The sequence below is a fragment of the Rathayibacter sp. AY1D2 genome, from assembly GCF_002932695.1.
In the GTDB taxonomy this organism is placed as follows: Bacteria; Actinomycetota; Actinomycetes; order Actinomycetales; family Microbacteriaceae; genus Rathayibacter.
On record NZ_PSVX01000028.1, the window covers coordinates 1 to 48221 of the forward strand.

Sequence of the window (48221 nt, forward strand, 5' to 3'; positions counted from 1 at the left end):
ACCGGTTCGACCGCACCGGCCTCACCCGCGCCGACGTCTACTCGATCGACACCCCGCCGCCCACCCCGCACGGAGCCGAGCCCGCCGAGGGCTCCGCGTTCGGCCGGGGCGTGTCCCCGTCGCCGCGCTTCCCCGAGATCGAGGAGCGCGTGCTCGCGTACTGGAAGGCGGACGACACCTTCCAGGAGTCGATCCGGCAGCGCGAGGGAGCGCCGGAGTGGGTCTTCTACGACGGCCCGCCGTTCGCCAACGGCCTGCCGCACTACGGGCACCTCCTCACCGGCTACGCCAAGGACGTCTTCCCCCGCTTCGAGACGATGCGCGGACGCCAGGTGCACCGCCGCTTCGGCTGGGACACCCACGGCCTGCCCGCCGAGCTCGAGGCGGAGCGGCAGCTCGGCATCACCGACAAGTCCCAGATCGAGGAGATGGGCGTCGCGGCCTTCAACGCCGCCGCGAAGGAGTCGGTGCTGCGCTACACCGGGGAGTGGCAGGACTACGTCACCCGCCAGGCGCGCTGGGTCGACTTCGACGACGACTACAAGACGCTCGACCCCACCTTCATGGAGTCGGTGATCTGGGCGTTCAAGCAGCTCTACGACAAGGGCCTCGCCTACGAGGGCCACCGCGTGCTGCCGTACTGCTGGCGCGACCAGACGCCGCTCTCGAACCACGAGCTGCGGATGGACGACGACGTCTACAAGATGCGGCAGGACCAGACGGTCACCGTCACCTTTCCGCTGGTCGGCGAGACGGCGGAGGCGCTCCAGCTGACGGCGGTCCGCGCTCTCGCGTGGACGACGACGCCGTGGACGCTGCCGACGAACCTCGCGCTCGCCGTCGGGCCCGACATCGAGTACGCGGTCGTCCCCGCCGGCCCGAACGGCGCGGCCGACGGCAGGGGCGAGCCCGAGGAGCGCGAGCTCTCGGCCGAGTACCTGCTCGCCATCGACCAGGTCGGCGCCTACGCGAAGGACCTCGGCTATCCGGACGCGGAGTCGGCTCTGGCCGCCGTCTCGCGCACCCACCGCGGCTCCGAGCTCGAGGGGATCAGCTACGACCGCCTCTGGGACCACTACGCGGACACCGAGGCCTGGGGCACGCAGAACGCGTGGCGCATCCTCGTCGCCGACTACGTGACCACCAGCGAGGGCACCGGCATCGTGCACCAGGCGCCCGCCTACGGCGAGGACGACCAGAAGGTCTGCGAGGCGGCGGGCATCCCCGTCATCATCTCGGTCGACGACGGCGGCCGCTTCCTGCCGCAGATCAGCGAGGTCGCCGGCCTCCAGGTCTTCGACGCGAACAAGCCCCTCACGCAGCTCCTGCGCGCGGACCACCGGCTGCTCCGCCAGGCGAGCTACGAGCACTCGTACCCGCACTGCTGGCGCTGCCGCAATCCGCTGATCTACAAGGCGGTCTCGAGCTGGTTCGTCCGCGTCACCGCGATCCGCGACCGCATGGAGGAGCTCAACCAGGAGATCACCTGGGTCCCCGAGAACGTCAAGGACGGCCAGTTCGGCAAGTGGCTCTCGGGCGCGCGCGACTGGTCCATCAGCCGCAACCGCTACTTCGGCTCGCCGATCCCGGTATGGAAGAGCGACGACCCGGAGTACCCGCGGATCGACGTCTACGGCTCGCTGGACGAGCTGGAGCGCGACTTCGGCGTGCGCCCGGACGACCTGCACCGGCCGTTCATCGACGAGCTGACCCGCCCGAACCCCGACGACCCGACCGGGCGGTCGACGATGCGCCGGATCAGCGACGTCCTCGACGTCTGGTTCGACTCCGGATCGATGCCCTTCGCCCAGGTGCACTACCCGTTCGAGAACGCCGACTGGTTCGACACCCACAACCCAGCGGACTTCATCGTCGAGTACATCGGGCAGACGCGCGGCTGGTTCTACACGCTGCACGTGCTCTCCACCGCGCTCTTCGACCGCCCGGCGTTCCGCAACGTGGTCAGCCACGGCATCGTGCTGGGCAACGACGGGCAGAAGATGTCCAAGTCGCTGCGCAACTACCCGGACGTGGCCGAGGTCTTCGACCGCGACGGCTCCGACGCCATGCGCTGGTTCCTGATGTCGAGCCCGGTCCTCCGGGGCGGCAACCTCGTCGTGACGGAGGAGGGCATCCGCGAGGGCGTCCGCCAGGTGCTGCTGCCGCTGTGGAGCACCTGGTACTTCTTCTCCCTCTACGCCAACGCCTCGGCGGGCGGCGGCTACGAGGCGACCAGGCGCACCGGCTCCGAGGACGTCCTCGACCGCTACCTGCTGGCCAAGACCCGCGATCTGGTCGAGACCGTGACCGGCCGGCTCGAGGCGCTGGACTCCACGCTCGCGGCCGCCGCGCTCCGCGACTTCAGCGACGTGCTCACGAACTGGTACGTGCGCCGCTCCCGCGACCGCTTCTGGCAGGGCGTCGACGAGGACGGCCGCGGATCGGAGGCGTTCGACACGCTCTACACGGTCCTCGAGACCGTGTGCCGCGTCGCCGCCCCGCTCCTGCCTCTCGTCACGGAGCAGATCTGGCAGGGCCTGACCGGCGGCCGCAGCGTCCACCTCACCGACTGGCCGGAGGCGGACGAGTTCCCCGCCGACCCGGCGCTCGTGCACGCGATGGACGCTGTCCGCGGCATCTCGTCCACCGCGCTCTCCCTCCGCAAGCAGGCCGGGCTCCGCGTCCGCCTGCCGCTCGCGCGCCTGACCGTGGTGGTCGCGGACGCCGCCGAGCTCGCGCCGTTCGAGGCGATCCTCCGCGACGAGCTGAACGTGAAGGAGGTGTCGCTGGTGCCGCTGGTCGACTCCAGCGCCGCCGACTACGGCGTCACCTCCCGTCTCGCGGTCAACGCGCGCGCCGCCGGGCCCCGGCTCGGCAAGGGCGTGCAGACCGTGATCAGGGCCGCCAAGGCCGGCGACTGGAGCGAGACGGACGGTGTCGTCACCGCCGGCGGCGTCGAGCTGGTCGAGGGCGAGTACGAGGTCAGGCTCGAGGTCGGCGGCTCGGCCGGCGACGACCGCGCCATCGCCCTGCTCCCGCGCGGGGGCTTCGTGCTCCGCGACACGGCGACCACCCCCGAGCTCGAAGCGGAGGGGCTCGCCCGTGACCTCATCCGCGCGGTGCAGGACGCCCGCAAGGCGGCCGGGTTCGAGGTCAGCGACCGGATCGTCCTGGAGGTCGTGCTCGACGAGCCGAGCCTGCAGGCGCTCGAGCCGCACGCGCTCTGGATCGCGGAGGAGACCCTCGCGACCGGATGCGCGTTCACTCCGCTCACCACCGCTCTCGAGGGCGGCGAGGGCGCGATCGCCGTCGGCCCCGCGGGCACCGCCATCATCCGCGTCGAGAAGGTCGAGGCCGCCGATGTCTGATCCGTTCGAGCCGGACGACGCCGACCGCGCGGCCGCCGACGCCGTCTACGCCGCGCTGCTGGAGCGCCTGGGCGAGGCGAGCGTCCGCCCGCGCCTCGCTCCGACCCGGCGCGCCGTCGAGATCCTCGGCGACCCGCAGCGCGCCTACCCGGTGATCCAGATCGCCGGAACCAACGGCAAGACCTCGACCAGCCGGATGATCGAGAGCCTGCTGCGCGCCCACGGGCTGCGGGTGGGCCTGTTCACCAGTCCGCACCTCGAGCGCTTCAACGAGCGCATCGTCATCGACGGAGAGCCGATCTCGGACCGGAGCCTCGCCGACAACTGGCAGGACGTCGAGCCGTACCTGCGGATGACCGACGCCGAGCTGGCCGAGCAGGGCGAGGCGCCGCTGTCCTTCTTCGAGGCGATCACCGTCCTGGCCTACGCGGCCTTCGCCGACGCGCCGGTCGATGTGGCCGTCGTCGAGGTGGGGATGGGCGGCGAGTGGGACTCGACGAACGTCGCCGACGCGCAGGTCGCCGTCTTCACGCCGATCGCCCTCGACCACACCGACCGCCTCGGCTCGACGATCGAGGAGATCGCGCGCACCAAGTCGGGCATCGTCAAGCCGCTCGCATCGGTGGTCTCCGCGAGGCAGGTCCCGGAGGCGGAGGCGGTGCTGCGGCACGCGGCCGAGGCCACCGAGTCGACGATCGTCCTCGAGGGGGCGGAGTTCGACGTCGAGTCGACGACCGTCGCCGTCGGCGGCCAGGTCGTCACCGTCCGGGGACTCGTCACCACGTACGAGCAGCTGCTGCTGCCGTTCTTCGGCGACCACCAGGCCGAGAACGCCGCCGTGGCCGTCGCCGCGGTCGAGACCTTCTTGGGAGGCGGGACGCAGGAGCTCACCGGCGACGTCCTCGACGAGGGCTTCGCCGCCGCGACCTCCCCGGGCCGCCTGCAGCTCGTCGGACTGGCTCCGCGCACCGTCGTCGACGCGGCGCACAACCCGCACGGGGCCGCGTCCCTCGCCGCCGCTCTCGGGCGCTACTTCGACTTCGACCGCGTGACGGCCGTCCTCGGCGTGCTGGCCGAGAAGGACGCCGACGGGATCCTCCGGGAGCTCCGCCCCGTGGTGGACGAGCTGATCGTGACCACGGCGCCGAGCGATCGGGCGATGCCCGCCGAGGAGCTCGCCGCGCTCGCCCGCACCGTGTTCCCGGAGGAGGCGGTCCGCGTCGCCGATGACCCGCTGGGTGCTCTGACGGCCGGCCGCGTCCTCGCGGCGCGCACCGATAAGGGCGCTCTGCTGGTCACGGGCTCGATCACCCTCGTAGGCCGCACGATCAAAGCGGCCCGCGACGAGAACTGGATGGGCGCGTGAGGGCCGGACGCCCGCGGCGCTCGCGGACCGTCCGGGAGAGCCTCGGCTCGATCGTGCTCGGCTTCGAGGCGGTCATCGTCTTCCTCGCCACCCTGGTCGCCTTCGGGCTGAAGGCGGCCGACCCCGTGGTCGTGCTGGTCGGCGGAGCGGTGGTCTGCCTCGCGCTCGTCGCCACTCTGGGCCTGCTGGACCGGCCGGTCGGCTTCCGCATCGGCTGGGTGCTGCAGTTCGTTATCGTGGCCTCGGGCCTGCTGGTCCCGATCATGTACGTGATCGGCGCCGCCTTCGTGGCGCTGTGGACGTACTGCATGGTGACCGGCACCCGCCTCGACGCTCAGACGCGCCGGGCGGCGGAGCCCACCGACCCCACCGAAGGAGACCGCTGAACCATGGCCACTCAGGAGACCCTCGTCCTCGTCAAGCCCGACGGCGTCGCCCGCAACCTCACCGGCGAGATCCTCCGCCGCATCGAGGCGAAGGGCTACTCCCTCGTCGACGTGAAGCTCGTCGAGGCCGACCGGGAGCTGCTCGCCGCCCACTACGCCGAGCACGAGGGCAAGCCCTTCTACGAGCCGCTCGTCGAGTTCATGGAGAGCGGCCCGATCGTCGCCCTGCGCATCGCGGGCGACCGCGTGATCGAGGGCTTCCGCGCCCTCGCCGGCACCACCGACCCGACCACGGCCGCGCCCGGCACCATCCGCGGCGACCTCGGCCGCGACTGGGGCCTCAAAGTCCAGCAGAACCTCGTGCACGGGTCCGACTCCGAGGAGTCGGCCGCGCGCGAGCTCGGCCTCTGGTTCGCCTGAGCCGCTCGGCCGCCTGCCTCTGACGACGTCCGTCAGAGGTAGGCGAGCACGTTCAGCCTCACCTGCGCGATCACCGCGATCAGCAGGTAGCAGAGCAGCGTGATGAACGGGACCCAGCCGTAGGCGGCACCGGCGAAGCGGCGCACCCCGGCGGGGACGGGGAACACGCCCTCACGGAGGTTGCGGAGCGTCACCAGCCAGAAGCCCGGGATGACGACGGCCCAGGTGAGCATGCACCAGGGGCAGAGCGTTCCGAGCGCGAAGACGCTCGTCGCGATGAGCCAGCCCACGAACACCAGGGCCAGCAGGAAGCCGACGTTGAAGGCCGCCCAGAACCACCGGTCGAACCGGGCGCCCGCGAGCAGGCCCAGCCCCACCACGATCGGCGCGATCCAGGCCGCCAGGCCGATGAGAGGGTTCGGGAAGCCGAAGACCGCGCCCTGCACCGAGTTCAGGTTCGCACTGCACTGCACGAGCAGGCTGAAGTCGCAGCCGAGGCCCGCATCCGGGTTCTCGAGAGCGGCGAACTTGTCGTTCGTGAGGGCGAAGGCGGCGGTCCAGCCGATCACGCCGAGGACGATCAGCAGGACGGCGAAGACGACGGGGCGCTGCTGGGTGGGGGCGTCGCGCACCCCGGGATCGCTGGACACCGGGGGATTATGGCACGCGCCGGATCGGCGCCTCTGGGAATGCGTGCGATAATCGGAGCCGTCGGTCCGGGGGACCCCGCATCGACGCGAAGAAGGTTTACCGGGCGAGTACCGGGCCACAGGAGATCGACAGCGTTCCGCGAATGGACGCGCCGGATCTCCGCTCCGCCGGGAGTCGACCGCAGGTCGCACCGCGGAGGAGCGAGTGTCGGATAGTCAGTTCCGAGAGTGCAGCTGCAACCGGAGTCCCGCGCCACGAGCGCGACGGGACCGGGGGAGCGGAAGGATTCGCGGCGGGCCGAGGCCCCTCGCACGAGAGAAGCATCCGGGAAGACGACGCGGCGGACGACCCGGCCGAGGAGTGCACCAGGAATGGTGGAAGACAACAGTACGAGCGGATCCGATCGGGACCGCGACGAGCCCCGCAGCGGGGCCAGGAAGATCAGCCGCCTCTTCGGTGGCCGCCGGGCTACCCGGCGGACCGAGTCGAGCGCGCCAGCGACAGGGGAGACGATCATCGACAGCAACGAGACCGACCAGACCGGAGCCGAGGGCACCGAGCTGCCCGAGACCGGGAGCGCCGCGGAGGCGGCCGAGCCGTCGACGTCGACGGGCGCGGTGTTCTTCAACGCCCTCCCGCAGACTCCGGGCGCCGAGCAGGAGGAGCCGCGACGGCCCGCACTGCCGAGCCCGTCGCTGCTGTTCCAGGCGCCGGTCCTGCCCGACTACGTCGAGCTGGCTCCGCTGCCTCCCCGCGGTGCGCCGCTGGGCGTCCAGGAGGAGCGCGAGAGCCCGGCCGAGGAGCAGGGCTCCGTCCGCCGCCGCTCGCGCCGCCGCAGCGGCGAGAGCGAGAGGTCTGGCTCCGACGACCCCGAGAGCGCCGTCGTCCGGGTCCGCCAGGCGCGCGAGCAGCGCGAGGCCCGCGAGCCCGAGCTCATCACCGAGCCGCAGCGCATCAAGGGCTCGACCCGCCTCGAGGCCAAGAAGCAGCGCCGCCGCGACGGCCGCGACGCCGGCCGGCGCCGCACGGTCGTCACCGAGTCCGAGTTCCTCGCCCGCCGGGAGGCCGTCGACCGCGTCATGGTCGTCCGCTCGAAGGAGGACAGCATCCGCATCGGCGTGCTCGAGGACGGCGTCCTCGCCGAGCACTACGTCGCCCGCTCGCAGGAGGCGTCGCTCATCGGCAACGTCTACCTCGGCCGCGTGCAGAACGTCCTCCCGAGCATGGAGGCCGCCTTCGTCGACATCGGACGCGGGCGCAACGCCGTGCTCTACTCCGGCGAGGTCGACTGGGACGCCGCGAACAACGCCGGCGGCCCCCGCCGGATCGAGCTCGCGCTCAAGCCCGGCGACCGGGTCCTCGTCCAGGTCACGAAGGACCCCGTCGGCCACAAGGGCGCCCGTCTCACGAGCCAGATCTCGCTCCCCGGCCGCTACCTCGTCTACGTGCCCAACGGTTCGATGAACGGCATCTCGCGGAAGCTCCCGGACACTGAGCGCGCCCGCCTGAAGAAGATCCTCAAGGAGGTGCTGCCCGAGAACGTGGGCGTCATCGTCCGGACCGCGGCCGAGGGCGCCACGGAGGAGCAGCTGACCGTCGACGTCGAGCGCCTGACCGCGCAGTGGACGGCTCTCAGCGCGAAGGCCGCGACCGGGCAGGCTCCCGCTCTCCTGCACAGCGAGCCGGACCTGCTGATCAAGATCGTCCGCGACGTCTTCAACGAGGACTTCGAGAAGATGGTCATCGCCGGCGACGACGCCCGCGAGACCATCGAGCTCTACCTCAGCCAGGTCGCACCCGATCTGCTCGAGCGCGTCGAGGTCTACACGGGTGAGAAGGACGCGTTCGACGAGTTCCGCATCACGGAGCAGATCGAGAAGGCGCTGGAGCGCAAGGTGTGGCTGCCCAGCGGCGGCTCGCTCGTGATCGACCGCACCGAGGCGATGACGGTGGTCGACGTCAACACCGGCAAGTTCGTCGGCTCGGGCGGGAACCTCGAGGAGACGGTCACGAAGAACAACCTGGAGGCGGCCGAGGAGATCGTCCGCCAGCTGCGCCTGCGCGACATCGGCGGCATCATCGTCGTCTACTTCATCGTCATGGTGCTTGAGTCCAACCGCGACCTCGTGCTCCGCCGCCTGGTCGAGTGCCTGAGCCGCGACCGGACGAAGCACCAGGTCGCCGAGGTCACCTCGCTCGGCCTCGTGCAGATGACCCGCAAGAAGCTGGGCCTGGGCCTGCTCGAGACCTTCAGTGAGAACTGCGAGATCTGCGCCGGACGCGGCGTCATCGTCCACCACGACCCCGTGCTCAAGCACCGGTTGACCGCCGCTCCGCAGCAGGAGCAGCGCCGCCGGGGCAAGGGCGGCGAGCAGCAGCCCGCCGCCTCCGGGCGCTCGAACGGCGGGCAGAACGGGCAGGGCGCGCCGGCGACCAAGCCGGTCAGCACCCACGCCATCACGGACGACGCGAAGAACGCGCTCGCGCAGATCGCCGCCAGCACCATCCACCCCCAGGCCGTGCGCCAGGCGGCGGAGGAGGCGGCCGCGCTGGTCGAGGACGCCGCCGAGACCGTCGAGGCCATGGCGCCGGAGGAGTCCGCCACGGCACCCGAGGAGCAGCCGTCCGAGCCGAGCCGTCGCGGCGAGCGTCCCGCCCGGGGCGAGCGCCGTCGTCGCAGCCGCGACCGCGAGCCGCGCCAGGAGGCCGCCGAGACGGCGGCCGTCGAGTCGGCTCCCGTCGAGACCCCGGTCGAGAAGGAGATCGAGCCGGCCGCTGCCGCGCCGATCCTCGACATCCCGATCGCGCCGGTCACGCCTCCGCGCCGCGTCCGCAGCGAGGTCGCCGAGCACCTGCTCGACTCCGTGCTCGACGCTCTGCCGGCCCCCAAGCAGCCCGGCCAGGGCCGTGCGAAGAGCCGCCGCGTCACGACGGCCGCGCTCACCGGAGTCGCGGTCATCCCCGAGCAGACCCCGCGCCGCGCCGACCAGTAGCGCGACCCGGTGTCAGGAGGGCCCGGTGCCCGGCGAGAGCCGGCGCCGGGCCCTCTCGGCGTCCCGGTCGCGCCCGCGGACGCGGAGCCCGCTCCGCCTCAGCCGCTCGACCAGCTCCCGCGCGCCGACGGCGACCGCACCCGCGGCGACGAGCTCGTCGATCCGCTCCTCGGGCACGTCGTAGTGGTCCAGGTCGAAGCCGCGCTCAGGCACGCCGAGACGGCGCGCGAAGTCGTGGAGCTCCTCGAGCGAGACGTCGCTCACGAGGTGCGCCCACAGCCGGCCGTGCGCCGGCCAGCGCGCGGCGTCGACGAGGATGGCCATTCCCCGATCGTAGGCGGCGCGCCGTCCGTCCACGCGCCTCCTCCTCGACTATCGTGACGGGGTCGCCGGTCGGGTGGACACGGCTTCGCAGTCGTGTGCGTTTGACCGTGGAGCGCGGATCCCGTACTCTTGACCGTTGGTGTGGCGCGATCCATGTGCTCACGCAGATTTCCGTTGTCGCTCCGCCCCTCACGGGGCGCGGGCCGCGGTGCCGGTTCCCTCGTGTCGTGAGGAGACGGGTACGAACCGGAAGACCGGGGCTCAGCCCCGTCCCTACAAGCCCCGGACGAGGCCTCCGCTCCGTCCAGACGAGAAACAGGTACGAGAAGTGGTTTACGCAGTTGTGCGCGCCGGCGGTCGGCAGGAGAAGGTCGAGGTCGGCACCATCGTGACGATGGACCGCGTCAAGGCCGACGAGAACGGCACCGTGCAGCTTCCTGCCGTGCTGCTCGTCGACGGTGAGTCGATCACCTCGGACGCGGCGACCCTCGCGGGCGTCACCGTCACCGCCGAGGTGCTCGAGGACCTCCGTGGTCCGAAGATCATCATCCAGAAGTTCAAGAACAAGACCGGTTACAAGAAGCGCCAGGGGCACCGTCAGGACCTCACGCGCGTCAAGGTCACTGGCATCAAGTAGTCCTGCAAAGGAATTGAGCTGACCTGCGGAGCGAGCCATCGCCCTGCAGGGCAACAGCACGGGGCTGCGGCCCCCCGGTCGCGAGGAGATGAGAAAGGGCACACAAGAAGGGCGCGAGCTCCACTCGCAACGGTCGCGACTCGAACGCGCAGCGTCTCGGCGTCAAGCGCTTCGGCGGCCAGGTCGTGAACGCGGGCGAGATCATCGTCCGCCAGCGCGGCACGCACTTCCACCCCGGCGCGAACGTCGGACGCGGTGGCGACGACACCCTGTTCGCCCTCTCGGCGGGCGCTGTCGAGTTCGGCAGCAAGGGCGGCCGCAAGGTCGTCAACATCGTGGCGGCCGCCCAGTAGGGTCGACCTCCTCGGCCGCACAGGCACAGGACGCAAGGGGCGGGCTTCGGCTCGCCCCTTGCGCGTTTACCGGGGCACAGCCCCCCGGCGCCGGCATCCCGGCGCCGCACGCACTCACGGACGGATTCACACCATGGTCACCTTCGTCGACAACGTCACGCTGCATCTGCGTGCCGGCCACGGCGGCAACGGCTGCGTCTCCGTCCGTCGCGAGAAGTTCAAGCCGCTCGCCGGCCCCGACGGCGGCAACGGCGGGCACGGGGGCGACATCGTCCTCGTCGCCGACCCGCAGACGACGACGCTGCTCGCCTACCACCGCCACCCGCACCGCAGCTCCGAGAACGGCGGTCCCGGCATGGGCGACCACCGCGCGGGCGGGAACGGCGAGCTCATGGAGCTCCCCGTCCCGGTCGGCACGGTCGTCAAGTCGCCGGACGGCGACCAGCTGATCGACATGGACGAGCCCGGCCTCCGGTTCGTCATCGCTCCGGGCGGGCAGGGCGGGCTCGGCAACGCCTCGCTCGCCACCACGAAGCGCAAGGCGCCCGGCTTCGCGCTGCTCGGCACGCCGGGCTGGGAGGGCGACGTCGTCCTCGAGCTGAAGACCGTCGCGGACGTCGCGCTCGTCGGATTCCCCTCGGCGGGCAAGTCGAGCCTCGTCGCGGCGATCTCGGCGGCCAAGCCGAAGATCGCGGACTACCCGTTCACGACCCTCGCGCCCAACCTCGGCGTCGTGCAGGCGGGGGAGTCGCGCTTCACCGTCGCCGACGTGCCCGGTCTCATCGAGGGCGCGAGCGAGGGCAAGGGCCTGGGCCTGGAGTTCCTCCGCCACGTCGAGCGCTGCACCGCGCTCGTCCACGTGCTCGACTGCGCCACGCTCGAGCCCGGCCGCGACCCGCTGACCGACCTCGACATCATCCTCGGGGAGCTGGCGGCGTACCCCGTTGGCGACGGACAGGTGCCGCTGATCGAGCGGCCGCAGCTGATCGCGCTCAACAAGGTCGACGTGCCCGAGGCCCAGGAACTGGCCGACTTCGTCCGGGCCGACCTCGAGGGCCGCGGCTACCGCGTGTTCGAGATCTCGACGGTCAGCCACTCGGGACTCCGCCAGCTGACGTTCGCCCTCGCCGAGATCGTCGAGAAGCACCGCCTCGAGCTCGCCGCCGTGCCGCGGGTGGAGCGCATCACCATCCGCCCCCGCGCCGTGGACGAGAAGGACTTCGAGATCCGGGTCGAGGGCGGCTCGTACGGCAACGTGTACCGGGTCCTGGGCACCAAGCCCGTGCGCTGGGTCGCGCAGACCGACTTCACGAACGACGAGGCCGTCGGCTTCCTCGCCGACCGCCTGGCCAAGCTCGGAGTCGAGAACGGCCTCTTCTCGGCCTGAGCGGTCGCCGGCTCCACCGTCGTCATCGGCCCCGGCGACGGCGTCGTCTTCGACTGGGAGCCGACCCTCACCTCGACGGCCGAGCTCATCACCGCGCCCCGCGGAACGGACCTCCGCCTCGAGGACAACCGGCGCAAGACCCGCAACGAGCGTCGCGAGGACTACTTCGAGCGGATGGACGCCAAGGCCGAGGCCCGCGCGGAGCTCGAGCGCGAGCGCCAGGGTGGCGTCTGGCGCGTCGCCGACGAGGGCGACGGCACGGAGGCCGTCGAGGAGAGCTGACTCCCGCCGCCGGGGTCGTCTGCCTCTACACTGGCCGGATGCCGCAGACGACCCCCGACAGCAGTGCGCTGACCGAGCGGTTCGCCGCCTCCCGCGTCGCGTCGCGCTCCCTCCGCAGTGCGACCACCGACCTCAAGAACCGGGCTCTGCTCGCCATCGCCGACGCGGTGCGCTCGAGCGCCGAGCGCGTCGTCCCGGCGAACGAGCTCGACCTCCAGCGGGGTCGCGAGATCGGCATGAGCGCGGGCCTGCAGGACCGCCTCCGCCTCGATGCGGCGCGCCTGGGGTCCCTCGCCGACGCCGTCGTCGCGGTCGTCGGGCTCACCGATCCGGTCGGGCAGACGGTGCGGGGATCGAACCTGCCCAACGGCGCCTCCCTCACCCAGGTGCGGGTCCCGTTCGGCGTGGTCGGAGCGATCTACGAGGCGCGCCCGAACGTCACCATCGACATCGCGGCGCTCGCCCTCAAGAGCGGGAACGCCGTGATCCTGCGCGGAGGCACGGCCGCGGAGAACACGAACCGCGTCCTGGTGGAGCTGCTGCAGGAGGCCGTCGCCTCCGTCGGCCTGCCCGCCGAGCTGGTGCAGACGGTCGACGACCACGGCCGCGAGGGCGCGAAGGCCCTCATGCGAGCGCGCGGCTACGTCGACGTCCTGGTGCCGCGGGGGAGCGCGGGCCTCATCGAGTCGGTCGTGACGGAGTCGACGGTCCCCGTGATCGAGACGGGCGCCGGAGTCGTCCACGTCTTCCTCGACGCCAGTGCCGACGAGCAGTGGGCCGTGGACATCGTCCACAACGCCAAGGTGCAGCGTCCGAGCACCTGCAACGCCCTCGAGACCCTCCTCGTCCACCGCGACGCCGCCGAGCGCCTCCTCCCGCCCGTCCTCGGCCGGCTCGCGGAAGCGGGAGTGACCGTGCACGGCGACGAGCGCGTCGCGGCGCTCTGGCCCGACGCGGTGCCCGCCACCGATGAGGACTGGTCCGCGGAGTACTACTCGCTCGACGTCGCCGTCGCGATCGTCGACGACCTCGACGCCGCGATGGCCCACATCGACCGGTACTCCACCCACCACACCGAGTCGATCGTGACGAACGACCTCCGGAGCGCCGAGCGCTTCCTCGCCGAGGTCGACTCCGCGGTCGTGATGGTCAACGCCTCCACCCGCTTCACCGACGGCGGGGAGTTCGGGTTCGGCGCCGAGGTCGGCATCTCGACGCAGAAGCTGCACGCTCGGGGCCCCATGGGCCTTCCCGAGCTGACCAGCACGAAGTGGCTGCTGCGCGGCGCGGGACAGGTCCGCGCCTAGCGCCCGGACCGGCGATCCGCCGTCGAGCGGCGTCCGGGTAGACTCGTCGGAGCCCCGCCGGGGCGACCACGACCTCCAAGGAGCACTGCATGTCCCTCGCGACGACCGTCCTCGCCGAAGCAGCGGCCCACACGGAGCTGCCGTTCCCCCCGATCGTCTTCGGCCTGATCGCCGCCGTCGCCTTCACGGCCCTCGGCTTCGTCACCTGGAGCTACCGCGACGTGGCGAACCGCCACTCGCACAAGACCGGCGCCGGCTCCCACGACCAGCACGGTCACGGACACTAGGCGGGGAGCCCAGCGATCGTGACGTCCGCCGCGAGCGGAGGCCCGCGGCGTCCGCGCATCGGCGTGATGGGCGGCACCTTCGACCCGATCCACCACGGTCACCTGGTCGCCGCCTCCGAGGTGGCCCAGTCGTTCGACCTGGACGAGGTCGTCTTCGTGCCCACCGGCCAGCCGTGGCACAAGAAGACGGTGACCTCCGCCGAGCACCGGTACCTGATGACGGTGATCGCGACGGCGTCGAACCCGCGCTTCACCGTCAGCCGCGTCGACGTGGACCGCATCGGCACGACCTACACGATCGACACCCTGCGCGACATCCACGCCGCGCACCCCGACGCCGAGCTGTTCTTCATCACCGGCGCGGACGCGGTCGCTCAGATCCTGAGCTGGAAGGACTACGACGAGCTGTGGGAGCTGGCCCACTTCGTCGCCGTCAGCCGGCCGGGGCACGTCCTCAACGTTTCGGGATTGCCGGCCCAGGACGTATCCTTATTGGAGATTCCGGCACTGGCGATCTCCTCGACCGACTGTCGGAGCCGCGTCAACCGGGGTCATCCGGTCTGGTACCTGGTTCCCGACGGTGTCGTCCAGTACATCTCGAAGCACCACCTGTATCGGAGCACGTCATGACAGTTCAGCCCGAGGAGAAGCCGCTCACCCGGCGCGAGATCCGCGAGCGCGAGAGGCGCGAGGCCGGTGCGGCCACGACCGCCGCCGTTCCGACGACGTCCCGCCGGGCTGCCACCGCGACCGCCACCACCGCCGGCGACATGCCGGTGCTGACCCCCACCCAGGCCCTGCGGATCACCCCCGTCGAGCCGAGCCCCGCGAGCGAGCCCGACCTGCGCACCTCCTCGATGGAGATCGTCGCCACCGAGAACGCCACGGGCCGCCAGCTGACCCGTCGGGAGCTGCGCGCACTGCTGGCGCAGCAGCAGGCGGAGAAGGTCGCCGCCGCCCCGGAGGCGGAGCCGCCCGCCGACGAGGAGCGGTCCGACGACGAGCGCGCCTACGACGTGTAGGGCGGCCTCGAGCGCGCCTCGGCGCTCCCGCGGGCCTGGGCGGTCCCCTGGATCGAGGCGGCCGACGAGTCCCGTGATGCGGAGCCGCTGCCCGAGGGCGCAGCGGAGCAGGAGCCGGAGGGCGACGAGGACGTCGTCACCGAGGACGCCCCCGAGGCGTCCGAGGAGGAGGCGGACGAGTCCGCCACCGATGCGACCGCGGACGCCGACGAGGCCGACGCGGCCGAGGTGCACGAGGCCGAGATCGAGAGCTCCTCCGCCGACGACGAGACGCCGTCCGCGGACGCCTCCGACGAGCGGGACGCGGACGACGAGCAGCCGACGGCCGGCGAGCAGCCCGAGCAGCCGCACCTGAACACCGCGCTCTTCGCGTCGGTGGGCGGATCCCTCGACATCGCCGACGAGAAGGCCACCGAGATCACCGGGAGCTTCGAGCCGCCGATCGAGCACCTCGCCATCACCGAGGAACTCGACAGCAAGTCGAAGGAGGAGGTGGACGCCTCGTTCGACTCCCTCATCGCGAGCGGAGTCGCCGCCACCGGTGCCGTCACCACCACCAACGCGCTGATCCTGCCGACCACGGGTCCCGGCGCGACCGTCGGCACCGACACGGGGGAGATCCTCGTCACCGGCTCGTTCGACCTCCCGCGCAGCCTCGGCTCCACGGGCCAGCACCCGAACCTCTACGACTCGCCCGATGTGGACCGCTACGTCGACCGCATCGACCGCGAGCAGCCCGTCGGCGAGTCCGAGCCGGTCCGGGCGTCCAGCGCCGTCTCCACCCACGCCGCCGGCACTTCGATGATCGCGCCGCAGAAGCGCGCCGGCGTGAGCGTCCCGGTGGTCCTCGCGATCACCGCGGCCGTCCTGCTGGTCGGCGCGATCGCGCTGTTCATCGGCGGCTTCGTGCTCAACATCTTCTGATCTCCACCACCGACACTGAAGGCTTCATGACTGCGACCGATTCCGCCCGCGCCCTGCTCCAGCTCGCGGCCACCGCCGCCGACTCCAAGGGCGGTGAGGACCTCGTCGCCCTCGACGTCTCGGGGCCGCTGCCGCTGGTCGACATCTTCCTCCTCGCCACCGGCCGCTCCGAGCGCAACGTTGTCGCGATCGCGAACGAGGTGGAGGACCGCCTGAACGACTCCGGCGCCAAGCTGCTGCGCCGCGAGGGCCGTGCGGAGGGCCGCTGGATCCTCCTCGACTTCGGCGACCTCGTCGTGCACGTCTTCCACGAGGAGGACCGCATGTACTACTCGCTCGAGCGCCTCTGGAAGGACTGCCCGACGGTGCCGTTCACCCTCGAGCAGCCTGTCGCCGTCGACTCGTCGACGTCCCCGAACTGACGAACACGCCCGGCGACAGCGCTCGATTTCACTTCACGCGGATCGTGTTGTAGTTTATTCGAGTTGCTTCCGCCGGGCGGAGACAGCGAAAGACATCACGAAGCAAGACAGAACAGAACATGGGTCCGTGGCGCAGCTGGTAGCGCACCTGCATGGCATGCAGGGGGTCAGGGGTTCGAATCCCCTCGGATCCACCGAAAAGGTCCGCACTCCTCCGGGAGTGCGGACCTTCGTCGTTCCCGGCGTTACAGGGTCTGGCGTCGTCCTGTCCGGCTCAGGCCGGTCAGGCCAGCCAGGACCGTGCCCGTCCGGCCACCGGGGTCCCCCTGCTGGTCACGCACGGGTCGGCCCGACCGGCTCCACATGGCCGCCGCATCCGGCGAGGAATCCGGAGAGCTCGCCCCAGGCGTCCTCCCCGATCGTGGTGCCCGGGCGCCGTGCGAGATCGGCCAGAGCGTCCGTCAGCTCGTCGACTCCCGTCAGGATCCTCGTCCGTGCCGCTCCCGTGCCCTGCCATCCGGGCGCGTACGTCCTGACGTCGGGGTGGCTGTAGAGCACGGCCGTCTCGAACCACGGCATGGGCAGACCGTTCAGGGCCAGGTGCTCCTTGAGCCTCGCGGCCTGGATCCGGACCTGCCGGGCGGGGACGTGCTGCTCGACATGCGTGCGCACCGTCCACCGCGACACCGTCCCCGGTGCGATCTGAACCGCGAAGGCCTCGGGCAGTGCATCCTCGTCGAGGAGGACGCCGTAGGAGGGGTGGACGGTACCGGGTCGCACGCCGTCGAAGACGACCCCCTGCCAGTACTTGGCCTCGATGATGAGCGCGCCGTGCCGGGTGAGCAGCAGATGGTCGATCTGCGCGAGGAAGCGGCGCGTCGTGCGCGCCTCGACCGGTACGAAGACGACGTTCGTGGCGAGAACGCCGGACAGCCCCGCCGAGGCGCACGCCTCCCGGATCAGGGTGTGCGAGACGGCCTCGCTGCTCCAGGTCCTGGCGAGCGCGTCACGGGTCTGCTCGACCTCCTCCTGCGCCGTCTCGAGCTCGGTCCGACTGAGGTCGCGCTCGGCGTCGCGCGCGCGCGTCAGTGCCTTGAGCGCCGCCTCGTGGCTCCGGTCGCGCTCGGCGATCGTGCGCTGGTGCTCCTCCGAGGCCTCCTCCGCGGCCTGCTCCGCCGCCGCTCTCGCCGCAGTGCGCCGTCGGCGGCCGGCGACGACCGTGATGAGAAGGGCCAGGAGCAGGGCGGCCGCGACGGCCCAGGGGAGGTACTCGTTATGGTCCCCAGGCAAGCACGGACCACCGACCGTGCGCCGCGACGGCTCCCGATCACGCCGCTCGGCGGACCGGCCGCGGTGCGCTCGCTCGTGCCCGGCCCGGACGTCTTCGTCGGCGTCCGCCTGCGCGCGCGGCGGAGACGCCGACCCTGCGCCGGCCGATCGCGCAGGCGGAGCCCTACCGCCGCCTGGCGGACGCGATGCGCGACCAGCACGAGGTCCGGCTGACCGGCGTCGAGGGCACGCTGCTGGGCTTCGTCGGCCCGCAGCCGTTCCAGGGGATCAGCGTCGCCGGCCTGCACACGCACGTCGTCGACACCACCGGAGGGATCGGCGGCCACGTGCTCGCCGCCTCCGGAGTCGCGGGCCTGATCGAGATCGAGCGGTACAGCGGCATCACCGTCCGCGTGCCGGAGTCGGACGACCACCTGCGAGCCGACCTCGACGCGGCGGCCGACGCAGACGCCGCGATCCGCGCCGTGGAGACCGACCACCCGCGCTGAGCGGCCCTACCCTGGACGCATGCCCTCACTGCGCGACGTCCATGCCGTCATCGACCGTCTCTGGCCGGAGGCGGCCGCCGAGAGCTGGGACGCGCCCGGCCTGGTCACCGGCGACCCCGACGCCGCGGTGGAGCGGATCCTGCTCACGGTCGACGTGGTCTCCGACACCGTCGCGGAGGCCGTCGACGGCGGATACCAGCTCCTGGTCGCGCACCACCCGCTGCTGCTGCGCGGCGTCACCTCGATCGCCGAGGACGGCTACAAGGGCCGCCTGCTCGCGGACCTCATCCGGGGCGGCTGCGCACTGATCTCGGCCCACACGAACGCCGACATCGTCGCGGACGGGGTCTCGGACGTGATCGCCACCCGCCTCGGCCTGACCGGCGCGACTCCGCTCGTCCCGGGCGCCGACCCGTCGGTCGGGCTCGGCCGAGTGGGCGACCTGCCCGAGGAGGTGACGCTCGGACGCCTTGCCGGAGCCGTGGCCGAGCTCCTGCCGGCCACCGCAGGGGGAGTCCGGGCCGCGGGCGCCTACGAGACGCCCGTGCGCCGCGTGTCGCTCTGCGGGGGAGCGGGGGACTCGCTCCTGGACGCCCCCGCCGTCCGCACGAGCGACGTCTTCATCACCGCCGACCTCCGGCACCACCCGGCGTCCGAGGCGCGCGAGAAGGCCCTGCACGGCACCGGTCCCGCCCTCATCGACGTCTCGCACTGGGCGAGCGAGTGGCTGTGGCTCGACGTCGCCGCGACCGCGCTGCGGGAGGCCCTGCCCACGGTCACCGTCGAGGTGAGCGAGACCCGCACCGACCCGTGGGATTTCGCGATCGTGCACTGACCCGCCGCGGGCACGGGAGAATGGACGCGGCGCGCCCGTACTGCGCGCCGGGAACGAGGACCGCCACGTGAAAGCCAGCCCCGCACACCAGCGCGAACTCCTGACTCTGGCGAGTCTGGACACGAGGGGCGCGCAGCTGCGCCACGCCCTCGCGACGCTCCCGCAGATCGCGCGGATCCAGGCGATGCAGGCCCGCGACAACGAGACCCGCCGCTCCCTCGCCGAACGCAGAGGGCGCCTCGAGGACGTGCGCACCGAGCTCGGGCGCATCGAGTCCGACGTCAGCGTGGTCGAGAAGCGGCTCACCCGCGATCGCGATCGGCTGCAGACCGCATCCGCGGCCAAGGACATCGCCGCGCTCGAGAGCGAGATCACCTCCCTCGTGAAGCGACGGGGAGACCTCGAGGACATCGAGCTGACCCTGATGGAGCGGATCGAGGGCATCGAGTCCGAGGTCGCCGCGGCTCAGGCCGAGCGCGACGAGGTCGTCGCCTCGCTCGGGACCCTCGCCGAGGAGCGCGACGCGCAGGCCGAGAAGCTCCGCGACAAGCAGGAGGCGCTCGCCCGGGACCGGGCGGACCTGGTGCCGACCCTTCCGGAGGACCTGGTCGAGCTGTACGAGAAGCAGCGCGCCCGCTACGGAGTCGGCGCGGCCCTCCTCCGCGGGAAGGTGTCGGAGGGGAGCGGCGTGGCCCTCACCGAGTCGGACCTCTCCTGGATCCGCGCCTCCGCTCCCGACGAGGTCGTCCTCTGCCCCGACAGCGGCTGCATCCTGGTGCGCGGCGAGGAGTCCACCCTCGCCTGAGCCGTACACTGGACGGGCGAACGGGCCGGCAAGACGGTCGCGTCACCGCGGCGAGAGCCGTGGTGCCGAGGAACGTCCGGGCTCCGCAGAGCAGGGCGGTGGGCAACACCCACCCGGGGCGACCCGCGAGACAGTGCCACAGAGAACAGACCGCCGTCGGCTCCGGCCGGCGGTAAGGGTGAAACGGTGGTGTAAGAGACCACCAGGGGCCGGAGTGATCCGGTCCGCTCGGTAAACCTCGCCCGGAGCAAGGTCAGACAGAGGACGATGCGGCTGCTCGTCGGGTCCTCGGGTAGACCGCTGGAGGGTCACGGCGACGTGGCTCCGAGAGAGATGGCCGTCCAGCGCCCGCCGAGAGGCGCGGCGTGAACAGAACCCGGCGTATCAGCCGACCCCTTCGCCACGAGATGCCCCGCCCCGGCGGGGCATCTCGCGTCTCCGCCGGTCGCCGAGCTCGCGCTCCCGCCCGCAGGCAGCTCGACGGCCTGCCGTGGCGGTTCCCGGGTCTCGATACATCCTTGCGCCGCCACTCGACAGGACTGGCGCGGTCCATCTCTCGCGCTGCCTCCTGCGGACGAAGCGGTGCAGCACGACGTCCGGCAGGCGCCGATCCCGGAGGACGGTCCTGAGACGCCGTTGCGGATCGCCGCCGAGGACCAGGTGCCCCCGCCCCGTCGTGGCTCACCGCGACCGCTGAACCCTGAAAGTCTGATCACGTCCGTCCGCCGTGGCGCCACTCACCAGGCGAACCGGCGAAACGCGTGCCAGCGTTGCGCCGTAGCCGTCCGCACCCCGCTCCCCGGAACGCGTCACCTCCCGAGGCCGACCGCGCCTCGGCGGGCGGGGACCGTCGAGGAAAAAGACTCAGCCCCGCCCTGCGAGCGCGGCCGCGCCGAGGATGCCGGCATTGTTGCGGAGCGCCGCCGGAATGATCGGGGTGCGCAGGTCGAGCAGCGGGAGGAACTCGTCGTGGTGCTTGGAGATGCCGCCGCCGACGATGAAGAGATCGGGCCAGAGCAGCGCCTCGAGGTGGGAGTAGTAGCGCTGCAGGCGCTTCGCCCAGTGCTTGTAGTCGAGGTCGTCGCGCTCCTTGGCGGCGAACGAGGCCTTCTTCTCGTAGTCGCCGCCGTGGATCTCGAGGTGGCCGAGCTCAGCGTTGGGGATGAGGATCCCGTCGTGGATCTGCGCCGTCCCGATGCCGGTGCCGAGGGTGGTCATGATGACCAGGCCCTCCTTGTCCTTCGCCGCTCCGAAGCGCGACTCGGCGTAGCCCGCCGCATCGGCGTCGTTGACGAAGAAGATGTTCCGGCCGATCGCGTCCTCGAACAGCTTCTCGGCCTCGAGGCCGATCCACTCGTCCGACACGTTCGCCGCCGACATCGTCCGTCCGTGGACGACGACGGCGGGGAAGCAGATGCCGACCGGGGTGTCCGAGGGCAGGTCCGGGATCTTCTCGAGGATCTGCTGGACGGTGGCGACGATGTCCTTCGGCGTGCCGCCCGGGGGAGTGGCGAGCTTCATCCGGTCGCTGAGCAGAGTGCCCGCGGCCAGGTCCACCGAGGCCCCCTTGATGCCCGTTCCCCCGATGTCGATCCCGATGGCGGTCGCCGCAGCAGTCATAGCGGCCATGCTAGCGAAGGGCGGGGGTGCGGACCGACGCGGGCTGCGGCGTAGGATCGCGGCATGGCTGACGGCGACGCGAACTCCTGGTGGTACAACCTCAAGGCCGGCACGGTGGAGCAGGGATTCGTGTCCCCCTCCGTCGACCGGGTGGGACCCTTCTCCTCTCGCGAGGAGGCGGAGCACGCCCTCGAGCGGCTGCACGAGAACAGCCGCAAGTGGGCAGAGGAGGACGCCGCCGAGGACCGCTGACCGCGGCTACTCGTAGCTGTGCTCGGCGCCGGGGTAGGCGCCGGACTCCACGTCGTCCCGGTACGCGGTGACCGCTCCGGTGAGCACGCCGCGCAGATCCGCGTACTGCTTCACGAAGCGGGGGATGCGGCCGGTGGTGAATCCGGCGAAATCCGTCCACACGAGCAGCTGTCCGTCGACGTGCGGTCCCGCTCCGACTCCGATCGTCGGGATGCGCAGCTCCTCCGTCACCTGACGTGCCGCGTCCGCGGGCACCATCTCGAGGACGACGGCGAACGCCCCGGCCTCCTGGACGGCTCGCGCGTCGGCGAGCAGCTGCTCGATGCCCTCGCCGCGCCCCTGGACCATGTGGCCGCCGAGCCCGTGCTCGCTCTGCGGCGTGAAGCCGATGTGCGCCATCACGGGGATGCCCGCCTCGACGATGCGCCGGATCTGCTCGGCGGAGCGGACCCCGCCCTCGAGCTTCACCGCGTGTGCGTGCGTCTCCTTCATGAAGCGGAACGCCGTGTGCAGCGCGTCGTCGGCACCCGACTCGTAGGAGCCGAAGGGCATGTCGGCGACGACGAAGGCGCGCTCGACGGCTCCGGCGACGGCACGCGCCAGCGGGATGAGCTCGTCGACGGTGACGGGCAGAGTGGTGTCGTAGCCGAGCACCGTGTTGCCGGCGGAGTCGCCCACGAGGAGGAAGTCGATCCCGGCGTCGTCGAAGATCTTCGCCGTGAGCTGGTCGTAGCTGGTCAGCCCGGTGATGCGGACACCGGAGTCCTTCGCGTTCTGGAAGTGGCGGGTTCGAACGCGTTTCACGGGCTGCGCTGACATGGGCGCCAGTCTACGGCGCGCCTCGGGCGCCCCGCGGGCCCCGGTCGGAGGCAGTAGCCTGAGGGTCGAAACAGGAGGGGTCTGGATGGACAAGCAACGGGACTTCGTTCTTCGCACCATTGAAGAGCGAGGGATCAAATTCGTTCGCCTCTGGTTCACCGACGTCGTCGGCACGCTGAAGTCGGTCGCGATCGCGCCGGCCGAGGTGGAGGGCGCGTTCGCGGAGGGGCTCGGCTTCGACGGCTCCGCCATCGAGGGCCTCACCCGCTCCTTCGAGGCCGACGTCCTCGCGCATCCGGACCCGTCGACCTTCCAGATCCTCCCGTGGCGCGGAGAGATCGACCCGACGGCGCGGATGTTCTGCGACATCACCACGCCGGACGGCCAGCCCGCCGTCGCCGACCCGCGCAACGTGCTCAAGCGCACGCTGGCGAAGGCGGCCGAGCGCGGGTTCACCTTCTACACGCACCCCGAGATCGAGTTCTACCTCCTCAAGTCGTCGTCCTTCGGCGCCGAGGGTCCGGAGCCGGTCGACTCCGCCGGGTACTTCGACAACGTCCCCGGAGGCACGGCGCACGACTTCCGCCGCCGCTCCGTGCGCATGTTGGAGGATCTGGGCATCTCGGTCGAGTTCAGCCACCACGAGGCGGGCCCCGGCCAGAACGAGATCGACCTCCGCTACGCGGACGCGCTCACGACGGCCGACAACATCATGACCTTCCGCACCGTGATCAAGGAGGTGGCGATCGAGCAGGGCGTCTACGCGACGTTCATGCCGAAGCCGCTCTCCGGGCACCCCGGCTCGGGCATGCACACGCATCTCTCGCTCTTCGAGGGCGACGTGAACGTGTTCTACGAGCAGGGCGCCCAGTACCAGCTCTCGAAGCTCGGCCGTCAGTTCATCGCGGGCCTGCTCAAGCACGCCCCCGAGATCACCGCCGTGACGAACCAGTTCGTCAACTCCTACAAGCGGCTCTGGGGCGGCGACGAGGCGCCCAGCTACGTCTCGTGGGGCCACAACAACCGGTCCGCCCTCGTGCGCGTTCCGCTCTACAAGCCCAACAAGGGGCAGTCGTCGCGCCTCGACTACCGGGCGCTGGCCTCCGCGCCGAACCCCCACCTGCCGTACCCCCTCCTCCTGTCAGCCGGGCTGAATCGCATCGAGCAGGGCTACGAGCTCCCGGCCGAGGCCGAGGACAACGTGTGGGCCCTGTCGGACGCGGAGCGCCGGGCGCTCGGCTACGGCGCCCTGCCCGCCAGCCTCGACCGCGCCATCTCGCTGATGGAGGAGTCCGAGCTCGTGGCCGAGACGCTGGGCGAGCAGGTGTTCAACTTCGTGCTGCTCAACAAGCGGAAGGACTGGGCCGAGTACCGCGCCCAGGTCACGCCGTACGAGCTGCGCAGCAATCTCGAGATGCTCTGACGCCTCGGCCATGCCCCGCGAACGCTCCCTCCGCGATGTCGCACGCCTCGGCTTCGCCGCGCTCGGCGAGACCGGGGCACGGCTGGCCGAGGCGGAGGAGCTGGCCGGGCGGCAGCTCGAGTCGGTGCTGCCCTCCTTCGCCCGGGTGGCGGACCCGGACGAGGCGCTGCTCGCTCTGATCGACCTGCTGCGGCGGCACCGCGACCGGATGGACGCGGTCCTCGCCGACGACGAGGCCCTGACCCGGCTGCTTCTGGTGGTGGGGGCCTCCTCCGGCCTCGCCGACTTCCTCCAGCGCCGGCCCGACGAGCTGGCCAGCGTGCTCGAGCCGGTGCGCACGCTCCCCGGGCGCGCCGAGATGAAGGCCGAGCTGCTCGAGTCGGTCGGCGCCGTCGACGGGGTCGGCCTGGCTCAGGTCGTGGACGACGATCCTGGTGAGGAGGCGGCGGTACCGCACGCGCAGCGCCGTCCAGCCCGCCTCCTCCCGGAGCGACGAGAAGCCGTCGACGGCGCCGACCGACTCGAGCAGCTCGGCCTTCATCTCGGCGCGCCCGGGGAGCGTGCGCACCGGCTCGAGCACGCTGGCCAGCTCGTCGGGCCGGCGCTGGAGGAAGTCGGCGAGGCCGGAGGAGGCCCCCACCACCAGAAGCAGCCGGGTCAGGGCCTCGTCGTCGGCGAGGACCGCGTCCATCCGGTCGCGGTGCCGCCGCAGCAGGTCGATCAGAGCGAGCAGCGCCTCGTCCGGGTCCGCCACCCGGGCGAAGGAGGGCAGCACCGACTCGAGCTGCCGCCCGGCCAGCTCCTCCGCCTCGGCCAGCCGTGCCCCGGTCTCGCCGAGCGCGGCGAAGCCGAGGCGTGCGACATCGCGGAGGGAGCGTTCGCGGGGCATGGCCGAGGCGTCAGAGCATCTCGAGATTGCTGCGCAGCTCGTACGGCGTGACCTGGGCGCGGTACTCGGCCCAGTCCTTCCGCTTGTTGAGCAGCACGAAGTTGAACACCTGCTCGCCCAGCGTCTCGGCCACGAGCTCGGACTCCTCCATCAGCGAGATGGCGCGGTCGAGGCTGGCGGGCAGGGCGCCGTAGCCGAGCGCCCGGCGCTCCGCGTCCGACAGGGCCCACACGTTGTCCTCGGCCTCGGCAGGGAGCTCGTAGCCCTCCTCGATGCCCTTCAGCCCGGCTGCCAGGAGCAGCGAGTACGCCAGGTAGGGGTTCGCCGCGGAGTCCAGCGCCCGGTACTCGATGCGCGACGACTGCCCCTTGTTGGGCTTGTAGAGCGGAAAGCGCATGAGGGCGGACCGGTTGTTGTGGCCCCACGAGACGTAGCTGGGCGCCTCGTCGCCGCCCCAGAGCCGCTTGTAGGAGTTGACGAACTGGTTCGTCACGGCGGTGATCTCGGGGGCGTGCTTGAGCAGGCCCGCGATGAACTGACGGCCGAGCTTCGAGAGCTGGTACTGGGCGCCCTGCTCGTAGAACACGTTCACGTCGCCCTCGAAGAGCGAGAGATGCGTGTGCATGCCCGAGCCGGGGTGCCCGGAGAGCGGCTTCGGCATGAACGTCGCGTAGACGCCCTGCTCGATCGCCACCTCCTTGATCACGGTGCGGAAGGTCATGATGTTGTCGGCCGTCGTGAGCGCGTCCGCGTAGCGGAGGTCGATCTCGTTCTGGCCGGGGCCCGCCTCGTGGTGGCTGAACTCGACCGAGATGCCCAGATCCTCCAACATCCGCACTGAGCGGCGGCGGAAGTCGTGCGCCGTGCCTCCGGGGACGTTGTCGAAGTACCCGGCGGAGTCGACCGGCTCCGGACCCTCGGCGCCGAAGGACGACGACTTGAGGAGGTAGAACTCGATCTCGGGGTGCGTGTAGAAGGTGAACCCGCGCTCGGCCGCCTTCGCCAGCGTGCGCTTGAGCACGTTGCGCGGGTCGGCGACGGCGGGCTGGCCGTCCGGCGTGGTGATGTCGCAGAACATCCGCGCCGTCGGGTCGATCTCTCCGCGCCACGGGAGGATCTGGAAGGTCGACGGGTCCGGATGCGCGAGGACGTCGGCCTCGAAGGAGCGGGTGAGGCCCTCGATGGCGGAGCCGTCGAAGCCGAGCCCCTCCGCGAACGCGCCCTCCACCTCGGCCGGCGCGATCGCGACCGACTTCAGCGTGCCGACGACGTCGGTGAACCAGAGGCGAACGAATTTGATCCCTCGCTCTTCAATGGTGCGAAGAACGAAGTCCCGTTGCTTGTCCATCCAGACCCCTCCTGTTTCGACCCTCAGGCTACTGCCTCCGACCGGGGCCCGCGGGGCGTCCGAGGCGCGCCGTAGACTGGCGCCCATGTCAGCGCAGCCCGTGAAACGCGTTCGAACCCGCCACTTCCAGAACGCGAAGGACTCCGGTGTCCGCATCACCGGGCTGACCAGCTACGACCAGCTCACGGCGAAGATCTTCGACGACGCCGGGATCGACTTCCTCCTCGTGGGCGACTCCGCCGGCAACACGGTGCTCGGCTACGACACCACTCTGCCCGTCACCGTCGACGAGCTCATCCCGCTGGCGCGTGCCGTCGCCGGAGCCGTCGAGCGCGCCTTCGTCGTCGCCGACATGCCCTTCGGCTCCTACGAGTCGGGTGCCGACGACGCGCTGCACACGGCGTTCCGCTTCATGAAGGAGACGCACGCACACGCGGTGAAGCTCGAGGGCGGGGTCCGCTCCGCCGAGCAGATCCGGCGCATCGTCGAGGCGGGCATCCCCGTGATGGCGCACATCGGCTTCACGCCGCAGAGCGAGCACGGGCTCGGCGGCCACATGGTCCAGGGGCGCGGCGAGGGCATCGAGCAGCTGCTCGCCGACGCGCGAGCCGTCCAGGAGGCCGGGGCGTTCGCCGTCGTCCTCGAGATGGTGCCCGCGGACGCGGCACGTCAGGTGACGGAGGAGCTGCGCATCCCGACGATCGGAGTCGGAGCGGGACCGCACGTCGACGGACAGCTGCTCGTGTGGACGGATTTCGCCGGATTCACCACCGGCCGCATCCCCCGCTTCGTGAAGCAGTACGCGGATCTGCGCGGCGTGCTCACCGGAGCGGTCACCGCGTACCGGGACGACGTGGAGTCCGGCGCCTACCCCGGCGCCGAGCACAGCTACGAGTAGCCGCGGTCAGCGGTCCTCGGCGGCGTCCTCCTCTGCCCACTTGCGGCTGTTCTCGTGCAGCCGCTCGAGGGCGTGCTCCGCCTCCTCGCGAGAGGAGAAGGGTCCCACCCGGTCGACGGAGGGGGACACGAATCCCTGCTCCACCGTGCCGGCCTTGAGGTTGTACCACCAGGAGTTCGCGTCGCCGTCAGCCATGCCGCGATCCTACGCCGCAGCCCGCGTCGGTCCGCACCCCCGCCCTTCGCTAGCATGGCCGCTATGACTGCTGCGGCGACCGCCATCGGGATCGACATCGGGGGAACGGGCATCAAGGGGGCCTCGGTGGACCTGGCCGCGGGCACTCTGCTCAGCGACCGGATGAAGCTCGCCACTCCCCCGGGCGGCACGCCGAAGGACATCGTCGCCACCGTCCAGCAGATCCTCGAGAAGATCCCGGACCTGCCCTCGGACACCCCGGTCGGCATCTGCTTCCCCGCCGTCGTCGTCCACGGACGGACGATGTCGGCGGCGAACGTGTCGGACGAGTGGATCGGCCTCGAGGCCGAGAAGCTGTTCGAGGACGCGATCGGCCGGAACATCTTCTTCGTCAACGACGCCGATGCGGCGGGCTACGCCGAGTCGCGCTTCGGAGCGGCGAAGGACAAGGAGGGCCTGGTCATCATGACCACCCTCGGCACCGGCATCGGGACGGCGCAGATCCACGACGGGATCCTCATCCCCAACGCTGAGCTCGGCCACCTCGAGATCCACGGCGGCGACTACGAGAAGAAGGCCTCGTTCGCCGCCAAGGAGCGCGACGACCTCGACTACAAGCACTGGGCGAAGCGCCTGCAGCGCTACTACTCCCACCTCGAGGCGCTGCTCTGGCCCGATCTCTTCATCGTCGGCGGCGGCATCTCCAAGCACCACGACGAGTTCCTCCCGCTGCTCGACCTGCGCACCCCGATCATTCCGGCGGCGCTCCGCAACAATGCCGGCATCCTCGGCGCGGCCGCGCTCGCAGGGCGGGGCTGAGTCTTTTTCCTCGACGGTCCCCGCCCGCCGAGGCGCGGTCGGCCTCGGGAGGTGACGCGTTCCGGGGAGCGGGGTGCGGACGGCTACGGCGCAACGCTGGCACGCGTTTCGCCGGTTCGCCTGGTGAGTGGCGCCACGGCGGACGGACGTGATCAGACTTTCAGGGTTCAGCGGTCGCGGTGAGCCACGACGGGGCGGGGGCACCTGGTCCTCGGCGGCGATCCGCAACGGCGTCTCAGGACCGTCCTCCGGGATCGGCGCCTGCCGGACGTCGTGCTGCACCGCTTCGTCCGCAGGAGGCAGCGCGAGAGATGGACCGCGCCAGTCCTGTCGAGTGGCGGCGCAAGGATGTATCGAGACCCGGGAACCGCCACGGCAGGCCGTCGAGCTGCCTGCGGGCGGGAGCGCGAGCTCGGCGACCGGCGGAGACGCGAGATGCCCCGCCGGGGCGGGGCATCTCGTGGCGAAGGGGTCGGCTGATACGCCGGGTTCTGTTCACGCCGCGCCTCTCGGCGGGCGCTGGACGGCCATCTCTCTCGGAGCCACGTCGCCGTGACCCTCCAGCGGTCTACCCGAGGACCCGACGAGCAGCCGCATCGTCCTCTGTCTGACCTTGCTCCGGGCGAGGTTTACCGAGCGGACCGGATCACTCCGGCCCCTGGTGGTCTCTTACACCACCGTTTCACCCTTACCGCCGGCCGGAGCCGACGGCGGTCTGTTCTCTGTGGCACTGTCTCGCGGGTCGCCCCGGGTGGGTGTTGCCCACCGCCCTGCTCTGCGGAGCCCGGACGTTCCTCGGCACCACGGCTCTCGCCGCGGTGACGCGACCGTCTTGCCGGCCCGTTCGCCCGTCCAGTGTACGGCTCAGGCGAGGGTGGACTCCTCGCCGCGCACCAGGATGCAGCCGCTGTCGGGGCAGAGGACGACCTCGTCGGGAGCGGAGGCGCGGATCCAGGAGAGGTCCGACTCGGTGAGGGCCACGCCGCTCCCCTCCGACACCTTCCCGCGGAGGAGGGCCGCGCCGACTCCGTAGCGGGCGCGCTGCTTCTCGTACAGCTCGACCAGGTCCTCCGGAAGGGTCGGCACCAGGTCCGCCCGGTCCCGGGCGAGCGCCTCCTGCTTGTCGCGGAGCTTCTCGGCCTGCGCGTCGCGCTCCTCGGCGAGGGTCCCGAGCGAGGCGACGACCTCGTCGCGCTCGGCCTGAGCCGCGGCGACCTCGGACTCGATGCCCTCGATCCGCTCCATCAGGGTCAGCTCGATGTCCTCGAGGTCTCCCCGTCGCTTCACGAGGGAGGTGATCTCGCTCTCGAGCGCGGCGATGTCCTTGGCCGCGGATGCGGTCTGCAGCCGATCGCGATCGCGGGTGAGCCGCTTCTCGACCACGCTGACGTCGGACTCGATGCGCCCGAGCTCGGTGCGCACGTCCTCGAGGCGCCCTGTGCGCTCGGCGAGGGAGCGGCGGGTCTCGTTGTCGCGGGCCTGCATCGCCTGGATCCGCGCGATCTGCGGGAGCGTCGCGAGGGCGTGGCGCAGCTGCGCGCCCCTCGTGTCCAGACTCGCCAGAGTCAGGAGTTCGCGCTGGTGTGCGGGGCTGGCTTTCACGTGGCGGTCCTCGTTCCCGGCGCGCAGTACGGGCGCGCCGCGTCCATTCTCCCGTGCCCGCGGCGGGTCAGTGCACGATCGCGAAATCCCACGGGTCGGTGCGGGTCTCGCTCACCTCGACGGTGACCGTGGGCAGGGCCTCCCGCAGCGCGGTCGCGGCGACGTCGAGCCACAGCCACTCGCTCGCCCAGTGCGAGACGTCGATGAGGGCGGGACCGGTGCCGTGCAGGGCCTTCTCGCGCGCCTCGGACGCCGGGTGGTGCCGGAGGTCGGCGGTGATGAAGACGTCGCTCGTGCGGACGGCGGGGGCGTCCAGGAGCGAGTCCCCCGCTCCCCCGCAGAGCGACACGCGGCGCACGGGCGTCTCGTAGGCGCCCGCGGCCCGGACTCCCCCTGCGGTGGCCGGCAGGAGCTCGGCCACGGCTCCGGCAAGGCGTCCGAGCGTCACCTCCTCGGGCAGGTCGCCCACTCGGCCGAGCCCGACCGACGGGTCGGCGCCCGGGACGAGCGGAGTCGCGCCGGTCAGGCCGAGGCGGGTGGCGATCACGTCCGAGACCCCGTCCGCGACGATGTCGGCGTTCGTGTGGGCCGAGATCAGTGCGCAGCCGCCCCGGATGAGGTCCGCGAGCAGGCGGCCCTTGTAGCCGTCCTCGGCGATCGAGGTGACGCCGCGCAGCAGCAGCGGGTGGTGCGCGACCAGGAGCTGGTATCCGCCGTCGACGGCCTCCGCGACGGTGTCGGAGACCACGTCGACCGTGAGCAGGATCCGCTCCACCGCGGCGTCGGGGTCGCCGGTGACCAGGCCGGGCGCGTCCCAGCTCTCGGCGGCCGCCTCCGGCCAGAGACGGTCGATGACGGCATGGACGTCGCGCAGTGAGGGCATGCGTCCAGGGTAGGGCCGCTCAGCGCGGGTGGTCGGTCTCCACGGCGCGGATCGCGGCGTCTGCGTCGGCCGCCGCGTCGAGGTCGGCTCGCAGGTGGTCGTCCGACTCCGGCACGCGGACGGTGATGCCGCTGTACCGCTCGATCTCGATCAGGCCCGCGACTCCGGAGGCGGCGAGCACGTGGCCGCCGATCCCTCCGGTGGTGTCGACGACGTGCGTGTGCAGGCCGGCGACGCTGATCCCCTGGAACGGCTGCGGGCCGACGAAGCCCAGCAGCGTGCCCTCGACGCCGGTCAGCCGGACCTCGTGCTGGTCGCGCATCGCGTCCGCCAGGCGGCGGTAGGGCTCCGCCTGCGCGATCGGCCGGCGCAGGGTCGGCGTCTCCGCCGCGCGCGCAGGCGGACGCCGACGAAGACGTCCGGGCCGGGCACGAGCGAGCGCACCGCGGCCGGTCCGCCGAGCGGCGTGATCGGGAGCCGTCGCGGCGCACGGTCGGTGGTCCGTGCTTGCCTGGGGACCATAACGAGTACCTCCCCTGGGCCGTCGCGGCCGCCCTGCTCCTGGCCCTTCTCATCACGGTCGTCGCCGGCCGCCGACGGCGCACTGCGGCGAGAGCGGCGGCGGAGCAGGCCGCGGAGGAGGCCTCGGAGGAGCACCAGCGCACGATCGCCGAGCGCGACCGGAGCCACGAGGCGGCGCTCAAGGCACTGACGCGCGCGCGCGACGCCGAGCGCGACCTCAGTCGGACCGAGCTCGAGACGGCGCAGGAGGAGGTCGAGCAGACCCGTGACGCGCTCGCCAGGACCTGGAGCAGCGAGGCCGTCTCGCACACCCTGATCCGGGAGGCGTGCGCCTCGGCGGGGCTGTCCGGCGTTCTCGCCACGAACGTCGTCTTCGTACCGGTCGAGGCGCGCACGACGCGCCGCTTCCTCGCGCAGATCGACCATCTGCTGCTCACCCGGCACGGCGCGCTCATCATCGAGGCCAAGTACTGGCAGGGGGTCGTCTTCGACGGCGTGCGACCCGGTACCGTCCACCCCTCCTACTGCGTCCTCCCGGACGAGGATTCACTGCCCGGTCCCTTCGCGGTTCAGATCGCACCGGGGACGGTGTCGCGGTGGACGGTGCGCACGCATGTCGAGCAGCACGTCCCCGCCCGGCAGGTCCGGATCCAGGCCGCGAGGCTCAAGGAGCACCTGGCCCTGAACGGTCTGCCCATGCCGTGGTTCGAGACGGCCGTGCTCTACAGCCACCCCGACGTCAGGACGTACGCGCCCGGATGGCAGGGCACGGGAGCGGCACGGACGAGGATCCTGACGGGAGTCGACGAGCTGACGGACGCTCTGGCCGATCTCGCACGGCGCCCGGGCACCACGATCGGGGAGGACGCCTGGGGCGAGCTCTCCGGATTCCTCGCCGGATGCGGCGGCCATGTGGAGCCGGTCGGGCCGACCCGTGCGTGACCAGCAGGGGGACCCCGGTGGCCGGACGGGCACGGTCCTGGCTGGCCTGACCGGCCTGAGCCGGACAGGACGACGCCAGACCCTGTAACGCCGGGAACGACGAAGGTCCGCACTCCCGGAGGAGTGCGGACCTTTTCGGTGGATCCGAGGGGATTCGAACCCCTGACCCCCTGCATGCCATGCAGGTGCGCTACCAGCTGCGCCACGGACCCATGTTCTGTTCTGTCTTGCTTCGTGATGTCTTTCGCTGTCTCCGCCCGGCGGAAGCAACTCGAATAAACTACAACACGATCCGCGTGAAGTGAAATCGAGCGCTGTCGCCGGGCGTGTTCGTCAGTTCGGGGACGTCGACGAGTCGACGGCGACAGGCTGCTCGAGGGTGAACGGCACCGTCGGGCAGTCCTTCCAGAGGCGCTCGAGCGAGTAGTACATGCGGTCCTCCTCGTGGAAGACGTGCACGACGAGGTCGCCGAAGTCGAGGAGGATCCAGCGGCCCTCCGCACGGCCCTCGCGGCGCAGCAGCTTGGCGCCGGAGTCGTTCAGGCGGTCCTCCACCTCGTTCGCGATCGCGACAACGTTGCGCTCGGAGCGGCCGGTGGCGAGGAGGAAGATGTCGACCAGCGGCAGCGGCCCCGAGACGTCGAGGGCGACGAGGTCCTCACCGCCCTTGGAGTCGGCGGCGGTGGCCGCGAGCTGGAGCAGGGCGCGGGCGGAATCGGTCGCAGTCATGAAGCCTTCAGTGTCGGTGGTGGAGATCAGAAGATGTTGAGCACGAAGCCGCCGATGAACAGCGCGATCGCGCCGACCAGCAGGACGGCCGCGGTGATCGCGAGGACCACCGGGACGCTCACGCCGGCGCGCTTCTGCGGCGCGATCATCGAAGTGCCGGCGGCGTGGGTGGAGACGGCGCTGGACGCCCGGACCGGCTCGGACTCGCCGACGGGCTGCTCGCGGTCGATGCGGTCGACGTAGCGGTCCACATCGGGCGAGTCGTAGAGGTTCGGGTGCTGGCCCGTGGAGCCGAGGCTGCGCGGGAGGTCGAACGAGCCGGTGACGAGGATCTCCCCCGTGTCGGTGCCGACGGTCGCGCCGGGACCCGTGGTCGGCAGGATCAGCGCGTTGGTGGTGGTGACGGCACCGGTGGCGGCGACTCCGCTCGCGATGAGGGAGTCGAACGAGGCGTCCACCTCCTCCTTCGACTTGCTGTCGAGTTCCTCGGTGATGGCGAGGTGCTCGATCGGCGGCTCGAAGCTCCCGGTGATCTCGGTGGCCTTCTCGTCGGCGATGTCGAGGGATCCGCCCACCGACGCGAAGAGCGCGGTGTTCAGGTGCGGCTGCTCGGGCTGCTCGCCGGCCGTCGGCTGCTCGTCGTCCGCGTCCCGCTCGTCGGAGGCGTCCGCGGACGGCGTCTCGTCGTCGGCGGAGGAGCTCTCGATCTCGGCCTCGTGCACCTCGGCCGCGTCGGCCTCGTCGGCGTCCGCGGTCGCATCGGTGGCGGACTCGTCCGCCTCCTCCTCGGACGCCTCGGGGGCGTCCTCGGTGACGACGTCCTCGTCGCCCTCCGGCTCCTGCTCCGCTGCGCCCTCGGGCAGCGGCTCCGCATCACGGGACTCGTCGGCCGCCTCGATCACGGGGACCGCCCCGGTCGGCGGGAGCGCCGAGGCGCGCTCGAGGGCGCCCTCGACGTCGTCGGAGCGCTCGTCGTCGGACCGCTCCTCGTCGGCGGGCGGCTCCGCCTCCGGGGCGGCGGCGACCTTCTCCGCCTGCTGCTGCGCCAGCAGTGCGCGCAGCTCCCGACGGGTCAGCTGGCGGCCCGTGGCGTTCTCGGTGGCGACGATCTCCATCGAGGAGGTGCGCAGGTCGGGCTCGCTCGCGGGGCTCGGCTCGACGGGGGTGATCCGCAGGGCCTGGGTGGGGGTCAGCACCGGCATGTCGCCGGCGGTGGTGGCGGTCGCGGTGGCAGCCCGGCGGGACGTCGTCGGAACGGCGGCGGTCGTGGCCGCACCGGCCTCGCGCCTCTCGCGCTCGCGGATCTCGCGCCGGGTGAGCGGCTTCTCCTCGGGCTGAACTGTCATGACGTGCTCCGATACAGGTGGTGCTTCGAGATGTACTGGACGACACCGTCGGGAACCAGGTACCAGACCGGATGACCCCGGTTGACGCGGCTCCGACAGTCGGTCGAGGAGATCGCCAGTGCCGGAATCTCCAATAAGGATACGTCCTGGGCCGGCAATCCCGAAACGTTGAGGACGTGCCCCGGCCGGCTGACGGCGACGAAGTGGGCCAGCTCCCACAGCTCGTCGTAGTCCTTCCAGCTCAGGATCTGAGCGACCGCGTCCGCGCCGGTGATGAAGAACAGCTCGGCGTCGGGGTGCGCGGCGTGGATGTCGCGCAGGGTGTCGATCGTGTAGGTCGTGCCGATGCGGTCCACGTCGACGCGGCTGACGGTGAAGCGCGGGTTCGACGCCGTCGCGATCACCGTCATCAGGTACCGGTGCTCGGCGGAGGTCACCGTCTTCTTGTGCCACGGCTGGCCGGTGGGCACGAAGACGACCTCGTCCAGGTCGAACGACTGGGCCACCTCGGAGGCGGCGACCAGGTGACCGTGGTGGATCGGGTCGAAGGTGCCGCCCATCACGCCGATGCGCGGACGCCGCGGGCCTCCGCTCGCGGCGGACGTCACGATCGCTGGGCTCCCCGCCTAGTGTCCGTGACCGTGCTGGTCGTGGGAGCCGGCGCCGGTCTTGTGCGAGTGGCGGTTCGCCACGTCGCGGTAGCTCCAGGTGACGAAGCCGAGGGCCGTGAAGGCGACGGCGGCGATCAGGCCGAAGACGATCGGGGGGAACGGCAGCTCCGTGTGGGCCGCTGCTTCGGCGAGGACGGTCGTCGCGAGGGACATGCAGTGCTCCTTGGAGGTCGTGGTCGCCCCGGCGGGGCTCCGACGAGTCTACCCGGACGCCGCTCGACGGCGGATCGCCGGTCCGGGCGCTAGGCGCGGACCTGTCCCGCGCCGCGCAGCAGCCACTTCGTGCTGGTCAGCTCGGGAAGGCCCATGGGGCCCCGAGCGTGCAGCTTCTGCGTCGAGATGCCGACCTCGGCGCCGAACCCGAACTCCCCGCCGTCGGTGAAGCGGGTGGAGGCGTTGACCATCACGACCGCGGAGTCGACCTCGGCGAGGAAGCGCTCGGCGCTCCGGAGGTCGTTCGTCACGATCGACTCGGTGTGGTGGGTGGAGTACCGGTCGATGTGGGCCATCGCGGCGTCGAGGTCGTCGACGATCGCGACGGCGACGTCGAGCGAGTAGTACTCCGCGGACCAGTCCTCATCGGTGGCGGGCACCGCGTCGGGCCAGAGCGCCGCGACGCGCTCGTCGCCGTGCACGGTCACTCCCGCTTCCGCGAGCCGGCCGAGGACGGGCGGGAGGAGGCGCTCGGCGGCGTCGCGGTGGACGAGGAGGGTCTCGAGGGCGTTGCAGGTGCTCGGACGCTGCACCTTGGCGTTGTGGACGATGTCCACGGCCCACTGCTCGTCGGCACTGGCGTCGAGGAAGACGTGGACGACTCCGGCGCCCGTCTCGATCACGGGGACCGTCGACTCCGTCACGACCGACTCGATGAGGCCCGCGCTCCCCCGCGGCACCAGGACGTCGACGTAGCCGCGCGCTCGCATGAGGGCCTTCGCGCCCTCGCGGCCGTGGTCGTCGACCGTCTGCACCAGCTCGGCGGGCAGGCCGACGGAGGCGACGGCCTCCTGCAGCAGCTCCACCAGGACGCGGTTCGTGTTCTCCGCGGCCGTGCCTCCGCGCAGGATCACGGCGTTCCCGCTCTTGAGGGCGAGCGCCGCGATGTCGATGGTGACGTTCGGGCGCGCCTCGTAGATCGCTCCGACCACGCCGAACGGGACCCGCACCTGGGTGAGGGAGGCGCCGTTGGGCAGGTTCGATCCCCGCACCGTCTGCCCGACCGGATCGGTGAGCCCGACGACCGCGACGACGGCGTCGGCGAGGGACCCCAGGCGCGCCGCATCGAGGCGGAGGCGGTCCTGCAGGCCCGCGCTCATGCCGATCTCGCGACCCCGCTGGAGGTCGAGCTCGTTCGCCGGGACGACGCGCTCGGCGCTCGAGCGCACCGCGTCGGCGATGGCGAGCAGAGCCCGGTTCTTGAGGTCGGTGGTCGCACTGCGGAGGGAGCGCGACGCGACGCGGGAGGCGGCGAACCGCTCGGTCAGCGCACTGCTGTCGGGGGTCGTCTGCGGCATCCGGCCAGTGTAGAGGCAGACGACCCCGGCGGCGGGAGTCAGCTCTCCTCGACGGCCTCCGTGCCGTCGCCCTCGTCGGCGACGCGCCAGACGCCACCCTGGCGCTCGCGCTCGAGCTCCGCGCGGGCCTCGGCCTTGGCGTCCATCCGCTCGAAGTAGTCCTCGCGACGCTCGTTGCGGGTCTTGCGCCGGTTGTCCTCGAGGCGGAGGTCCGTTCCGCGGGGCGCGGTGATGAGCTCGGCCGTCGAGGTGAGGGTCGGCTCCCAGTCGAAGACGACGCCGTCGCCGGGGCCGATGACGACGGTGGAGCCGGCGACCGCTCCGGCCGAGAAGAGGCCGTTCTCGACTCCGAGCTTGGCCAGGCGGTCGGCGAGGAAGCCGACGGCCTCGTCGTTCGTGAAGTCGGTCTGCGCGACCCAGCGCACGGGCTTGGTGCCCAGGACCCGGTACACGTTGCCGTACGAGCCGCCCTCGACCCGGATCTCGAAGTCCTTCTCGTCCACGGCGCGGGGGCGGATGGTGATGCGCTCCACCCGCGGCACGGCGGCGAGCTCGAGGCGGTGCTTCTCGACGATCTCGGCGAGGGCGAACGTCAGCTGGCGGAGTCCCGAGTGGCTGACCGTCGAGATCTCGAACACGCGGTAGCCGCGGCCCTCGAGGTCGGCCCGGACGAAGTCGGCCAGTTCCTGGGCCTCGGGCACGTCGACCTTGTTGAGCGCGATCAGCTGCGGCCGCTCGATCAGCGGCACCTGTCCGTCGCCAACGGGGTACGCCGCCAGCTCCCCGAGGATGATGTCGAGGTCGGTCAGCGGGTCGCGGCCGGGCTCGAGCGTGGCGCAGTCGAGCACGTGGACGAGCGCGGTGCAGCGCTCGACGTGGCGGAGGAACTCCAGGCCCAGGCCCTTGCCCTCGCTCGCGCCCTCGATGAGACCGGGCACGTCGGCGACGGTGAAGCGCGACTCCCCCGCCTGCACGACGCCGAGGTTGGGCGCGAGGGTCGTGAACGGGTAGTCCGCGATCTTCGGCTTGGCCGCCGAGATCGCCGCGACGAGGCTCGACTTGCCCGCCGAGGGGAATCCGACGAGCGCGACGTCCGCGACGGTCTTCAGCTCGAGGACGACGTCGCCCTCCCAGCCCGGCGTGCCGAGCAGCGCGAAGCCGGGCGCCTTGCGCTTCGTGGTGGCGAGCGAGGCGTTGCCGAGCCCGCCCTGCCCGCCCGGAGCGATGACGAACCGGAGGCCGGGCTCGTCCATGTCGATCAGCTGGTCGCCGTCCGGCGACTTGACGACCGTGCCGACCGGGACGGGGAGCTCCATGAGCTCGCCGTTCCCGCCCGCGCGGTGGTCGCCCATGCCGGGACCGCCGTTCTCGGAGCTGCGGTGCGGGTGGCGGTGGTAGGCGAGCAGCGTCGTCGTCTGCGGGTCGGCGACGAGGACGATGTCGCCCCCGTGCCCGCCGTTGCCGCCGTCGGGGCCGGCGAGCGGCTTGAACTTCTCGCGACGGACGGAGACGCAGCCGTTGCCGCCGTGGCCGGCACGCAGATGCAGCGTGACGTTGTCGACGAAGGTGACCATGGTGTGAATCCGTCCGTGAGTGCGTGCGGCGCCGGGATGCCGGCGCCGGGGGGCTGTGCCCCGGTAAACGCGCAAGGGGCGAGCCGAAGCCCGCCCCTTGCGTCCTGTGCCTGTGCGGCCGAGGAGGTCGACCCTACTGGGCGGCCGCCACGATGTTGACGACCTTGCGGCCGCCCTTGCTGCCGAACTCGACAGCGCCCGCCGAGAGGGCGAACAGGGTGTCGTCGCCACCGCGTCCGACGTTCGCGCCGGGGTGGAAGTGCGTGCCGCGCTGGCGGACGATGATCTCGCCCGCGTTCACGACCTGGCCGCCGAAGCGCTTGACGCCGAGACGCTGCGCGTTCGAGTCGCGACCGTTGCGAGTGGAGCTCGCGCCCTTCTTGTGTGCCATTTCTCATCTCCTCGAGACCGGGGGGCCGCAGCCCCGTGCTGTTGCCCTGCAGGGCGATGGCTCGCTCCGCAGGTCAGCTCAATTCCTTTGCAGGACTACTTGATGCCAGTGACCTTGACGCGCGTGAGGTCCTGACGGTGCCCCTGGCGCTTCTTGTAACCGGTCTTGTTCTTGAACTTCTGGATGATGATCTTCGGACCACGGAGGTCCTCGAGCACCTCGGCGGTGACGGTGACGCCCGCGAGGGTCGCCGCGTCCGAGGTGATCGACTCACCGTCGACGAGCAGCACGGCAGGAAGCTGCACGGTGCCGTTCTCGTCGGCCTTGACGCGGTCCATCGTCACGATGGTGCCGACCTCGACCTTCTCCTGCCGACCGCCGGCGCGCACAACTGCGTAAACCACTTCTCGTACCTGTTTCTCGTCTGGACGGAGCGGAGGCCTCGTCCGGGGCTTGTAGGGACGGGGCTGAGCCCCGGTCTTCCGGTTCGTACCCGTCTCCTCACGACACGAGGGAACCGGCACCGCGGCCCGCGCCCCGTGAGGGGCGGAGCGACAACGGAAATCTGCGTGAGCACATGGATCGCGCCACACCAACGGTCAAGAGTACGGGATCCGCGCTCCACGGTCAAACGCACACGACTGCGAAGCCGTGTCCACCCGACCGGCGACCCCGTCACGATAGTCGAGGAGGAGGCGCGTGGACGGACGGCGCGCCGCCTACGATCGGGGAATGGCCATCCTCGTCGACGCCGCGCGCTGGCCGGCGCACGGCCGGCTGTGGGCGCACCTCGTGAGCGACGTCTCGCTCGAGGAGCTCCACGACTTCGCGCGCCGTCTCGGCGTGCCTGAGCGCGGCTTCGACCTGGACCACTACGACGTGCCCGAGGAGCGGATCGACGAGCTCGTCGCCGCGGGTGCGGTCGCCGTCGGCGCGCGGGAGCTGGTCGAGCGGCTGAGGCGGAGCGGGCTCCGCGTCCGCGGGCGCGACCGGGACGCCGAGAGGGCCCGGCGCCGGCTCTCGCCGGGCACCGGGCCCTCCTGACACCGGGTCGCGCTACTGGTCGGCGCGGCGCGGGGTCTGCTCGGGGATGACCGCGACTCCGGTGAGCGCGGCCGTCGTGACGCGGCGGCTCTTCGCACGGCCCTGGCCGGGCTGCTTGGGGGCCGGCAGAGCGTCGAGCACGGAGTCGAGCAGGTGCTCGGCGACCTCGCTGCGGACGCGGCGCGGAGGCGTGACCGGCGCGATCGGGATGTCGAGGATCGGCGCGGCAGCGGCCGGCTCGATCTCCTTCTCGACCGGGGTCTCGACGGGAGCCGACTCGACGGCCGCCGTCTCGGCGGCCTCCTGGCGCGGCTCGCGGTCGCGGCTGCGACGACGGCGCTCGCCCCGGGCGGGACGCTCGCCGCGACGGCTCGGCTCGGACGGCTGCTCCTCGGGTGCCGTGGCGGACTCCTCCGGCGCCATGGCCTCGACGGTCTCGGCGGCGTCCTCGACCAGCGCGGCCGCCTCCTCCGCCGCCTGGCGCACGGCCTGGGGGTGGATGGTGCTGGCGGCGATCTGCGCGAGCGCGTTCTTCGCGTCGTCCGTGATGGCGTGGGTGCTGACCGGCTTGGTCGCCGGCGCGCCCTGCCCGTTCTGCCCGCCGTTCGAGCGCCCGGAGGCGGCGGGCTGCTGCTCGCCGCCCTTGCCCCGGCGGCGCTGCTCCTGCTGCGGAGCGGCGGTCAACCGGTGCTTGAGCACGGGGTCGTGGTGGACGATGACGCCGCGTCCGGCGCAGATCTCGCAGTTCTCACTGAAGGTCTCGAGCAGGCCCAGGCCCAGCTTCTTGCGGGTCATCTGCACGAGGCCGAGCGAGGTGACCTCGGCGACCTGGTGCTTCGTCCGGTCGCGGCTCAGGCACTCGACCAGGCGGCGGAGCACGAGGTCGCGGTTGGACTCGAGCACCATGTCGATGAAGTCGACGACGATGATGCCGCCGATGTCGCGCAGGCGCAGCTGGCGGACGATCTCCTCGGCCGCCTCCAGGTTGTTCTTCGTGACCGTCTCCTCGAGGTTCCCGCCCGAGCCGACGAACTTGCCGGTGTTGACGTCGACCACCGTCATCGCCTCGGTGCGGTCGATCACGAGCGAGCCGCCGCTGGGCAGCCACACCTTGCGCTCCAGCGCCTTCTCGATCTGCTCCGTGATGCGGAACTCGTCGAACGCGTCCTTCTCACCCGTGTAGACCTCGACGCGCTCGAGCAGATCGGGTGCGACCTGGCTGAGGTAGAGCTCGATGGTCTCGCGGGCGTCGTCGCCGGCGATGACCATCTTCTCGAAGTCCTCGTTGAAGACGTCGCGGACGATCTTGATCAGCAGGTCCGGCTCGCTGTGCAGGAGAGCGGGAGCCTGCCCGGTCGCGGCCTTCGCGCTGAGAGCCGTCCACTGCGCGGTCAGGCGCTCGACGTCGACGGTCAGCTGCTCCTCCGTGGCGCCCTCGGCCGCGGTCCGGACGATGACGCCCACGTTCTCGGGCAGCACCTCCTTGAGGATCTTCTTCAGGCGGGCGCGCTCAGTGTCCGGGAGCTTCCGCGAGATGCCGTTCATCGAACCGTTGGGCACGTAGACGAGGTAGCGGCCGGGGAGCGAGATCTGGCTCGTGAGACGGGCGCCCTTGTGGCCGACGGGGTCCTTCGTGACCTGGACGAGGACCCGGTCGCCGGGCTTGAGCGCGAGCTCGATCCGGCGGGGGCCGCCGGCGTTGTTCGCGGCGTCCCAGTCGACCTCGCCGGAGTAGAGCACGGCGTTGCGCCCGCGTCCGATGTCGACGAAGGCGGCCTCCATGCTCGGGAGGACGGTATGTACGCGGACGAGGTAGACGTTACCGATGAGCGACGCCTCCTGAGAGCGGCCGATGTAGTGCTCGGCGAGGACGCCGTCCTCGATCACGCCGATGCGGATGCTGTCCTCCTTCGAGCGGACGACCATGACGCGGTCGACGGCCTCCCGGCGGGCGAGGAACTCGGACTCGGTGACGACCGTGCGGCGCCGGCCGGCGTCGCGGCCGGCGCGGCGGCGCTGCTTCTTGGCCTCGAGGCGGGTCGAGCCCTTGATGCGCTGCGGCGCGGTGATGAGCTCGGGCTCGCGGGCCTCGCGCTGCTCGCGCGGCTGGCGGACCCGGACGACGGTGTTCTCGGGGTCGTCGGAGCCGGACCTCTCGCTCTCGCCGCTGCGGCGGCGCGAGCGGCGGCGGACGGAGCCCTGCTCCTCGGCCGGGCTCTCGCGCTCCTCCTGGACGCCCAGCGGCGCACCGCGGGGAGGCAGCGGAGCCAGCTCGACGTAGTCGGGCAGGACCGGCGCCTGGAACAGCAGCGACGGGCTCGGCAGTGCGGGCCGTCGCGGCTCCTCCTGCTCGGCGCCCGGAGTCTGCGGGAGGGCGTTGAAGAACACCGCGCCCGTCGACGTCGACGGCTCGGCCGCCTCCGCGGCGCTCCCGGTCTCGGGCAGCTCGGTGCCCTCGGCTCCGGTCTGGTCGGTCTCGTTGCTGTCGATGATCGTCTCCCCTGTCGCTGGCGCGCTCGACTCGGTCCGCCGGGTAGCCCGGCGGCCACCGAAGAGGCGGCTGATCTTCCTGGCCCCGCTGCGGGGCTCGTCGCGGTCCCGATCGGATCCGCTCGTACTGTTGTCTTCCACCATTCCTGGTGCACTCCTCGGCCGGGTCGTCCGCCGCGTCGTCTTCCCGGATGCTTCTCTCGTGCGAGGGGCCTCGGCCCGCCGCGAATCCTTCCGCTCCCCCGGTCCCGTCGCGCTCGTGGCGCGGGACTCCGGTTGCAGCTGCACTCTCGGAACTGACTATCCGACACTCGCTCCTCCGCGGTGCGACCTGCGGTCGACTCCCGGCGGAGCGGAGATCCGGCGCGTCCATTCGCGGAACGCTGTCGATCTCCTGTGGCCCGGTACTCGCCCGGTAAACCTTCTTCGCGTCGATGCGGGGTCCCCCGGACCGACGGCTCCGATTATCGCACGCATTCCCAGAGGCGCCGATCCGGCGCGTGCCATAATCCCCCGGTGTCCAGCGATCCCGGGGTGCGCGACGCCCCCACCCAGCAGCGCCCCGTCGTCTTCGCCGTCCTGCTGATCGTCCTCGGCGTGATCGGCTGGACCGCCGCCTTCGCCCTCACGAACGACAAGTTCGCCGCTCTCGAGAACCCGGATGCGGGCCTCGGCTGCGACTTCAGCCTGCTCGTGCAGTGCAGTGCGAACCTGAACTCGGTGCAGGGCGCGGTCTTCGGCTTCCCGAACCCTCTCATCGGCCTGGCGGCCTGGATCGCGCCGATCGTGGTGGGGCTGGGCCTGCTCGCGGGCGCCCGGTTCGACCGGTGGTTCTGGGCGGCCTTCAACGTCGGCTTCCTGCTGGCCCTGGTGTTCGTGGGCTGGCTCATCGCGACGAGCGTCTTCGCGCTCGGAACGCTCTGCCCCTGGTGCATGCTCACCTGGGCCGTCGTCATCCCGGGCTTCTGGCTGGTGACGCTCCGCAACCTCCGTGAGGGCGTGTTCCCCGTCCCCGCCGGGGTGCGCCGCTTCGCCGGTGCCGCCTACGGCTGGGTCCCGTTCATCACGCTGCTCTGCTACCTGCTGATCGCGGTGATCGCGCAGGTGAGGCTGAACGTGCTCGCCTACCTCTGACGGACGTCGTCAGAGGCAGGCGGCCGAGCGGCTCAGGCGAACCAGAGGCCGAGCTCGCGCGCGGCCGACTCCTCGGAGTCGGACCCGTGCACGAGGTTCTGCTGGACTTTGAGGCCCCAGTCGCGGCCGAGGTCGCCGCGGATGGTGCCGGGCGCGGCCGTGGTCGGGTCGGTGGTGCCGGCGAGGGCGCGGAAGCCCTCGATCACGCGGTCGCCCGCGATGCGCAGGGCGACGATCGGGCCGCTCTCCATGAACTCGACGAGCGGCTCGTAGAAGGGCTTGCCCTCGTGCTCGGCGTAGTGGGCGGCGAGCAGCTCCCGGTCGGCCTCGACGAGCTTCACGTCGACGAGGGAGTAGCCCTTCGCCTCGATGCGGCGGAGGATCTCGCCGGTGAGGTTGCGGGCGACGCCGTCGGGCTTGACGAGGACGAGGGTCTCCTGAGTGGCCATAGTTCAGCGGTCTCCTTCGGTGGGGTCGGTGGCCTCCGCCGCCCGGCGCGTCTGAGCGTCGAGGCGGGTGCCGGTCACCATGCAGTACGTCCACAGCGCCACGAAGGCGGCGCCGATCACGTACATGATCGGGACCAGCAGGCCCGAGGCCACGATAACGAACTGCAGCACCCAGCCGATGCGGAAGCCGACCGGCCGGTCCAGCAGGCCCAGAGTGGCGACGAGCGCGAGGCAGACCACCGCTCCGCCGACCAGCACGACCACGGGGTCGGCCGCCTTCAGCCCGAAGGCGACCAGGGTGGCGAGGAAGACGATGACCGCCTCGAAGCCGAGCACGATCGAGCCGAGGCTCTCCCGGACGGTCCGCGAGCGCCGCGGGCGTCCGGCCCTCACGCGCCCATCCAGTTCTCGTCGCGGGCCGCTTTGATCGTGCGGCCTACGAGGGTGATCGAGCCCGTGACCAGCAGAGCGCCCTTATCGGTGCGCGCCGCGAGGACGCGGCCGGCCGTCAGAGCACCCAGCGGGTCATCGGCGACGCGGACCGCCTCCTCCGGGAACACGGTGCGGGCGAGCGCGGCGAGCTCCTCGGCGGGCATCGCCCGATCGCTCGGCGCCGTGGTCACGATCAGCTCGTCCACCACGGGGCGGAGCTCCCGGAGGATCCCGTCGGCGTCCTTCTCGGCCAGCACGCCGAGGACGGCCGTCACGCGGTCGAAGTCGAAGTAGCGCCCGAGAGCGGCGGCGAGGGACGCGGCCCCGTGCGGGTTGTGCGCCGCGTCGACGACGGTGCGCGGAGCCAGTCCGACGAGCTGCAGGCGGCCCGGGGAGGTCGCGGCGGCGAAGCCCTCGTCGAGGACGTCGCCGGTGAGCTCCTGCGTCCCGCCTCCCAAGAAGGTCTCGACCGCGGCGACGGCCACGGCGGCGTTCTCGGCCTGGTGGTCGCCGAAGAACGGCAGCAGCAGCTGCTCGTACGTGGTGACGAGTCCCCGGACGGTGACGACCTGGCCGCCGACGGCGACGGTCGTCGACTCGACGTCGAACTCCGCCCCCTCGAGGACGATCGTCGACTCGGTGGCCTCGGCCGCGTGCCGCAGCACCGCCTCCGCCTCCGGGACCTGCCTCGCGGAGACCACCGATGCGAGCGGCTTGACGATGCCCGACTTGGTGCGCGCGATCTCCTCGATCGTCGAGCCGAGGCGGTCGGTGTGGTCGAGGGCGATCGGCGTGAAGACGGCGACCTGCGCGTCGGCGACGTTCGTCGAGTCCCACTCGCCGCCCATCCCCACCTCGACGACGGCCACATCGACCGGCGCGTCGGCGAAGGCCGCGTAGGCCAGGACGGTGATCGCCTCGAAGAAGGACAGCGGCGCCTCGCCCTGCTCGGCCAGCTCGGCGTCGGTCATCCGCAGGTACGGCTCGACGTCCTGCCAGTTGTCGGCGAGGCTCCGGTCCGAGATCGGCTCTCCGTCGATGACGATGCGCTCGTTGAAGCGCTCGAGGTGCGGACTGGTGAACAGGCCCACCCGCAGCCCGTGGGCGCGCAGCAGGCTCTCGATCATCCGGCTGGTCGAGGTCTTGCCGTTGGTTCCGGCGATCTGGATCACCGGGTAGGCGCGCTGCGGGTCGCCGAGGATCTCGACGGCGCGCCGGGTCGGAGCGAGGCGCGGGCGGACGCTCGCCTCGCCCAGGCGCTCCAGCAGCGCGGCGTAGACGGCGTCGGCGGCCGCGCGGTCGGCGTCGTCCGGCTCGAACGGATCAGACATCGGCGGCCTCGACCTTCTCGACGCGGATGATGGCGGTGCCCGCGGGGCCGACGGCGATCGCGCCCTCGCCGCCCTCGAGAGCGGTGGTGAGCGGAGTGAACGCGCATCCGGTCGCGAGGGTCTCCTCCGCGATCCAGAGCGCGTGCGGCTCGAGCGCCTGCAGGCTCGGCTCGTCGAGCACGACCTCCAGGACGATCCGGTCGCTGACCTCGAACCCGGCCGCCTTGCGGGCGTCCTGCACCGCGCGGATGAGGTCACGGGCGAGCCCCTCCGCTTCGAGCTCGGGGGTGGTCGCCGTGTCGAGGAGCACGAAGCCCCCGCGCGGGAGCAGGGCGATGGCGCGGTCGTCGCCGGCCGAGCCGCCGACCTCGAGCGTGAGCTCGTACTCGCCCTCGACCAGCTCGACGCCGCCGGCGGTGACGACACCGTCCGTCTCGCTCCAGTCGCCGGCCTTGGCGGCCCTGATCACGGTCTGCACGCCCTTGCCGAGCCGGGGCCCGGCGGCGCGCGCGTTGACCGCGAGACGGGAGGTGACGCCGTAGTCGGCGGCGCTGGAGTCGACCAGCGGCACCAGCGACACCTCCTTCACGTTCAGCTCGTCGCGGAGGATCGCCTCGAACGGCGCGAGCTCGGCGGCGTCCGCGACCACCACGGTCAGGCGCGCGAGCGGCAGGCGGACGCGGAGCCCGGCCTGCTTGCGGAGGGAGAGCGCGGTGGACGAGATGCCGCGGACAGCGTCCATCGCGTGCACGAGCGCCGGGTCGGCGGGGAACTCGTCCGCCTCCGGCCAGTCGGTGAGGTGGACGCTGCGGCCGCCGGTCAGGTCCTGCCAGATCTGCTCCGTGACGAGAGGCAGGAGCGGGGCGGCGACGCGGCACACGGTCTCGAGGACCGTGTAGAGCGTGTCGAACGCCTCCGATCCGCGGCCGTCCTCGTCGACGCCCTGCCAGAAGCGGTCGCGGGAGCGGCGCACGTACCAGTTCGTGAGCACGTCGCTGAAGTCGCGGAGCGCGGCGGCCGCGAGCGTGGAGTCCAGCGTCTCGAGGGGGCCGGTCACGGTCTCGACCAGAGCGCGGGTCTGGGCCAGCAGGTAGCGGTTGAGGACGTGCGCGGAGGGGGTGCGCCTGGTGGCCTCGTAGCCGCCGCCCGCCGAGGGGTTGGCGTAGAGGGAGAAGAAGTACCAGGTGCTCCACAGCGGCAGCAGCACCTGGCGGACGCCCTCGCGGATGCCCTCCTCCGTCACGACGAGGTTGCCGCCCCGGAGGACCGGGCTCGACATCAGGAACCAGCGCATGGCGTCGGAGCCGTCGCGGTCGAAGACCTCGGCCACGTCCGGGTAGTTGCGCAGCGACTTGGACATCTTCTGCCCGTCGTTGCCCAGCACGATGCCGTGGCTGACCACGTTGCGGAACGCCGGGCGGTCGAAGAGCGCGGTGGAGAGCACGTGCAGCGTGTAGAACCAGCCGCGCGTCTGCCCGATGTACTCGACGATGAAGTCCGCTGGGTTGTGGGTGTCGAACCAGTCGGCGTTCTCGAACGGGTAGTGCACCTGGGCGAAGGGCATCGATCCGGAGTCGAACCAGACGTCGAGGACGTCGCTGATCCGGCGCATCGTCGACCGCCCGGTCGGGTCGTCGGGGTTCGGGCGGGTCAGCTCGTCGATGAACGGCCGGTGCAGGTCGTCCGGGCGCACGCCGAAGTCGCGCTCCAGCTCGTCCAGCGAGCCGTAGACGTCGATCCGCGGGTACTCCGGGTCGTCGCTCTTCCATACCGGGATCGGCGAGCCGAAGTAGCGGTTGCGGCTGATGGACCAGTCGCGCGCGCCCGAGAGCCACTTGCCGAACTGGCCGTCCTTGACGTTCTCGGGGACCCAGGTGATCTCCTGGTTGAGCTCCTCCATGCGGTCGCGGATCGCGGTGACGCGGACGAACCAGCTCGAGACCGCCTTGTAGATCAGCGGATTGCGGCAGCGCCAGCAGTGCGGGTACGAGTGCTCGTAGCTCGCCTGGCGGAGCAGCCGGTGGTCCGCGCGCAGGAGCTGCGTGAGGGGCTTGTTCGCGTCGAAGACCTGGAGGCCGGCGACCTCGCTGATCTGCGGCAGGAAGCGGCCGCCGTCGTCGACCGAGATGATGACGGGGATGCCCGCCGCCTCGCAGACCTTCTGGTCGTCCTCGCCGTAGGCGGGCGCCTGGTGCACGATGCCGGTGCCCTCGCTGGTGGTCACGTAGTCGGCGACGAGGATGCGCCACGCGTTCTGCGTGCCCCAGGCCTCGGTGTCCGCGTAGTGGTCCCAGAGGCGGTCGTAGCTGATCCCCTCGAGCTCGGAGCCGCGGTGGGTGCGCGAGACGGCGGCCAGAGCCGACTCCGCGTCCGGATAGCCGAGGTCCTTCGCGTAGGCGCCGACCTGGTCGATGGCGAGCAGGTACTCGGCCGAGAGCTCGCGCTCCTCGGGCTCGCCCCTGCCGTCGGCCGCGCCGTTCGGGCCGGCGGGGACGACCGCGTACTCGATGTCGGGCCCGACGGCGAGCGCGAGGTTCGTCGGCAGCGTCCACGGCGTCGTCGTCCACGCGAGAGCGCGGACCGCCGTCAGCTGGAGCGCCTCCGCCGTCTCGCCGACCAGCGGAAAGGTGACGGTGACCGTCTGGTCCTGCCGCATCTTGTAGACGTCGTCGTCCATCCGCAGCTCGTGGTTCGAGAGCGGCGTCTGGTCGCGCCAGCAGTACGGCAGCACGCGGTGGCCCTCGTAGGCGAGGCCCTTGTCGTAGAGCTGCTTGAACGCCCAGATCACCGACTCCATGAAGGTGGGGTCGAGCGTCTTGTAGTCGTCGTCGAAGTCGACCCAGCGCGCCTGGCGGGTGACGTAGTCCTGCCACTCCCCGGTGTAGCGCAGCACCGACTCCTTCGCGGCGGCGTTGAAGGCCGCGACGCCCATCTCCTCGATCTGGGACTTGTCGGTGATGCCGAGCTGCCGCTCCGCCTCGAGCTCGGCGGGCAGGCCGTGGGTGTCCCAGCCGAAGCGGCGGTGCACCTGGCGTCCGCGCATCGTCTCGAAGCGGGGGAAGACGTCCTTGGCGTAGCCGGTGAGGAGGTGCCCGTAGTGCGGCAGGCCGTTGGCGAACGGCGGGCCGTCGTAGAAGACCCACTCCGGCGCTCCCTCGCGCTGCCGGATCGACTCCTGGAAGGTGTCGTCCGCCTTCCAGTACGCGAGCACGCGCTCCTCGATCTCGGGGAAGCGCGGCGACGGGGACACGCCCCGGCCGAACGCGGAGCCCTCGGCGGGCTCGGCTCCGTGCGGGGTGGGCGGCGGGGTGTCGATCGAGTAGACGTCGGCGCGGGTGAGGCCGGTGCGGTCGAACCGGT

The 48221-nt window shown here is 71.6% G+C and carries 46 protein-coding genes, 2 tRNA genes, 2 other RNA genes and 2 pseudogenes; 26 read left to right on the forward strand and 26 right to left on the reverse strand.

Annotated elements, in window-relative coordinates:
- The first annotated feature begins 110 nt into the window (after positions 1 to 110).
- The 4 genes from ileS (C5D04_RS08835) to ndk (C5D04_RS08850) are packed head-to-tail and all read left to right on the forward strand — an operon-like array spanning position 111 to position 5540.
- Entirely contained in the window at positions 111 to 3368 is a 3258-nt protein-coding gene (ileS, locus tag C5D04_RS08835; RefSeq protein WP_258068874.1) for an isoleucine--tRNA ligase, read from the forward strand.
- Positions 3361 to 4734 (forward strand): folylpolyglutamate synthase/dihydrofolate synthase family protein, encoded by a 1374-nt coding sequence (locus tag C5D04_RS08840; protein ID WP_104347593.1) that lies wholly within the window; start codon positions 3361 to 3363, stop codon positions 4732 to 4734. The genes ileS (C5D04_RS08835) and C5D04_RS08840 overlap by 8 nt, the downstream gene beginning before the upstream one ends.
- Positions 4731 to 5120, forward strand: coding sequence for a DUF4233 domain-containing protein (locus tag C5D04_RS08845; RefSeq protein WP_258068871.1), 390 nt, complete (start codon positions 4731 to 4733; stop codon positions 5118 to 5120). The genes C5D04_RS08840 and C5D04_RS08845 overlap by 4 nt, the downstream gene beginning before the upstream one ends.
- Before the next feature lie 3 nt (positions 5121 to 5123).
- Complete coding sequence (gene ndk, locus C5D04_RS08850; protein WP_104223686.1) at positions 5124 to 5540, forward strand: nucleoside-diphosphate kinase; 417 nt, start codon at positions 5124 to 5126, stop codon at positions 5538 to 5540.
- A gap of 32 nt (positions 5541 to 5572) precedes the next feature.
- On the opposite strand, the gene C5D04_RS08855 is transcribed toward ndk (C5D04_RS08850), so the two are convergent.
- The gene (locus C5D04_RS08855) at positions 5573 to 6190 is read right to left on the reverse strand and encodes a vitamin K epoxide reductase family protein (RefSeq protein WP_258065401.1); all 618 of its coding nucleotides are present in this window, start codon (positions 6188 to 6190) and stop codon (positions 5573 to 5575) included.
- Positions 6191 to 6562: 372 nt separating this feature from the next.
- Here C5D04_RS08855 and C5D04_RS08860 point away from each other — a divergent pair, with 372 nt between their 5' ends.
- Entirely contained in the window at positions 6563 to 9184 is a 2622-nt protein-coding gene (locus tag C5D04_RS08860) for an Rne/Rng family ribonuclease (RefSeq protein ID WP_104347595.1), read from the forward strand.
- Positions 9185 to 9196: 12 nt separating this feature from the next.
- Here C5D04_RS08860 and C5D04_RS08865 read toward each other — a convergent pair whose 3' ends face one another.
- A complete protein-coding gene (locus C5D04_RS08865) occupies positions 9197 to 9508 on the reverse strand; it encodes a DUF4031 domain-containing protein (RefSeq protein ID WP_104347596.1) in 312 nt (103 codons plus the stop codon).
- Between the two features lie 328 nt (positions 9509 to 9836).
- Between C5D04_RS08865 and rplU (C5D04_RS08870) the strand changes: the two genes are divergently transcribed.
- The 10 genes and pseudogenes from rplU (C5D04_RS08870) (at position 9837) to C5D04_RS08915 (ending at position 16323) form a co-directional block, all read left to right on the forward strand.
- Positions 9837 to 10145, forward strand: a complete 309-nt coding sequence (gene rplU / locus C5D04_RS08870) for a 50S ribosomal protein L21 (protein WP_104223682.1) — start codon at positions 9837 to 9839, stop codon at positions 10143 to 10145.
- Positions 10146 to 10243: 98 nt separating this feature from the next.
- Positions 10244 to 10498: pseudogene (rpmA, locus tag C5D04_RS08875) on the forward strand (50S ribosomal protein L27); the annotation flags it as partial.
- A 133-nt stretch (positions 10499 to 10631) separates the two neighbouring features.
- Positions 10632 to 12167, forward strand: a pseudogene (obgE, locus tag C5D04_RS08880) (GTPase ObgE).
- 38 nt (positions 12168 to 12205) lie between these two features.
- Positions 12206 to 13474, forward strand: coding sequence for a glutamate-5-semialdehyde dehydrogenase (locus tag C5D04_RS08885; RefSeq protein WP_104347597.1), 1269 nt, complete (start codon positions 12206 to 12208; stop codon positions 13472 to 13474).
- An 89-nt stretch (positions 13475 to 13563) separates the two neighbouring features.
- Entirely contained in the window at positions 13564 to 13761 is a 198-nt protein-coding gene (locus tag C5D04_RS08890) for a hypothetical protein (protein WP_104223679.1), read from the forward strand.
- Positions 13762 to 13779: 18 nt separating this feature from the next.
- Positions 13780 to 14391 (forward strand): nicotinate-nucleotide adenylyltransferase, encoded by a 612-nt coding sequence (nadD, locus tag C5D04_RS08895; protein ID WP_104223678.1) that lies wholly within the window; start codon positions 13780 to 13782, stop codon positions 14389 to 14391.
- Complete coding sequence (locus tag C5D04_RS08900) at positions 14388 to 14783, forward strand: hypothetical protein (RefSeq protein ID WP_104347598.1); 396 nt, start codon at positions 14388 to 14390, stop codon at positions 14781 to 14783. Before nadD (C5D04_RS08895) ends, C5D04_RS08900 begins: the two co-directional genes overlap by 4 nt.
- A 228-nt stretch (positions 14784 to 15011) precedes the next feature.
- A complete protein-coding gene (locus C5D04_RS08905; RefSeq protein WP_104347599.1) occupies positions 15012 to 15707 on the forward strand; it encodes a hypothetical protein in 696 nt (231 codons plus the stop codon).
- Between the two features lie 26 nt (positions 15708 to 15733).
- Positions 15734 to 16129 carry a ribosome silencing factor gene (gene rsfS, locus C5D04_RS08910; RefSeq protein ID WP_104347600.1) on the forward strand — a complete coding sequence of 132 codons (396 nt, stop codon included), beginning with the start codon at positions 15734 to 15736 and terminating at the stop codon, positions 16127 to 16129.
- A 121-nt stretch (positions 16130 to 16250) separates the two neighbouring features.
- Positions 16251 to 16323 (forward strand) — tRNA-Ala (locus tag C5D04_RS08915).
- A 139-nt stretch (positions 16324 to 16462) separates the two neighbouring features.
- On the opposite strand, the gene C5D04_RS08920 is transcribed toward C5D04_RS08915, so the two are convergent.
- Positions 16463 to 17419 carry a nuclease-related domain-containing protein gene (locus C5D04_RS08920; RefSeq protein WP_104347601.1) on the reverse strand — a complete coding sequence of 319 codons (957 nt, stop codon included), beginning with the start codon at positions 17417 to 17419 and terminating at the stop codon, positions 16463 to 16465.
- 185 nt (positions 17420 to 17604) lie between these two features.
- On the opposite strand from C5D04_RS08920, the gene C5D04_RS08925 reads away from it, so the two are divergent.
- From C5D04_RS08925 to rnpB (C5D04_RS08940), 4 genes are all read left to right on the forward strand, one after another.
- Positions 17605 to 17907, forward strand: a complete 303-nt coding sequence (locus C5D04_RS08925) for an acetolactate decarboxylase (protein ID WP_374953136.1) — start codon at positions 17605 to 17607, stop codon at positions 17905 to 17907.
- Positions 17908 to 17926: 19 nt separating this feature from the next.
- Positions 17927 to 18742, forward strand: coding sequence for a Nif3-like dinuclear metal center hexameric protein (locus C5D04_RS08930; RefSeq protein WP_104223674.1), 816 nt, complete (start codon positions 17927 to 17929; stop codon positions 18740 to 18742).
- A 67-nt stretch (positions 18743 to 18809) separates the two neighbouring features.
- The gene (locus C5D04_RS08935; RefSeq protein WP_104347603.1) at positions 18810 to 19547 is read left to right on the forward strand and encodes a zinc ribbon domain-containing protein; all 738 of its coding nucleotides are present in this window, start codon (positions 18810 to 18812) and stop codon (positions 19545 to 19547) included.
- Positions 19548 to 19568: 21 nt separating this feature from the next.
- Positions 19569 to 19947: RNase P RNA component class A (rnpB, locus tag C5D04_RS08940), an RNA gene on the forward strand.
- Positions 19948 to 20411: 464 nt separating this feature from the next.
- Here the strand turns inward: rnpB (C5D04_RS08940) and ppgK (C5D04_RS08945) are convergent.
- The gene (ppgK, locus tag C5D04_RS08945; RefSeq protein ID WP_104239180.1) at positions 20412 to 21167 is read right to left on the reverse strand and encodes a polyphosphate--glucose phosphotransferase; all 756 of its coding nucleotides are present in this window, start codon (positions 21165 to 21167) and stop codon (positions 20412 to 20414) included.
- Between the two features lie 63 nt (positions 21168 to 21230).
- On the opposite strand from ppgK (C5D04_RS08945), the gene C5D04_RS08950 reads away from it, so the two are divergent.
- Positions 21231 to 21419, forward strand: coding sequence for an SPOR domain-containing protein (locus C5D04_RS08950; protein ID WP_104223671.1), 189 nt, complete (start codon positions 21231 to 21233; stop codon positions 21417 to 21419).
- A gap of 6 nt (positions 21420 to 21425) precedes the next feature.
- On the opposite strand, the gene panB (C5D04_RS08955) is transcribed toward C5D04_RS08950, so the two are convergent.
- Positions 21426 to 22238, reverse strand: coding sequence for a 3-methyl-2-oxobutanoate hydroxymethyltransferase (panB, locus tag C5D04_RS08955; RefSeq protein WP_104226711.1), 813 nt, complete (start codon positions 22236 to 22238; stop codon positions 21426 to 21428).
- Between the two features lie 85 nt (positions 22239 to 22323).
- On the opposite strand from panB (C5D04_RS08955), the gene C5D04_RS08960 reads away from it, so the two are divergent.
- Complete coding sequence (locus C5D04_RS08960; protein WP_104347604.1) at positions 22324 to 23661, forward strand: glutamine synthetase family protein; 1338 nt, start codon at positions 22324 to 22326, stop codon at positions 23659 to 23661.
- Here the strand turns inward: C5D04_RS08960 and C5D04_RS08965 are convergent.
- Together C5D04_RS08965 and C5D04_RS08970 are read right to left on the reverse strand one after the other, a co-directional pair.
- On the reverse strand, positions 23621 to 24550 hold the full coding sequence (locus tag C5D04_RS08965) for a hypothetical protein (protein ID WP_104347605.1): 930 nt from the start codon (positions 24548 to 24550) through the stop codon (positions 23621 to 23623). The two genes, C5D04_RS08960 and C5D04_RS08965, sit on opposite strands and share 41 nt — an antisense overlap.
- A gap of 10 nt (positions 24551 to 24560) precedes the next feature.
- Positions 24561 to 25898: a glutamine synthetase family protein gene (locus tag C5D04_RS08970; protein ID WP_104347606.1), complete on the reverse strand. Its 1338-nt coding sequence runs from the start codon at positions 25896 to 25898 to the stop codon at positions 24561 to 24563.
- A gap of 85 nt (positions 25899 to 25983) precedes the next feature.
- On the opposite strand from C5D04_RS08970, the gene panB (C5D04_RS08975) reads away from it, so the two are divergent.
- Entirely contained in the window at positions 25984 to 26796 is an 813-nt protein-coding gene (gene panB / locus C5D04_RS08975) for a 3-methyl-2-oxobutanoate hydroxymethyltransferase (RefSeq protein ID WP_104226711.1), read from the forward strand.
- A 6-nt stretch (positions 26797 to 26802) separates the two neighbouring features.
- Here panB (C5D04_RS08975) and C5D04_RS08980 read toward each other — a convergent pair whose 3' ends face one another.
- The gene (locus C5D04_RS08980) at positions 26803 to 26991 is read right to left on the reverse strand and encodes an SPOR domain-containing protein (RefSeq protein WP_104223671.1); all 189 of its coding nucleotides are present in this window, start codon (positions 26989 to 26991) and stop codon (positions 26803 to 26805) included.
- A 63-nt stretch (positions 26992 to 27054) separates the two neighbouring features.
- Here C5D04_RS08980 and ppgK (C5D04_RS08985) point away from each other — a divergent pair, with 63 nt between their 5' ends.
- Positions 27055 to 27810 (forward strand): polyphosphate--glucose phosphotransferase, encoded by a 756-nt coding sequence (ppgK, locus tag C5D04_RS08985; RefSeq protein ID WP_104239180.1) that lies wholly within the window; start codon positions 27055 to 27057, stop codon positions 27808 to 27810.
- 464 nt (positions 27811 to 28274) lie between these two features.
- Here ppgK (C5D04_RS08985) and rnpB (C5D04_RS08990) read toward each other — a convergent pair.
- The 4 genes from rnpB (C5D04_RS08990) to C5D04_RS09005 all read right to left on the reverse strand — a co-directional run bounded on the left by rnpB (C5D04_RS08990) (position 28275) and on the right by C5D04_RS09005 (position 30617).
- Positions 28275 to 28653: RNase P RNA component class A (gene rnpB, locus C5D04_RS08990), an RNA gene on the reverse strand.
- A 21-nt stretch (positions 28654 to 28674) separates the two neighbouring features.
- Positions 28675 to 29412 carry a zinc ribbon domain-containing protein gene (locus tag C5D04_RS08995; RefSeq protein WP_104347607.1) on the reverse strand — a complete coding sequence of 246 codons (738 nt, stop codon included), beginning with the start codon at positions 29410 to 29412 and terminating at the stop codon, positions 28675 to 28677.
- Positions 29413 to 29479: 67 nt separating this feature from the next.
- The gene (locus tag C5D04_RS09000) at positions 29480 to 30295 is read right to left on the reverse strand and encodes a Nif3-like dinuclear metal center hexameric protein (RefSeq protein ID WP_104223674.1); all 816 of its coding nucleotides are present in this window, start codon (positions 30293 to 30295) and stop codon (positions 29480 to 29482) included.
- 19 nt (positions 30296 to 30314) lie between these two features.
- Positions 30315 to 30617, reverse strand: coding sequence for an acetolactate decarboxylase (locus C5D04_RS09005; RefSeq protein WP_374953136.1), 303 nt, complete (start codon positions 30615 to 30617; stop codon positions 30315 to 30317).
- 185 nt (positions 30618 to 30802) lie between these two features.
- Between C5D04_RS09005 and C5D04_RS09010 the strand changes: the two genes are divergently transcribed.
- Positions 30803 to 31759, forward strand: coding sequence for a nuclease-related domain-containing protein (locus C5D04_RS09010; protein ID WP_104347608.1), 957 nt, complete (start codon positions 30803 to 30805; stop codon positions 31757 to 31759).
- Positions 31760 to 31898: 139 nt separating this feature from the next.
- On the opposite strand, the gene C5D04_RS09015 is transcribed toward C5D04_RS09010, so the two are convergent.
- The 9 genes from C5D04_RS09015 to rplU (C5D04_RS09055) all read right to left on the reverse strand — a co-directional run bounded on the left by C5D04_RS09015 (position 31899) and on the right by rplU (C5D04_RS09055) (position 38385).
- Positions 31899 to 31971, reverse strand: a tRNA-Ala gene (locus C5D04_RS09015).
- A gap of 121 nt (positions 31972 to 32092) precedes the next feature.
- Positions 32093 to 32488, reverse strand: a complete 396-nt coding sequence (gene rsfS / locus C5D04_RS09020) for a ribosome silencing factor (protein WP_104347600.1) — start codon at positions 32486 to 32488, stop codon at positions 32093 to 32095.
- A 26-nt stretch (positions 32489 to 32514) separates the two neighbouring features.
- Positions 32515 to 33834: a hypothetical protein gene (locus C5D04_RS09025; protein WP_104347609.1), complete on the reverse strand. Its 1320-nt coding sequence runs from the start codon at positions 33832 to 33834 to the stop codon at positions 32515 to 32517.
- Positions 33831 to 34442 carry a nicotinate-nucleotide adenylyltransferase gene (nadD, locus tag C5D04_RS09030; RefSeq protein WP_104223678.1) on the reverse strand — a complete coding sequence of 204 codons (612 nt, stop codon included), beginning with the start codon at positions 34440 to 34442 and terminating at the stop codon, positions 33831 to 33833. Before nadD (C5D04_RS09030) ends, C5D04_RS09025 begins: the two co-directional genes overlap by 4 nt.
- A gap of 18 nt (positions 34443 to 34460) precedes the next feature.
- On the reverse strand, positions 34461 to 34658 hold the full coding sequence (locus C5D04_RS09035; RefSeq protein WP_104223679.1) for a hypothetical protein: 198 nt from the start codon (positions 34656 to 34658) through the stop codon (positions 34461 to 34463).
- 89 nt (positions 34659 to 34747) lie between these two features.
- Positions 34748 to 36016: a glutamate-5-semialdehyde dehydrogenase gene (locus C5D04_RS09040; RefSeq protein ID WP_104347597.1), complete on the reverse strand. Its 1269-nt coding sequence runs from the start codon at positions 36014 to 36016 to the stop codon at positions 34748 to 34750.
- Positions 36017 to 36054: 38 nt separating this feature from the next.
- Entirely contained in the window at positions 36055 to 37590 is a 1536-nt protein-coding gene (obgE, locus tag C5D04_RS09045) for a GTPase ObgE (RefSeq protein ID WP_104295482.1), read from the reverse strand.
- Positions 37591 to 37723: 133 nt separating this feature from the next.
- Positions 37724 to 37981: a 50S ribosomal protein L27 gene (rpmA, locus tag C5D04_RS09050; RefSeq protein WP_068209107.1), complete on the reverse strand. Its 258-nt coding sequence runs from the start codon at positions 37979 to 37981 to the stop codon at positions 37724 to 37726.
- A gap of 95 nt (positions 37982 to 38076) precedes the next feature.
- Positions 38077 to 38385: a 50S ribosomal protein L21 gene (gene rplU / locus C5D04_RS09055; protein WP_104223682.1), complete on the reverse strand. Its 309-nt coding sequence runs from the start codon at positions 38383 to 38385 to the stop codon at positions 38077 to 38079.
- 328 nt (positions 38386 to 38713) lie between these two features.
- Between rplU (C5D04_RS09055) and C5D04_RS09060 the strand changes: the two genes are divergently transcribed.
- Positions 38714 to 39025: a DUF4031 domain-containing protein gene (locus tag C5D04_RS09060; protein ID WP_104347596.1), complete on the forward strand. Its 312-nt coding sequence runs from the start codon at positions 38714 to 38716 to the stop codon at positions 39023 to 39025.
- Between the two features lie 12 nt (positions 39026 to 39037).
- Here C5D04_RS09060 and C5D04_RS09065 read toward each other — a convergent pair whose 3' ends face one another.
- A complete protein-coding gene (locus C5D04_RS09065) occupies positions 39038 to 41659 on the reverse strand; it encodes an Rne/Rng family ribonuclease (protein ID WP_104347610.1) in 2622 nt (873 codons plus the stop codon).
- A 372-nt stretch (positions 41660 to 42031) separates the two neighbouring features.
- Between C5D04_RS09065 and C5D04_RS09070 the strand changes: the two genes are divergently transcribed.
- Positions 42032 to 42649, forward strand: coding sequence for a vitamin K epoxide reductase family protein (locus C5D04_RS09070; protein ID WP_258065401.1), 618 nt, complete (start codon positions 42032 to 42034; stop codon positions 42647 to 42649).
- A 32-nt stretch (positions 42650 to 42681) separates the two neighbouring features.
- Here C5D04_RS09070 and ndk (C5D04_RS09075) read toward each other — a convergent pair whose 3' ends face one another.
- Genes ndk (C5D04_RS09075) through ileS (C5D04_RS09090) form a run of 4 tightly spaced genes read right to left on the reverse strand, consistent with a single transcriptional unit; the run spans position 42682 to position 48111 of the window.
- Entirely contained in the window at positions 42682 to 43098 is a 417-nt protein-coding gene (gene ndk, locus C5D04_RS09075; RefSeq protein WP_104223686.1) for a nucleoside-diphosphate kinase, read from the reverse strand.
- Positions 43099 to 43101: 3 nt separating this feature from the next.
- Positions 43102 to 43491 (reverse strand): DUF4233 domain-containing protein, encoded by a 390-nt coding sequence (locus C5D04_RS09080; RefSeq protein WP_258068873.1) that lies wholly within the window; start codon positions 43489 to 43491, stop codon positions 43102 to 43104.
- Positions 43488 to 44861 carry a folylpolyglutamate synthase/dihydrofolate synthase family protein gene (locus C5D04_RS09085; protein WP_104347593.1) on the reverse strand — a complete coding sequence of 458 codons (1374 nt, stop codon included), beginning with the start codon at positions 44859 to 44861 and terminating at the stop codon, positions 43488 to 43490. The genes C5D04_RS09080 and C5D04_RS09085 overlap by 4 nt, the downstream gene beginning before the upstream one ends.
- Entirely contained in the window at positions 44854 to 48111 is a 3258-nt protein-coding gene (ileS, locus tag C5D04_RS09090) for an isoleucine--tRNA ligase (protein ID WP_258068877.1), read from the reverse strand. Before ileS (C5D04_RS09090) ends, C5D04_RS09085 begins: the two co-directional genes overlap by 8 nt.
- Positions 48112 to 48221 lie beyond the last annotated feature (110 nt).

Excerpts from the sequence above, each read along its gene's own strand:
- C5D04_RS08840 (WP_104347593.1), top strand. The coding sequence starts at position 3,361 with ATGTCTGATCCGTTCGAGCCGGACGACGCCGACCGCGCGGCCGCCGAC.
- ndk (WP_104223686.1), top strand. The coding sequence starts at position 5,124 with ATGGCCACTCAGGAGACCCTCGTCCTCGTCAAGCCCGACGGCGTCGCC.
- C5D04_RS08860 (WP_104347595.1), top strand. The coding sequence starts at position 6,563 with ATGGTGGAAGACAACAGTACGAGCGGATCCGATCGGGACCGCGACGAG.
- C5D04_RS08865 (WP_104347596.1), bottom strand. The coding sequence starts at position 9,508 with ATGGCCATCCTCGTCGACGCCGCGCGCTGGCCGGCGCACGGCCGGCTG.
- C5D04_RS08885 (WP_104347597.1), top strand. The coding sequence starts at position 12,206 with ATGCCGCAGACGACCCCCGACAGCAGTGCGCTGACCGAGCGGTTCGCC.
- C5D04_RS08890 (WP_104223679.1), top strand. The coding sequence starts at position 13,564 with ATGTCCCTCGCGACGACCGTCCTCGCCGAAGCAGCGGCCCACACGGAG.
- C5D04_RS08900 (WP_104347598.1), top strand. The coding sequence starts at position 14,388 with ATGACAGTTCAGCCCGAGGAGAAGCCGCTCACCCGGCGCGAGATCCGC.
- rsfS (WP_104347600.1), top strand. The coding sequence starts at position 15,734 with ATGACTGCGACCGATTCCGCCCGCGCCCTGCTCCAGCTCGCGGCCACC.
- C5D04_RS08925 (WP_374953136.1), top strand. The coding sequence starts at position 17,605 with ATGCGCGACCAGCACGAGGTCCGGCTGACCGGCGTCGAGGGCACGCTG.
- C5D04_RS08930 (WP_104223674.1), top strand. The coding sequence starts at position 17,927 with ATGCCCTCACTGCGCGACGTCCATGCCGTCATCGACCGTCTCTGGCCG.
- ppgK (WP_104239180.1), bottom strand. The coding sequence starts at position 21,167 with ATGACTGCTGCGGCGACCGCCATCGGGATCGACATCGGGGGAACGGGC.
- C5D04_RS08950 (WP_104223671.1), top strand. The coding sequence starts at position 21,231 with ATGGCTGACGGCGACGCGAACTCCTGGTGGTACAACCTCAAGGCCGGC.
- panB (WP_104226711.1), bottom strand. The coding sequence starts at position 22,238 with ATGTCAGCGCAGCCCGTGAAACGCGTTCGAACCCGCCACTTCCAGAAC.
- C5D04_RS08960 (WP_104347604.1), top strand. The coding sequence starts at position 22,324 with ATGGACAAGCAACGGGACTTCGTTCTTCGCACCATTGAAGAGCGAGGG.
- C5D04_RS08965 (WP_104347605.1), bottom strand. The coding sequence starts at position 24,550 with ATGCCCCGCGAACGCTCCCTCCGCGATGTCGCACGCCTCGGCTTCGCC.
- C5D04_RS08970 (WP_104347606.1), bottom strand. The coding sequence starts at position 25,898 with ATGGACAAGCAACGGGACTTCGTTCTTCGCACCATTGAAGAGCGAGGG.
- panB (WP_104226711.1), top strand. The coding sequence starts at position 25,984 with ATGTCAGCGCAGCCCGTGAAACGCGTTCGAACCCGCCACTTCCAGAAC.
- C5D04_RS08980 (WP_104223671.1), bottom strand. The coding sequence starts at position 26,991 with ATGGCTGACGGCGACGCGAACTCCTGGTGGTACAACCTCAAGGCCGGC.
- ppgK (WP_104239180.1), top strand. The coding sequence starts at position 27,055 with ATGACTGCTGCGGCGACCGCCATCGGGATCGACATCGGGGGAACGGGC.
- C5D04_RS09000 (WP_104223674.1), bottom strand. The coding sequence starts at position 30,295 with ATGCCCTCACTGCGCGACGTCCATGCCGTCATCGACCGTCTCTGGCCG.
- C5D04_RS09005 (WP_374953136.1), bottom strand. The coding sequence starts at position 30,617 with ATGCGCGACCAGCACGAGGTCCGGCTGACCGGCGTCGAGGGCACGCTG.
- rsfS (WP_104347600.1), bottom strand. The coding sequence starts at position 32,488 with ATGACTGCGACCGATTCCGCCCGCGCCCTGCTCCAGCTCGCGGCCACC.
- C5D04_RS09025 (WP_104347609.1), bottom strand. The coding sequence starts at position 33,834 with ATGACAGTTCAGCCCGAGGAGAAGCCGCTCACCCGGCGCGAGATCCGC.
- C5D04_RS09035 (WP_104223679.1), bottom strand. The coding sequence starts at position 34,658 with ATGTCCCTCGCGACGACCGTCCTCGCCGAAGCAGCGGCCCACACGGAG.
- C5D04_RS09040 (WP_104347597.1), bottom strand. The coding sequence starts at position 36,016 with ATGCCGCAGACGACCCCCGACAGCAGTGCGCTGACCGAGCGGTTCGCC.
- obgE (WP_104295482.1), bottom strand. The coding sequence starts at position 37,590 with ATGGTCACCTTCGTCGACAACGTCACGCTGCATCTGCGTGCCGGCCAC.
- rpmA (WP_068209107.1), bottom strand. The coding sequence starts at position 37,981 with ATGGCACACAAGAAGGGCGCGAGCTCCACTCGCAACGGTCGCGACTCG.
- C5D04_RS09060 (WP_104347596.1), top strand. The coding sequence starts at position 38,714 with ATGGCCATCCTCGTCGACGCCGCGCGCTGGCCGGCGCACGGCCGGCTG.
- C5D04_RS09065 (WP_104347610.1), bottom strand. The coding sequence starts at position 41,659 with ATGGTGGAAGACAACAGTACGAGCGGATCCGATCGGGACCGCGACGAG.
- ndk (WP_104223686.1), bottom strand. The coding sequence starts at position 43,098 with ATGGCCACTCAGGAGACCCTCGTCCTCGTCAAGCCCGACGGCGTCGCC.
- C5D04_RS09085 (WP_104347593.1), bottom strand. The coding sequence starts at position 44,861 with ATGTCTGATCCGTTCGAGCCGGACGACGCCGACCGCGCGGCCGCCGAC.